Here is a 57,671-nt window from a genome sequence, read left to right on the forward strand (position 1 = left end):
GGAAAAGGGCATGCCTATATCGAACGGATGTTCGCGTTTTTTAAAGCGGGCAAGAGGTTTGAAATATTCTTTCATGAGGATACATAATTGATCAATATGAACAAAGATGATAAAATTTAGATTATGCCAAATAACCCGATGACTTGTAATTAATACTTGTATGTTGACTAATATTAGCTTTCGCTAACTTTTATAGATACCATTAACTCCCAAAATATATGAGTGATGAATTTAACGATAATGTTCAGTTATCCTTTATTGATAGCACAAAATGTATAGTTTGATATTTCAAGGATATTCCATCATTTTTTTAATAATTGAATCAGTTGGCCTGTTAATACTTTGATTCGAGCCCAGTTTGGGGAAGTAAGGATTGAGCAGATTGCGAAGCTATTCATATTAGCATAACAGCTACAGTAATGACGTTGGCTTACATGATGGCTTTACCTGTCTTTCCAGTTTTCTGACCATTTTATTCCCCTTCGGGAGCATGATTAAAAGTCAATCTTTAGTATTAGGTGAACTTTACTACAGATAATTGTTTGTCGAAAAAAATGTCAAGAATTCGAAAGGAATTGCTACAAACTCGCAAGTGTTTTTTATTCTATTGATGTTTATTTGTGATGGTTATAATACTGGTAACTTAATACTTTCACCGGCATTGCCTCAGTATCAACAAACAACATTTAAAACACCTATTACTATGAAAACATTCATCAAACCACTGGTTTATGTCATTGGGGTATGCACAACCTTGTTATTAAGTAATTGCCAAAAAAAAGATACTGGCCCGAAACCGATTCCGCCTGTTGACAGCACCAAAGTACAGGCCATGTACCCGGCTACACAGACGAAAAGCAATGGAGGTGTGGCATATACTTACAAATACGAATATGATAAAGGTAATAACCTTGTAAAATATTCCCGGACCGACAATGTTGTTACATATAACATAAGTTCGAGCCAGGTAGATATACACGTCAATGAGTACGCCTCGTCTAACCAAGCACTCATACATACCAGCACCACCAGTTTTGTTTATAATTTAGCAGGGCTACCCGATAGTCCTGTTAACATTTACACTACTGCGCCAACCCAGGTTACCTGGACTTACTTTGATAAAGATGAGCCAAACGGACCTGTCAAAAGTAGGCCGGGAGATTTATGGCAGTTTTTGAATAATCAAGATGGCTTGCCTGTAAATGCGATCACCGCTGACGGCGGGGGCTTCCGTTATGATTACACTTACAACGATAAAGGTAACCTTGCATATGCCGGATTTGTACGCCTGTCCGGTATCCGAGTTGGTGAAATGTATGAACGTATAAGCTTTACCTCGTTTGATGACAAACATTCACCTTTTTCGGCAATTAAGGCTTATTGGGAAGCATCATATCCTCAAGGTGCTACCTGGGAATACGCACTGGCATATTGTAAAAATAACCCTAAACAAATACTTACTGAAATTTACGATGTTACCAAAAACGGTTTTGTTAAATACCAACAAGATGATTTGACCTATGTGTATAATGACAAGGGTTACCCTATGCAGATTACGATAAATACCACTTATTTTAACGCTACCTCAACCCATTACACGACAACTTATAACTATACTTATAAATAAGGAAAATGGTCGGCAAGCAATTCGTTATGTGAGCGTATTCGTAATTATATTGTCGTGATTTCAGAAAAAATCAAAACCCATACCGGACGATACGTCTGCGGTGCTAAACACTTACTTGCAACTAAGCAAAACGGAATACAAAAAACCAGATAATTTACCTGTTTTCGGTACCTGTTTTGGCTTTACTGCTGGGTTTCGGTGTAGGCTATGTGAACTGGCAATGGTATTTTCAGGCCTGGCGTGCAAATACGCTGCTTATGATCGCGGGCCCTGCAAATCTCCGGATTGAAAATAATTTGCTAAACCACATAAAACCAGGCTGCTCATTTACCAATATCAAATCTTGACAAGATTGTCAAATTAAATTTCGTGAATTGTATACTGCGGAATAGCTCTTACTTCAGGATTATCCGCATTGGCTCGCCAACTGTACAAATCATGTGGCGAATGTTCATATAACTCACCTGTCTTAATTTGCGTTTCCTGTAGTCGTTTTAATTAGTCGAATCGGAATTTTACTCTATTATGAAAAGAAAACAATTTATCAATGGTATTTCCGCAATTGCAGCCGCAATAACACTTCCATTAAATAGTATTGCCGGGGCATTCAACAAATTGCGTGAACAGAAAGGTTATAAGATTGCCTCAGGAAAAGATCGTGCGGAAAAGCCGATGCATTTGTTTGAGGGCGACACCTTTTATACCAAGGTGGCAAGTGCTGACACCGATGGAGATATGTATGTGTATGAATCGACAAGGGTAAAAAAAGGAGGCCCTAATCTTCACGTGCACCCCGATCAGGATGAGTGGTGGTATATTATAGAAGGTGAATTCAAGATCAAGGTAGGCGACAATCTATATGAAGTAAAGGCCGGTGACAGCGTTTTCGGCCCAAGGGGTGTACCACATGCCTTCACTAAAGTAGGCGGTGAGGGTGTCGGCCGCATGCTCACTACTTTTCAGCCTGCTGGTAATTTGGAAGCTTATTCCCTGGCGCTGAGCAACGGCGTTATGAAAGGCAAAACCGAAGCAGAAAGGATGAATTCAAGAAAAACCATGGATTTATAGCTATGGGGCCGCCATTGGATTATCTTAAGAAATTTTGATATCTTGCTGTCAGGCTAAATGTTTGTATATACCTACTCATGGCATATGTGTTCAAATAAATCAATTCCAATCTTTTTGCTGATTTGTGTTTGGTTATGCAACTGCACCCAGCTTAAGGCTCAGGATACAATTACGATCAGCGGTAAAAACTTTGGCAAGTTTCACGAGATCTCGCTAAGGGATAAAAGCTGGTTATTCCATCCCGAACCTGTTAGAGGTGGTGGAGAGCCGGCGCTCGGCTTATTCGGCTGGCAACCCCTTCATTTTACCGGTTTCGGCAAAGCAACGCTGCCTGCAGGCTGGCATGGGATCGGCTGGTTCGCCATATGGCTTAAAGCCGGTCCGGAGCTGGCTAACCGAAAGCTTGGCCTACGGATTAATCATGACGGCGCTTCTGAAATGTTTATCGATGGTAAACCAATAGGCGGATATGGGAAATTGGGACGCTCCGCACAGGAAATGGAAGCCGTCAGGGCACCATGGGACCTGACGCCGTTGTGGTTCAGTGACGGGCGACCGCATCTGTTAACTATTCACTATGCCAATCACATCGGGGTTTATCCCGATTTTTACGGATTTGAGGTATTATTAGTAGATTATCAACCCTTCGCGCAGCGCATGCGTCATAAACTAATACTTTACCAGTTTGCACCCATATGCGCTGCTGCCGGGCTCATTCTCGGCCTGCTCCATTTGTTATTGTTTTTCTTTTACCCGCAGCGAAAGCTTAATCTTTACTATGCGGTTTACGTTATACTTACTGGCATTAACGGCATCGTTATTTACGAATATTATTTCACAAGCTACCCGACTGTGCAATATTTCGCCGATTTTATGACCTGTTTTATTAAGGTATCGCTCCTCTGGTCCGGACTGATGCTGCTCTATATGCTTGATTACGGACGGGTCCCACGATGGCGGTTCCTTACTTTGTCAGCAATAGCCTTAAGTTACATCATTTCATACTTGATCAGGTTTTATATTTTCCCCGGTCAAAGCTGGCCGGATGGCTTTTCTATCGTCTTTTTTGTTTGCAATATTGATGGCTTTATTTCGGTGTATCACCTTATCTGCAAAAAACGGCGAAGTGCCTGGCTCGTTGCGGCGGGCGTATCAGCAGTTACCCTCTCTTATTTTTTTGCATTAGACGACACCTTCCATGTATGGTCATATGGCAATAACGCTATGCGGGTATTTACGTTGAGCATAGGTGACCTGATACTGCCTGTGTGCTTGTCGCTCTACCTGGCGCTCGACTTTTCCAAAACCACTCAAAGCCTTGCCGCCCGGCTCAAAGAGGTGGAAATTTTATCAGCCGCAGCCCTATCCCTGGAAAGTGAAAAAAGGGAAATGGCATCAGCGGAGGCCAGGAAACTTGAGTTAATGGTGCAGCAGCGCACCGCAGAACTAAAAGAAAAAGCGGAAAAACTGCACGAACTGGATGCTGCTAAATTTCGCCTGTTCACCAATATCGCGCACGAATTCCGGACGCCGCTTACATTGATTATCAACCCTGCGCGCGAACTGCTGGCCGACGCGAATAACCCGAATACCGAAAATTATCACAAGCTCATTTTAGGCAATGCCGAACGCCTGCTTCAGCTGATCAATCAATTGATGGAATTAAGTAAGCTGGAACATGGTTTAATGGAACTGTCCCTGTTGCCACTTGATTTGGTAGCGCTGATCTACGATCACCTGCAAAACTTTGAAACACTTGTTGTGCAAAAAGGTATTTCCCTGCACTTCCGTTGCAGTCACAAGCAATTATGGGTACTGGCAGACAGGGAAAAGCTGGATAAGATTTTCCTGAACATCATCTCCAATGCGGTGAAGTTTACGGATACCGGGCGTGTGGACGTTTTTCTGCAACAGAACGAACATGGCGAAGATAGCTTTACCATACAGGTACGAGATACGGGAAAAGGCATACCGCAATCAAAACTACCGCATATTTTCACCCGCTTCTATCAGGTGGACCCTGCCGCAAGTTACGTACCGGAAGGAAGCGGAATTGGCCTGGCAATAGCAAAAGAACTTGTGGAGTTGATGGACGGGCAAATATTGGTAAAAAGTTGGGAAGGAGCCTACACAGAAATCACCGTATTATTAACTCTCCCGCGGGCTACTGCTCCCGAAACTGAGGATGAAGAAGGCCTTATCTTAAACGATGAAAATGCCCGGTACGCCTTAGGTGAGGATGACGACAGGCCGGTTATCCTTTTTGTGGAGGATCACCTGGAGTTACGCGATTTTGTAAGAAGGCTATTAGCGGATCGTTATCGCGTTTATACGGCTACCAACGGCACCGAAGGTATAGCGCTTGGTATGGAATTGGTACCGGCGCTGATCATTACAGATGTGATGATGCCAGGGCAGGACGGCTACCAGTTATGTAGAGCTTTTAAAGAAGAGCCCCGTACCAGTCATATCCCTGTTGTGATGCTTACTGCCAAAGCAGATTCAGGCCACCGCCTGTTGGGTATTGAAACCGGTGCAGATGCCTACCTGGGCAAACCGTTTGATAAGCGGGAATTGATGGCCACGGCCAATAACCTGATCATTCTTAGCCGCCAGCGGCGTGACGCTGCGGGAACGAAAAATCGCTGGCTTAACGACCCAGCCTATTTACCTTCTATAGAACAAGCATTTATGAAAAAAATACAGTTGGCCGTAGAAAAACATCTTGATGATGCCGGCTACGGAACCGACCAACTGGCTACAGAAATAGGCCTGAGCCGCATACAGCTTCATCGCAAGCTTAAAGCGGTTATAGGTACAGCGCCGGGAGAACTGATACGGGTTATTCGCCTTCAATACGCCCATGCCTTGTTACAAAACCGCACTGCTACCGTTGCTGAAGTTGCCTACCAGGTAGGTTTTAGTAACCCGGCCAGTTTTTCCGCCAGCTTTTCACGGCATTTTGGTTTCCCTCCTAAAATGGTAACAGCAAATCCGGGAAATGCAGGTAATTAACAGAATAGCTGAAGTAACCGAAGTTAGTGCTAACCAAAGAGCGAGATGGTATTGAACCTAATAAAAGCTGACCATAGGCATTCTAAAGACTGGTTATGCGCGCCTCCTATTTTATTCCCTTTTCCAGCTTGGCGTTTTGCCCGGCAAGTATCTTCCAAACGCCGTCGCGCTTAATCAGGATGATTGTTCTGCGAAACTCAAACGTTTGGCCGGGAAAACGTTCATCGCCATCCAAACCGGTACGCACATGCGAAATAGCGACATCAGGATGCGTGTAGATAACATCCTCCACCGCGCGGGTATAATAATGAGTAGCCTTGAAATAGGTTTCATGTACCTGCTTATAATGTAATTGGATATCGTCCCGCCCTTTATAGTAGGCGCCAAACCAATTTACCCATGTGGCATCGGCTGTATAGTTATCAGCCAGTCCTTTTGGATCGTGCCGGTTCCACGCATCCTCATAATTTTTGATGAGCTGCCTTATCGCTGTGTTTTCTTTTGTGGTATCCGCTTGCTGGCTGTGGGCTTTAATGCCAAGCAGCATGCACGCACCCAAAACAACGAATTTAAAATAGTTGATTTTCATGGTATGATGTTATAGGTGATAGTTCAATTGTCAATTCGTTTTGATAGTTATGGGATTGTGTTTTGCGGCCTCTGGATCGATAATGGTATTTTGTCCAGCAGATAATAACCATATGCCACTTTTCTTCTTATAGACCAACATTAATAAATTGTCCGTTTCGGGCGTTCTATTATTACCGCGATCGATTCCGTCTGGTGGAAAAAGAGAACCAACATGACAAACTAAATTTGCAATGGCAACATCACCCGTTAGAAAACGGATGTTTAAGCTTTTTTGTGAAAAAGGAACTCCATTAAAGAAAACATCAAAAGTGCTTTGGTGTGCCATTTTTACATCTTTTCTTCCTTTCCACCACATACCTACAATGTTTACCCATTCAACATCTTCAGTTGTATATAGGTCCATGTTTTTAAACTCATGAGTATTCCAATCAGAAATCATACGGGTAACTTGGGTTTCAATTGATTTTTCATCACTTTGAGCATAACAAAATAAGCTACTCATCAATAAAAGAGCGGTAAGTGTTAATTTGAAATTTGGCATTTATTTAATTTTCAATTGTTTTGATGTTGCCCCGTCAAGTCCTTCAAATACAAAAAGCAGGCTCTATAGTATTCTGGCTACACGAAAACCCACCCCGCCACTGCGATAATTGTCTATTGTAAATCCACGCCCTGGAGCCCAATTACGAAATCCTGAACGAATCATCTGTGGGGGATCTCCCCAATCACCGCCGCGTACCATCCTGCTATCACAGGATCTTTTTCCATTCATAAAAGAATACCTGCCGGTCATCTTTAATATAACATCAGTTTTGTAAGCAGAGCCATCGGCCGGTACGTCAGAAAGCGAAGCTGAAAAGCAGTCCTCAACATATTGCAACACATTTCCCTGCATATCATATAACCCGAATTCATTTGGTGGAAACGATCCTACAGGCGAAGTACACATCCATTTGTCACGCTTTGAGATCATTCCTGTCCAGCCAGAATCAGCACCGTAATTAGCAAACTCATGACTGGCCGCCGTTCCCCACGGATAAGCTGTAGTGGTACCTGCTCTTGCAGCATATTCCCATTCAGCTTCAGTTAATAAGCGGTAAGTGTATCCTGTTTTTTTGCTTAACCATTTTACGTAATCCTGTGCATCGTTCCATGTTATGCAAACAACCGGGTGAGTGCTATCTTGTGTGAAACCAAGATTGCGCCAGGATGCGTTAGGGTTATCGTCCCAATCTTTTCGTGTCGTGTCCTTAAAACCACTAAATGCACAGCCGCCCATTACCGGGCGACTCGTGGCTTTTACGAAAGCTTGCCATTGCCCCAGTGTTACATCAAACTTGGCCGCCGCAAATTGCCCGACACTCACACTCTTCTGCGGTCCTTCTACAACAGAATGCCCATCTTCGTTCTCCGGGCTGCCCATAGTAAATTTACCTGCAGGTATCACTACCATAACCGGACAATTAAAACAATCTTTAAAGGATTGTCCCGGCTTGAGTTTTTGTTGGGCAAGGGCAGTAATTGTGATGAAATTAGTAGAAAGTATTAGCAGGGCTACAGCTAAAATGTTCAATCTGCTTAAAAAGGACCTTATATCGCAGTTAATAGATATTTGCTCATTTTTTTTTGTCCATTGGGAATATGGGACTATTTTTTTACAGGTAGCGTTGTTTCGAAATTGTTTCATTACTGGTAGGGTTTTAAGCTTAATCATATGGCTTTAGACTGCCTAAAAAATGATAAAGCAAATTTAAGTCTTCAGTTTTGATTTATTATTAACTGTAATTTTAGAACGCAAATAAACATTATATTAAAAAAAAACACGTACGAGCTTGTTGCAAATCCTTTCGATTTTGTTTCATTTTTTCGTTCAGGAACTATAAAGCCAGAAACTATAAATAATAGTTAAAATATGCAGATTCTTTGATTCACTTTAGAAATAGGTTGAAGATTGTTTGATACGCTTTGAAAACCTATGTTTCTATAGAATTGAATAGCGGCAGCCCTTGCTGCAGCGGAGTAAAGCATATTGCCATTTGCGGATCAGCTATAGGTCTGCGACAAAAGAGGAAAACAAAAAAAAGCTTACCATCGTTGTGAAATAACCGATTTATTAGTCAATAACCAAGTGGTTCGAATTATCTCCAGGTCTGGGGACAAAGGGGCTGTATCATAAATGGTGCAGCCTCGTTTCATGCTTTTGTTTGACGATGCCATATACAAAATGCCGTTAAAAACCGATTATAATAAGTGTCAATAACAAGATGGTTAATTCCATTACTTACCTGTTATCTTGCATCAGGAGTTGTATTGACATTAATGTGGCTATTTTATGATATAAACCGATTTTTCGCTTTTAGAGGTTAATACGGCGTTTTCACTGGATAAATATCTGGATGCTGTTATCAGGAAATTTGAGGCGTTAGGCATGCAGGTGTCTGTCAAAGAAACACAAAAAACCAATCAGAACAATATTGAATCTGCGTTTTTAGAATCTGACACAGTTTGGAAGGAGTGACGTCCCAAAACGGTCTGGATCAAAACCTAATATCAAGGTCTAACTTAAAGTCGATACCGAACTGCCGCTGGATTGTTTTTCAGTCAGGTTGTGACAAAAAGGGTTAGAGGCACTTTAAACAAAAAAACTGTCAGAACAAACTAACAGGCTTTTCTTGTGATCAAGACTTTGTGTTTATCCAACCATTCCCTTTGATTCTAAAAGACAATTGCTTAACGCTGAAAAATTTACAAACTTAAAATGAGTTTTTTAGTGATTGTGTTAGATTTTCATCCGAGCTAACGCCGGCGGTCGGAAATCATTTCCATCGGGCGTATCAATTGAAACCGATTTGGATAATTTCAATGCAGACGATGACATGCTCTGGTTGAACCTTGTTATTTTCATCTCTTAAATAAGCTACCCGCTTGGTTGGCAAGATCAAGCCACCAAACTGTTGATGGTCATAAACATAGTGTGTAACCGGAACTGAACCCAAAATGTCTGCAAAATAATCATGCCGTCTTAAATGGCCGTATTTGTCAAAATAGAAGAATTGCACCTTGCTGTGGGTCACGATGTGATCAGGGAAAGTAACTTCCAGGCAACGCCATTGCTCATCATTTTCAGTATGCGATTCAACCTCTTTGGCCTTGAACCCTGAAAGATCAAAGTTAAAGGGCATAGTCAAATAGTTCCAGATCGCATATCCAATGAAATATAAAAGATCCAGCATATCCCATTGGGATGAAGGTCCGTGATTGTTAAATGATTCCTTTGGATTACGGCGCTCTTGCAAGATTTTACCGTCCGTTGATTGAAGAACAACTTGATTCGGCTCAAAGATACCTTTTAAATTAATTCCCGTAAAGGGGAAGAAGCAGACCTTTTGTTCATGGCAAGATAAATGCAGGTGAAGATCATCCAAAATCCCACCCACGCCTTTAGCGGGCCACAACCGGCCTGAAATGCTCATGTGCACAGACATCTTTTCTTTTTTTTTCCAAGTGGCCGTCCCCACATTTGCGGCCAGAACAAATTTCAATAAATCATTTTCCATTAACAGTTGAATTGATAAAAATTTACATCAACGATACTCGTTATAATTTCAATAACACAACGAAGTTATTACATTTAGGATTTATATTTGTTGCTGATATACTCCAGTATATCGACAGGAACATGGGACAGTGCAAAGAATTGATAACCCCAGAATGTGTAAAGGATATGAAATATCTTCAAGATACACTTTACGTTATCAGCGGTAAATGGAAAATGCTGATCATTATTTCTTTACATAATGGAAGCAGGCACTACCGCGAAATTGCGAGAACCCTGCCCAATATTACTTTTCGAATGCTTTCTAAAGAACTTAGAGAACTGGAGCAAAATAAGTTGATTACACGTGCGGTCCATGATGAAGCTTCTTTAAAGATCGAATACAATATCACAGCCTATTGCCAAAGCTTAATCCCGTTGATCTCTGAGATGATAAAATGGGGCAAAGCGCACCGGAAAGTAATTTGGCCAAGGCCGTTATGAAATTTTGTCAAAAATTGCCTGGCAATATGCCCAGCATGTTGCCGCAGATGAGGACAAGATGCTGGAGTCGCCGGACTTTACAACGATAGATAGTGAAAAGGTGAAAGCCATCGTAGTTCAGCTCAGTGAAAAGCTGGCCACAAAAGACAACATCGACAAAAAGATCAAAGCGAAGCCGAAGTATATCACCAAAACTTATCCTGAAAGCATCGCTAAATACGAACAGCCGGAAGCGATGCTGATGGAAAGGAGCAGCTATTGCAAAACAGACCCCGATGCCACATGCTGAACGGCCAGTTAAAGCCGGGGTATACTGTCCATATATCCACCTTCAGCATTAACTATACCATCCACTCCACCCCTACAGACACTAATACATTAACAGCGCACTTGGGTTAACACGAAGCAAGTTTTGGAAAAACACCCGGTGTGCTTATTGCAGATGCAGGTTACGGCTCTGAGGAAAACTATTCTCTGCTCGAACAAAACAACGTCAGTGCCTTTGTAAAGTATGGGATGTTCGATACAGGACAAAATGAAAATCACAATAACAAACATCCTTTTGCTGCAAACAAGCTTTTCTATAACCGGGAGAATGACCACTATATCTGCCCGATGGGACAGCAGATTGGTTGTATAGGAACTTACACCAGGGAAATCGCAACGGGTTTTAAGCAAACGGTAAAAAGGTACCAGGCCCAAAACTGTGCTACCGGCCCGCTTAATGGTGCTTGTCATAAGTCGAAAGGTAACCGGATCATCGAGCTCAATGAAAACCTTAACAGGCTAAAGAAGCAGGCTTATGAACTGCTGAACAGCGAAGAAGGAATACAGCGGCGAAAGAAACGGTGCTTTGACGTAGAGCCAACATTCGGAAATATCAAACAAAACCACGGTTTCAGAAGGTTCCTGCTCCGGATAAGGAAAAAGTCGAGATTGAATGGGGACTGATCGCAATTGCACAAAATTTAAGAAAGAAAGCGGCTTAAAAAGCTTTTTTATTGACTGGTTTCTCACTCGGAAATCACTTTATCCCATTTTTAGGGTGAAATATTTCTCACATCAGCAAAATAATAAATAAACAAAAAAGACCGCATCATTTGAATTATGATACGGCCTCTTACTATGATTGCATCTCTTACAATGTTTTAGAGTCAATTATTGTAAAATTCATAAATTACTGAAGAAATTGATTTGGGGCCAATATGGCGCATAATGGTTTTAAAGGGGTTTTACAATTGCTGGCACCAAAATAATACTACCCGTAGTTTTACGTTCTTCCAGATCAGCGTGTGCCTGGTTAGCATTTGACAAAGGATATATTAAAGGCTTTTTTAATTGGAATACTTTGTTTCGCACCAAGGAGAATATCTCGGGCAATGCTTTTCCTGACTTATCCTGGTAAGCCGGATAATGATTTAATACAGCCTGTACAAAGTTTATTTTTCTTTGCTCAATAAACGCAGTATTAATTTCTGGCATACCGGATGCCCAACCGTACAGCACCGCACTTCCACCCGGTTTAACCAACTCAAGCGACTTTTGAAATGTGGCAACGCCAATACTATCATAAAACACATCAATACCCTTGTCATCTGTAATTTTCTTTACCTTTTCAGCAAAGTTCTCGGCCGATATATCAATAACGAGATCAAAACCTCGCGTTAAGGCAAGATCTTTTTTAGCTACGCTGCCTACAGTACCAATTACAGTAGCACCAATAGATCTCGCCCATTCACTTAATAGAGTTCCAACACCGCCGGTCATGGCATGGATCAGCACAACTTCCCCTGCCTTCAACTCATGACTTTGTTTTAATAACATATGTGCAGTCATGCCTTTTATCATGATTGACGCAGCCTGTTCATATGATATATCGTCAGGAAGTTTAAAAATTTCTTTAGCAGGAAGGATTCGTCTTTCGGAGTAAGCCCCATTTGAGCCGTAGTAAGCCACCCGGTCGCCCACCCCAAATTCTTTGACGCCATCACCGGTTTGTTCAACGATTCCTGCTGCTTCTAATCCGATCAGTGCCGGATACGCAGGCATAGGGAAAGTACCGTTACGAAAGAAGACATCCAGAAAATTTACACCAATTGCTTTTTGGCTGATTAATACTTCTCCTTCTCCAAGTTGCGGAATTTCAGTATGTTCATATTTGAGTACCGCGGGTTTTCCTGGTTGTTCAATACGGACAATGCCGCTTGTTATTGTGTTCATCTGATTTGAATTTATGAATGCAAAGCTACCATGACTAGCTTCCCTTTCGGTATCACTTTCCCAAAGGGAAGTAGTCTCCTTCGGGGAAGTATAGTAATTTTGCAATATGGAAACAAAGTCGGTTGACGGACAGATATCGGTAGATTGCTGGGAGCGATTAAGAGCGATCAACGATACAAAGGATATATTAAGCGGCAAATGGAAGGTTATGATCATCGCCTGTTTAGCTTCATTCGGAAAAAAGCGATATATGGAACTACATCGGTTATTGGCCGGTATCGGTACCAAAATGCTTTCGAAAGAATTGCAGGAATTAGAGATCAACGGTTTAATAACACGAACTGTAATGGACACTAAGCCGATTACCGTTGATTACGAGTTGACCAGCTATGGCCGTAGTTTAAAACCTATAATCGATGAAATGGCTTTGTGGGGGATGCATCATAGGGGAAAAATAATTGGTGAAATAACCAAAAAAAAATAATTGCATGGCATCGCGGCTATTTGCTCTGGTTTTTTAGATGCTTTTTTCTTATGGGAAAATGGGCCGTGGAAAACATTGCTAATTTAGAAAAAGTGCCTATGAAAGGTGCTACGCTGATTTTGGGGGCATCGAAAGTCGGCTAATCAACCGGTGGTATTACACGGATCTTCGCAATATGGTAAACAGGTTATCCGAATATTTTATTATTTATTTTACAGTTACATCCTACCAATATATTTCAAAATGGAAATCGTCATAGCCAAACAAGAACACTTAGAAATAATAAACCGAATAGCGAATGATACTTGGCCACATACTTTTGGCAGTATACTTTCTAAAGACCAGATAACCTATATGCTCGACTGGATGTACAATCCGGATGCGTTAATGAGACAGACAATAGAACTCGGGCATCATTTTATTCTTGCGAGTGAAAATGGCGATTATTTTGGCTACGCGTCTTACGAGCTTAATTACAAACAACAAACTAAAACCAAAATTCACAAAATTTACATATTGCCGGGAAGCCAGGGGAAAGGTATCGGCCTACTATTAATGAACTATATTGAAAATGCTGCTCTGCAAGCTAAGAACATCTCACTATCCTTAAATGTCAACAAAGATAATTCAGCCGTGATATTTTATCAGCGTGTAGGGTTCGAAATTACAGGTCGGGAGGATATTGATATCGGTGATGGCTTTATTATGGAGGATATTGTGATGGTGAAACAAATAGGTTAGAAGCCAAAAAAACTAACCACACATATCCGGTACTTTTGCCAACGAACTCGAAGGTAACACGGAATAGAAAACAACTGGTTTTTCTATCTAATCATCGAAATTCATTGTTCTGGGCCAAACCCGCAATGGTCTGAGTTGCTACTCTCTATTTCAGCGATGTTCCGAGTACGAGGTACGCATTCATTAATTTAAGGAATACTAAGTCTCTTTGTGTAGGATATATAATTCCGCAAACGACTTGCTTATATTTGTACATGGACCTGCTGATTGAATCAATTCGACGTTACATTCCACTTTCTGAAGCGGATGAAGCGATCATTAAATCTTTGTTTCGCGAACAACAACTCGAGAAAGGCCAACATCTTCTGGAAGCTGGTAATGTCTGTAAAAATATCATTTGTATCGGGCTGGGGTTTGTTCGATATTATACGATAATTGATGGAGAGGAAAAAACGACCTATTTTAATAAGGAAGGTGAATTTGTATGCGACTATGCTAGTTTTCTGCCGCAAATGCCCTCACAGATCAATATCCAGGCGTTAGAAAACTGTCTGCTGTACACCATTAGCCATTCCAATATCCAGCTATTTTATGAACAGGTGAAGCATGGCGAAAAATTCGGACGGCTCGCCCTTGAAGAAGTCTATATCAACCTAATCAACCAGGTGCGTTCGCTTTATAATGATCCGCCCGAAATTCGCTACCAATTGTTTTTATCGAGGTTTCCTGACATTGGGCAACGCGTGCCACAATACTATATCGCCTCCTATGTCGGGATAAAGCCACAGTCATTAAGTCGCATCAGAAAACGGCTTACCGGAAAGCATTAATTAACCTTGGTGAATGGCTGCTTGTTTTATGTTAGAGACCTTTGTGTTATAAATAAATTATAACATGAAAATAAAAAATGCAATGGCCAATTGGGGCCCTCGCTCGGCATCCTATTGGATGACCTTGCTCATCGCAGCGGGAATTATTATTATCGGCGTTAGGTTTATGCTGGTTCCACGGACTGGTGCAGCGGGATTTGGAATTCCACTTTCCAGCAATTTAGACCTTGCCTTTGGCAGGATAAAAGGGGTACGTGATATATTTTCAGGTTTGGCGCTTTTACCCTTGCTCTTTTTTAGAATGAAGAAGGCGACGGCATATGTTTTTACGGCGGCGATCATTGTCCCGGCTACAGATTGCCTGCTGGTTTATCTGAATAACGGGCCGATAATGTCACAGCTGATCCATGGAATAACAGTGGTTTATATGGCGATAACGAGTTATATACTGTTAAGGGATACAAAAAAAACCACAGCCTGATATGAATATATTAACGCTGCGACAACTCCTGCTAATCGCACATCTTTCCGGCTTTGTATTGATGGCCGGAACGACAGTTACCGAATTTGTAGCCTTTCGTATTTTGATCTTCCAATTTAAATTTAACGGAGAGGTATCGGGTGGAATAACAAAGCTCATGTCAGGCCTAACTACAGTTTTAACGGCAGGCGGAATACTATTATCCCTTTCCGGAATAGGCTTGACATGGATAACGGGAGGCATTTTTCTGCATCAGGTATGGCTTCAGTTAAAGTTGTTATTAATCGTGGTGCTTGCACTCAATGGGGTCTTTTTTGGAGGGAGGCAGCTAAGGCAGATCGAAGACAAGTTGTCCAAAAACAGTATTGAGGCTGATGAGGAGATTAGCGGCCGGGTATTTAAACTGAATGTTTTTTATACCATGCAAATAGTGATATTCATTACTATTGTTACATTGGCGATTTTTAAACTAAATTAAAATTATACATTTATATCATTTGTAAAGTATTTGTTTCATTTTGCTCGGATAAGTATACCAATTGTTAAGTATTTAGTACCGATTATTGTTTTATTGGTAAAACAGGAATAAAAATCCGTAATCGACAACGGCTCAACGGACATTAGTAAGGCGAAAATTTTTTATCAGGGCATTTTAGGGCTGAATAAAATAATGGATCACAGATAGATCGCTAGTTACGGTTCTAATAGGAAGATGGACATTCAGATAAGTTTTGCCAATGAAGGTGGTTCTGGTACTGTTGTACCTGATTTATCCATTGAAGATAAAGTGCGCAAGCAGGTAAAACAGCACATACAAAAAGCTACAAATTACCATGATAAGCTGATGGTTTACGCGCAGGTTTACTATAGTTTTTAACAGGTCAAAATCGTTCCCAATTGGAGGCTGCCCTATCCTTAATACCGCCGTGGAGGCCGATGATACAAATCTTATTTAAAAGGAAAGGGCTGTCTGGGCTATACAGTGCTGGAAGAGATCGATAGAAAACCTCATAGCCGCAGGCATAAGAGCAGGCGCGTTTAGGCATGGTATTGATACCAATGAAATTTCCCTTACTATGATAGCACTTATTGAGGGCGGTATTATGATTGCCAAGGTAACGGGACAACCTGCTAGCCTTAATACTGTTTTAAAAACGGTGAGCGATTTAGTAGCCGGATTAAAGCAATAGATTTAGCATATAAAAAAGAGTTGCGCAAGCTGCTCTATTCAACTTTATGAAATTAACAGAATACAAGGCAGGTAAAAATTTAGCATCCTATATTGACGCCTACTACACATTAGAAACCGGTTTATTGTATCAGCCAGCTAACCGACAGGTGTTTGCTGATGGATGTACGGAGATATTTATTAATGTCGGCAATTCCAGACCGCGTATAAATACTGATACGGTCCTCGTTCCGGGAAATATCTACTTAGGTGGCACTATGACGGTTTCAAATACTGTCCGCAGCGTACCTGGAAGTCGTTTTATTGGCATCCGATTTAAGCCTTTTGGCGTGTCTGCTTTTTATAATATCCCATTAGACGAATTGGTTGATAAGATCATCGAATTTCCCGATAAGGAGCTTTATTCATTGGCTGAGATAGACGACGGCTTGATCAATCGGTTAGACCATTTTTTTCTCGGTAAGCTAAAATTGATAAAGCACAGTCCTATCATACCTATCACAGAAACCATCTTTTTAAGCAAGGGCATGGTTTCCGTAGATTATATAGCGAAAACTTACAACTTAAGCATAAGGACACTGGAAAGAATATTTATTAAAGACATCGGCATCCCGCCAACTGAATTAATTAAGATCATCAGGTTTAAGCATGCGGCAAATAAACTACAACAGGCGGAGTCTGCCATCACCCTTTTAAAGATTGCTATAGATACTGGCTATTACGATCATGCACATTTAAGTCGGGAAGTAAAAAAGTATAGCGGTATAACGCCCTCACAAATAGCCCGAAACGACAATTGCTTGTCATAAATACTAAAAAACTCAAAAGAAAGATGTTTATATGATTAACAATATATAATTCTGGTAACTCCCATAACAAAGTTCACTTTGTCGTTTTTATACAAACAGGCTTAAAGCAATGCCCTGTAGCTTTGTCGGGAAACAAAATCCCAAGAAATGGAAACTACAAAAGTTGTTGCAGAAAAATTAATAAAATATTTACGAAGACAGGATTTTATAACCGCTTATGAAGAATTGTTTAGCCCGGACGCCGTAAGTTTTGATCCTTTAAAACCTGATTCATCTCCTGTTAAAGGCCTTGCCGTACTAATTGACCATGAAAAAGCTTTTCTATTAAGAATAAAAATTTCTACTATAGAAATATCTGACCCGGTGTACTCAGGTTCCTATTTCGCTCTTAGTTTGTTTATGAAATTCACCTTAGAAGGTTCAGAAGTTAATTTTAATGAGTTGTGTGTCTATCAAGTTCAAAATGGTAAAATATCCAGTCAACAATTTTTTATAAATAATTAACTATCCTCTCCAACGAGGATTTTCAGCATTATTACATCAACTATTTATGAAAAAAATATTGGAATCTAACTACAAGGTTCGGATACAACATTGCGATCCATTCAACCATCTAAATAATATGTATTATTTGGATTACTTTTTTAATGCCCGGGTCGATCAGATGAAAGACGCATATGGCATTGATATGCTGTCGAATCTTGAAAGTCTTGGCCTCGTTTGGGTAGTAACTTGTAATCAAATAGCTTATTTAAAACCTGTCGGCATAACGGAAACTATACTTATCGATTCACAACTGATTGCAAAAACGCCGAGAAGCCTGGTGGTTGAAATGCGTATGTGGAATAAAAATAAAACCTTGGTAAAAGCACTGCTATGGACCGAGCTTGCATATTTTAATTTACGTACGCAAAGGGCGGCGCTTCATTCTGAGGACTTGACGGATTTTTTTGAAAGAATCCTTTTGCCATCGGATCATGACAATTTTAATGATCAACGGGCATTTCTTATCAGCCAAAATAGCAAACGAAATATTCGTTAAAACCTTACAAGCTTGCAGAAAGCTTTGAACTTTCTTGGTTATCAATGAATACGGGATACACCTATCTGGCGGTGGATATTTTCGGTTGAATATGGAATGTAATAGTCAAGGATGGGGCGTTCATTATGCAAAGTGTTATGAAAACAAACGACTCGTGTTCGCTTTCGTTACAAGTATCAATATATTAAGAATTTAATTTACTGACAATCAAATATTTATATAATTGGCATAATAGTTTCAAACTAAATTTTAGGATCGTTAAATTTAACAACTATGGTATGATTAAAAACTATTTAAAAACGGCATTCCGGGGATTTATGCGGCATAAACTGTTCACCGGCATTAATATTATCGGTTTATCTATAGGGATAAGCGCTTCGATTGTTATATTCCTTATCGTTTATCACGATTTTACTTTTGACAGGTTCCATAAGGATGGCGACCGGATATATCGCGTAATAACAGATTTTGAATATTACGGTGATCGTTTCTATAATTCCGGAGTACCCGGCCCTTTGTCCGAAGCTATACGGCATGAAGTTGCAGGGATAAAAGGAACGGCGCCTATTTACACACAGAGTTATGATGTGAACATACCTGGCGTAACGAAACAAAAGTTCAAAGAAAATAAGGAAGTAGTTTATGTCGATCAATATTATTTTAAGTTGTTCAATTATAAATGGCTCGTCGGCTCACCCAAATGCTGGATCAGCCATACCAGGTTGTCCTTACTTCAGATCAAGCAAAGATATATTTCCCTCGCCTGTCGTATAATCAGATCATCGGTAAACAGGTGATTTATGCCGATACTATCCGAACAACGGTTGCGGGAGTAATAGAGAAATTCGAGCAAAATTCTGACCTGACGTTTCACGATTTTATATCATTTTCAACCACTCAGCGTGTAAACGATATTAAGCAGCAAAATTCAAGTTGGGATAATACTAACGGGGGGTCTCAGGTATTCATAAAGATTGCCGAAAACTCATCATCTATAGGTATCGAAAAGCAGGTGCAGCAACTCTTATTAAAATACTTACCCGAACGTGCAAAACCAGGAGGCACTGGTTACAAATCAAAATTCCGGTTGCAGCCATTAAGCGATATCCACTTCAATGGGAATTATGGTGCGATCAACAACCCTACGGCAAATAAAACTATGCTGTACGGCCTTATTGCAATAGCTGCATTTCTACTGCTACTGGGCTGCATTAACTTTATTAATCTCACCACTGCGCAGGCATCCCAACGCGCAAAAGAAATAGGCGTTCGCAAAACAATGGGAGGTACCCGCTTGCAACTGATAGGGCAGTTCTTGAGCGAAACATTTCTTATAACGCTATTGGCAGTCATTATATCTATAATACTTGCGCCATTTATTCTAAAATTATTTTCCTATTTTATTTCAAAGGATGTCACATTAGATATTATTGGACACCCTATTATTATACTTTTTATTTTTTTGTTGGTGCTGATAGTAAGCTTTGTTGCAGGATTTTATCCGGCGATGGTATTGTCAGGCTACAAACCAATTACGGTACTGAAAAATCAATCCGCGGATGCCTCAACCACACGCAACGCCCGGCTGCGGAAAATGCTTACCGTAAGCCAACTTATTATAGCGCAGTTTTTTATTATGGCTGCTATATTGATAAGTAAACAGGTGCATTACGCGCTAAACAAAGACCTTGGGTTTAAAAAAGACGCTATAGTGTATGTGCAACTTCCCTCGAAGTCGACAGTCGGCAAAAAACAGGTTTTTATGAATCAAGTAAAAAGTTTGCCGAAGGTGCAAATGTTAAGCTTAGGCGGCGATGTACCATCGTCAGGAGATTGGAGCTCAAACGATGCAACTTTTACGGATGGAAAAAAACAAATTAAAACACAACTTTATCATAAGTCGGGTGATGAAAATTATATTAAAGTATATAATGTAAAACTGATAGCAGGAAGAAACATTACCCTTTCCGATACAGCAGGCAATATGCTTATCAATAATAACTATGCACACATTTTGGGTTATACAAAACCAGCGCAGGCTATAGGAAAAACAATAACGTTCGGAACGACAATGCATAAAGTGATAGTTGGCGTGGTAGCAGATTTTCACCAGGCATCGTTGCATGCACCTATTAAGCCTATGGCTATTTATCCCCAGCAGCCCCAATATGAAAACACTTTACACATTGCCTTAACGGCACAAACAATGGGTGGAAATGAATGGAAAACGACTATAGACGGCATGCAAAAAGCATATAAAGACCAATATCCTGACGATGATTTTCAATGCATTTTTTTTGATGAAACCATAGCCAAAATGTATTCCAGCGAACAGCATATCTCCATATTGTTGACCTGGGCTACCAGTATATCTGTTTTTATAAGTTGCCTCGGCCTCTTTGGCCTGGCTATATTTACCACCAATCAGCGCACCAAAGAAATAGGTGTGCGCAAAATACTTGGCGCTTCGATAGCACAGATTGTCACTTTGCTTTCAACCGAATTGATGGGACTTATTCTGCTGGCATTCATTATTGTGAGCCCAATCGCTTGGTGGGCGATGCATAAATGGATGGAAAGCTTTGCCGACCGCACGTCAATTAGTTGGTGGATATTTGCAGTGTCTGGAGGTGGAATGTTGCTTATGGCAATGCTCACTTCGAGTTTTCAAACCGTTAAAGCTGCTGTTACAAATCCTGTAAAGAGTTTGAGAAGCGAATAGATTGATAAGTAGTTTGTTTACCGAGTAAATCTTTATTGATAACGTAACTCACCAAAGCTGCTAAACGGTTGATACCGGGTTCTGCCTTACAGGGCGGTCTTGCTGAGTATATGGTACTATAGTCACAAAGCATTATGAAGACGCCGGTTTTTTCAGGAAGAAGAGGCCTATTCATTCCGAAACGTCGCTTTAACGTTACGAAAGCCGCTCGTTAATTATGAACATTTGAAGGCTGGCAGAACCCTTCTTGTTCAGAAGTGAGGCGGTATTTCCGTATTCGGCATATCGCGGAGCAAACGAAAACATTGGAGCGGGTTTAATGCATCGACTGATAACCATCTATCTTTCAGGTATAGAGGTTGCTTGTTAATAAATGCAAATTAAACCCAAAAGCACTCGCGTTGATTTTAGTTAATAAAATATCTTTTTTTTAAAATCCAGGCAAGAAACGACAATGAGAGTAACACAATACTGCTCCAAATTATTTGTTGAACACTAAAATGAACGATGGTGTACCCACCCATCAGTGCACCTAAAGTAACAGCAAGGTTTCCACAGGAAGTAAAAATACTATTGATAAACTCAGGTTCTTCGTTCACAGCGGAAGTTACATTGATGTTACTGATAAGAAAACCACTGGTATGCACAAACCCCCACAGGCAAATAGTTATGATCATCAGTAGTTTTGATGGTCCTGCATAGAAAATCAAAATATGAACCAGCGTTAAAGCGACTATGAATCCGACGATAGTTAACATTATGTTTTTGCCCATTAGTTTCCCGGCCAGCCAGTTTCCTGCAATGCCTGTAATTCCAAACAGTAGCAGCATAAGGCTAACAGTTTTATTACTCATATGTGTAACCTTTTCAAGGTATTCAGCCATATAGCTATAGGTGGAATACATGGCGGAAATCATTAGTAAAGTTAACAGCAAACTAATCCACAAACCCTTATTAAGAAGAACCTTGCCTGGCGAACCCGATCGCTCTGGGGCTTGTTTGGGTATGTTGGGTAAGAATAGTAACACTCCTAAACAAGAAACTATATTAATTGCTGCCGATAAAATAAAAGATGCTTGCCAGTTAAAAATAGTAGCTACGAATGTGGCTAATGGAACCCCAAATACGCTGGCGATAGTAAAGCCGGCAAATACTATGCTAACAGCTTGAGGGGCTTGATCTTCGGGGACAGAGTTAGCGGCCGTTGCTAACGCAATAGACCAAAAGACAGGATGCAGAAATGCCGGCAACATCCTAGCTAATAAAAGGATGGTGAAAGTAGGCGATATAGCCGAGATTATATTGGAAACCGCAAACACGGCTACCACTAATACCAGTAATTTTTTGCGGTCAAACGGGGAAAAAAGCATCATCATAAAAGGAGCAAATACTGCAATGATGATTGCAAAAGCACTTAGCAACCAACCTGCCTTATCAATAGTTATGTGGAAAGATGCTGCTATTTGCGGCAATATGCCGATTACTCCGAATTCAGTAGTCGCAATACCAAATATTCCTAAGGCTAAAACGTATAATAATGGTTTTTTCATAGAAGACGAATGATTTTTTACAAATTTGCATCATCTATATCTTAAAGGGCTCAAATGCACTTTTAAGTGATATACTATCAAAAAGGAAAGTATACTTAATATTAAAATATTACATCATGCCCGAATTTTTTCACGATCAGAAATTATACTATACACCTATTGAATTCGCGCTAAATCATATTGGAGGTACCTGGAAAATGCCTATTCTTTGGCGTCTCCAATACAAAGTACTTCGATATGGTGAACTGAAAAAGGATATTCCGCATATCACTCATAAAATGCTGGCCAGCCAGTTACGTGATATGGAACAAAAAGGAATGATTGAGCGTAAAGTTTATCCTGTCGTTCCACCTAAAGTAGAATACAGTCTGACCGAAAAAGGTTTAAAGGCAATTCCGGTGATTGAACATATAATGAAGTTTGGCTATGATATGATGAATGAAGCGGGTATTACGTTATGAATAACATTAGTGGAGATTCCGATGAAACGAATTAATCAGATAATCGATTAAATCAACCTTAGGTAGATATATTTCTCTGAATGAACTAGCCGCCGTGACTTTTTCCTTTTCACCGGATCTTTATTAGTGTAACGAGCAGCTTTGCACCATTTAAAGGAATTCTACTTGAACCTTACTTAAGCAACTTGTAAATTGCTTATTAGTTTTTAGTTGGCTAGGTAAATGGTTCAAATTATACCCAAATTTTGAGGGATATAATAATTCAATCTTGAAAAAACTTTTTCAAGATTTTATCGCAATAGGCTAATTATCATCTATTCGATGAAAATATAAATAGAGTTTTTACAGCTAATCTGTGCAATATGGCAAATCAAAAATGTTTAATAGCTGTTTGAGATCTATCTATCCGAAACAAGAATTAGATATCATCTGGGTTGCCAAGTCTTTATCTAATATAACTTTTTGATTTCGGATATAGTAGATTTGGTTCATGATGATTTCATCTGGTATTAGTTGATTTTTCATTTTCCGATTCTATAATTTCGATTGATTATAAGGTGCCAATTAGGCACCTTATATATTGAATGATTTAAATTCAGCGTACTTCTGTTTAAGAGCCGCCATATCCTTGCTAACTTTCAAATCCAATATTTTAGCGTAGTGTTGAGTGGTTTTAATATTGGTGTGACCTAACATTTTGCTAACCGTTTCAATAGGCACATTATTAGAAAGTGTGACTGTTGTAGCAAAAGTGTGCCTTGCCAAATGAAATGTTAGATGCTTAAAGACATCCGATAAGTCTGCTATCTCCTTTAAGTAAGCATTCATCTTTTGGTTGCTCAAAACCGGCAATAATAAGCCCTGATTTTCACATTGCGGGTGATCCTGATATCGGTTCAAAATTTCTAATGCTACAGGTAAAAGCGGTATCCTGGAAGAAGTATCTGTTTTTTGCCTGCTTGTAAATATCCATTGGCCACCGTCCATGCCTATACCTATCTCGTTTCTTCTTAGTTTTTTAACATCAGCATAAGATAATCCGGTATAGCAGCAAAAGACAAAAACATCCTGCACCTGTGTCAAACGTTCAACAACAAATTTTTTACTGGTAATGGCATCCAGTTCTTGTTGTGTTAAGTAAGTGCGCTCTTTTGCTTTTGCAGTAGATTTGAAATTGATAAACGGGTTCTGTTTCAGCCAATTGTTTGCAATACAGTGATTGACGATTTTTTTCAAATGCTTAATATATTTGGCTGCCGAGACCCCACTAATTTTACAATGGGCTTTTAGGTAAAATTCAAATCCAGTTATAAAGGCATGGTTTAACTGGCTAATTTCAATATCGGTTTTACCGTATTCTTTTTGTAAATAACCTGTAAGATGTTTTTCGGAAGTATTATATCCTTTTAATGTATTGGCTTCGAAACCGTTTCCTATTAATGCCTTTACTTTCGAATTATGTTCTTTGAATAATTGCATCAGGAAGTGGCTCTTTTGATTCTTTCCGGCAAATTCGTTGTGGAGGCTTTCGGTTGTTACCTGTTGGTTCGTATCAATTAATGCCTGTTGTGCATTCCGAAGTTTGGTTTGCAGGCTGTCGAGATAGTTGTTAAGTGACTTGATTTCTTCTTTGGTTCCAATTGCACGCCCCGCTTGGTTGTTCCATTTTACCGGATCACAATCGCGTCCTACGGATATATCTGCGCGTTTGCCACTAACGGTAATGCGCATGTAGATGGGCATTGCACCCCCTGTGTAGTTTTTTTGCTTTCTGATGTAGAAAAGCAGATGGAAATTACTCATAATTACAAGCTTAAAAAGTTAAACAAAAGTAAGTTTGTAGCCTGCTTTTATCAAGATGTTCACTCGCTGAACAGGTTGACAATCAATTAATTATAAGCAATTCGGTGCGTAGTTATTTTCCACTTAGTTACGCACCGAATTACGCTCATTTTTGTTGCGCTTTAGTGCATAATATGGAGTTTTGATGCCAACAAAAAACCCTGCAAACTTTTGATTTGCAGGGTTTTAGCATCTTTTGGTATTGTTTTTTGTAGCCCGTAGGGGAATCGAACCCCTGTTTCTAGAATGAAAATCTAACGTCCTAACCCCTAGACGAACGGGCCATTTTAATGGCTCTAAATCGGTTATATTTGATTTAGTTCCCCTTATTTTGGGAATGCAAAGATATACGTTTCCTGATAAATTAAAAATAAAATTTGAGAAATAATTTCAGAAAGGTTTTTCGCCCTTTTGCGACTAACAACTATTAGTACATCAAATTAGAATACGGCAAACAAAAAACCTGTTTGGCTATTTATAAATTCAATACTTATAAAGTACCTTTATACAAACACTTAAGCCCTATGAAAGCCGTTTGGAACAACCAGATCATTGCCGAAAGCAATGACACCATTGTAGTTGAAAACAACCATTACTTCCCCAAGGATAGTGTAAAGTCCGAATTTTTGAGGGAATGCAGCACTCACACTACCTGCCCGTGGAAAGGCATCGCATCATATTTCACCATTGAGGTAGATGGCCAACAAAATAACGACGCGGCCTGGTATTACCCCGAGCCAAAGCCGGCGGCAGCCAACATAACCAATTACGTAGCCTTTTGGAAAGGTGTTAAAATAACCGAATAATGAAGGAATACGATTGTATAGTAATAGGATCCGGCCAGGCCGGTATGCCATTGGCTAAAAAGATGGCAGCTGCCGGCAAAAAAACATTGCTGATAGAGAAGCGCTTTATTGGCGGCACTTGTGTTAACGATGGTTGCACCCCCACTAAAACCATGGTAGCCAGCGCTCGTTTAGCTTATTTGGCGGGCAAGTGCAACGAGATGGGCATAACCATAAAGGGTTACAAGGTGGATATGCGTCAAATAAAAAAGCATAAGGACGCTATCGTCATGAAATCGCGCAATGGCGGGCAGGCGGCGGTGGAAAAAACGCCAAACCTCGATCTGCTTTTTGGCGACGCTACTTTCATCGATAAAAAAACCATCAGCGTAAAGCCAAATAGACCCGGCAAATCGAAAGAGTTTAAAGCCGAACAGATCTTTATCAATACCGGCACAAAAACCCTTATCCCCGATGATATTGAGGGACTGGATGAGATAGAGTACCTCACTTCAACCACTATTCTCGATCTGGAGAAAGTGCCTGAACATTTGCTTATCATCGGCGGCAACTATATCGGGCTCGAGTTTGGGCAGATGTTCCGCAGGTTTGGTAGCAAGGTTACCATACTGGAACGGTCGGCAAGGCTATTATCCCGCGAGGATGAGGATATTTCTGCCGAGATCACTAAGATCCTGGTAGAAGAGGATATCACCATCCATCCTAAAGCAAAAACCACAAAACTTAAAGCAAAGGCCAAAGGCAAAATAACCGCTACGATTGATATAGACGGTAAGGAGCAGAAGATAAAATGCAGCCACGTGTTGATAGCTATCGGCCGTGCGCCGCAAACAGATACGCTTGGGTTGGATGCCACCGGCGTTAAAATAGATGAAAAGGGTTACATCAAAGTAAACGGCAAGCTGGAAACCAATATTAAAGGTATTTACGCCCTTGGCGATGTAAAAGGAGGCCCGGCGTTCACGCATATTTCTTATAACGATTACACCATTGTTTACCGTAATCTCATCGAAAAGCAAAACCTGAACATTAACAACAGGCCTTTACCCTACTGTATGTTTACCGACCCTGAACTGGGCCGTGTAGGCATTACAGAAGCGCAGGCAAAAGAGCAGGGATTAAACTATAAAGTGGCTACCTTGCCCATGTCACACGTCGCCCGCGCCATCGAGACCGGCGATACCCGCGGTATGATGAAGGCGGTGGTAGATGCAAAAACCAAAAAGATACTTGGCGTGGCGGTGGTAGGTACCGAGGGTGGCGAGATCATGACCGTATTGCAAATGGCTATGGAAGGCGGCATCACTTACGAGAGGATCCGTTATTGCGTATTCGCGCACCCTACTTATTCCGAGTCGCTCAATAATTTATTCATGACTTTGGAGGATTAACGCCCGCTATGATAAAAGTTGAGCATCTTGTAAAAAACTTCGGCACAACAAAAGCTGTTGATGATATTTCTTTTGAGGTGAACGAGGGCGAAAACATGGTGCTTTTGGGTACCAGCGGCTGCGGCAAAACCACTACTTTAAAGATGCTTAACCGGTTGATTGAACCCGACAGCGGGACCATCAATATCAATGGTAACAATATACAGGCCCAGCCGGCCCAAATTTCACGCCGAAGCATTGGCTACGTACTCCAAAACAACGGTCTGTTTCCGCACTATACCGTTGCCGAAAATATCGCCATTGTGCCCAACCTGCTCAAATGGGATAAAGCCAAAACCCAAAAGCGCGTTGATGAACTGCTCGAAAAACTCCACCTCGATAAAAACTACCTCAACGTTTATCCTAACGAACTTAGCGGCGGCCAGCAACAACGCATAGGCCTGGCAAGGGCATTGGTTGCCGACCCGCCCGTGTTATTGATGGATGAACCCTTTGGCGCGCTGGATAACGTTACCCGGTCCAAGATCCATGGTGAGTTTTTAGCTTTGGATGAACTGAAGCGCAAAACCATTATCATGGTAACGCACGATGTGCAGGAAGCTTTTGAATTGGCCCACCGGATTGCCCTGATGGATAAAGGCAAAATTGTACAAATAGGCTCACCGGCCGAGCTTTTATTTAACCCGGCGAATGATTTTGTCCGCGACTTTCTGAAGGAGCAGCACTTGCAACTGGAGTTTAAAACCATCAAATTGAGTGATATTTGGGGACACCTACCCGAAAGCGGTAAAAAAATAAACACCTCTCTGCTTTCGGCCTCGGCAGATGTTTGGCAGGCTTTGGAGAATTTTAAGTTTTATCCCCGGGAAAATATCAATATTCTCAACCAGCAAAATAAAGAAGTAAAGTCCATCACGTTTGACCAGTTGATGGCTGCATTTTCAAAATATAAAAACCACCAATCCCATGAATGAGCATCAGCAAACTTTGTGGGAATTTATGCAGCAACAAGCCGATAAACTTGGTGTGCAAACCATGCAGCACATCGGGCTTACGTTTATATCGCTGTTTATAGCTGTGCTTATAGGCTTGCCTTTGGGCATTTACATCACCCGCAAAAAGCAATTATCGGGTGTTGTATTGGGCATCGCGGGTATCCTGCAAACCATTCCCAGTATTGCGCTGCTTGGTTTCATGATCCCGGTTTTGGGTATTGGGGCAAAACCGGCTATCGTGGCCCTGCTGCTTTATGCCTTGCTGCCCATCATCCGCAATACCTACACAGGTATTACTGGCGTTGATGCCACAGTTAAAGAAGCCGCTGTTGCCATGGGCATGAGCAAATGGCAAGTGCTTTTTAAAGTAGAGTTACCGTTGGGTATGCCGGTAATATTAGCGGGCATCCGTACCGCTACAGTTATAAATGTTGGCGTAGCAACGCTGGCATCCTATATTGCCGCAGGCGGCTTGGGCGAGTTCATCTTCGGCGGCATCTCGCTTAACAATACCAATATGATACTGGCGGGTGCTATCCCGGCAGCTATGTTGGCTATCCTGTTCGATTTCTTGCTATCGCGATTGCAAAAACTAAACTTTAAAAAAATAAAAGGCGTGGTAAAAATCGCTCCGGTGATGTTGATCTTATTATCCTGCCTGTACTTTATCCCATCAGCCTATGGCAGCAAACTAACCGCCGGGTTTACGCCCGAATTTATGGGTCGGCAGGACGGTAACCTTGGCCTCATCAGCAAATACGGGTTAAAGATCCACACCATAGTAATAAATGATGCGGTTATGTATAAGGCCGCCCAAGAAAAAGAATTGGACGTGATAAGCGGCTACAGCACCGATGGCCGTTTAAAGGCTTACGACCTGGTGGTTTTAGATGATGATAAAAAGATCTTCCCGCCGTATTATGCCGCGCCAATTGTGCGTGAGGATGCCCTGCGCAAATTTCCTGAATTGGAAAAAACGCTAAACTTATTAGCCGGTACAATTACTGACTCGGTAATGACCGAATTAAACTACCGTACTGATTACCTTCACCAAACGCCGGAACGGGTAGCGAAGGATTTTCTGGTATCGAAAAAACTTTACAAGCCAGAGCGTGGCGGTAACGAAGGTGTGGTGCGCATCGGCTCAAAAATATTTGGCGAGCAGTACATTTTGGCGAGTATATACACTATGCTGATAAAGGGGTACACCAATTACAACGTTGCTACAAAAACGGGCTTGGGTGGCACCAAAATAGTATTTGATGCCATGACGAATGACCAGATAGATTTTTACCCTGAGTACACCGGTACAGGCCTGCTGGCAATTTTACAGGCATCGCCAAAAACGGTTAGCCGGCTGCAGGTAAGTAAGGATAGTACTTATAATTACGTACAGCAGGAGTTTGCAAAGCGCTACCAAATAAAGTGGTTAAAGCCCATTGGGTTTAATAATGCCTATGCATTAATGATGCGGCAAAAGCAGGCAAATGACCTGCACATTAAAACAATTTCGGACCTTAAGGGGTATTTGGAAAGTAAGTAGTTATGATTGATTTAGCCGACTGTTATAAAAATGTACGCCAGCGTACCGAAGCGATTTGCGAACCTTTGCAAACCGAAGATTATGTGGTACAGCCCGTGGGTGATGTTAGCCCGCCTAAGTGGCATATTGGTCACACCACCTGGTTTTTTGAAACTTTTATCCTGAAACCTTATTTTGCCGAATATCAGGAATTTGACCCTAATTATAATTACGTTTTTAACAGCTATTACGAAACCGTTGGCAACCGCGTTATCCGTACGGACAGAGGCAATTTGAGCCGCCCCACAGTTATCGACGTAAAGCGTTACCGCAAGTATGTAGATGATGCCATGTACAACTTTTTGGCCTGTGGCGATATTAGCGATGATGTTAGAGATCTGTTGATCCTTGGTTTTAACCATGAGGAACAACACCAGGAATTGTTATTAACCGATATAAAATTCATACTGGGTAATAACCCGCTGTTCCCTGCGTACTCGCATGATTACGTTTCGCCAAAATCCGAAAAAACAGGCGCGCCATTTATAAAATTAGAAGAGGGTATTTACGAGATAGGTTTTGAAGGCGAAGGTTTTGCTTTTGATAACGAACTGAACCGCCATAAGGTTTATCTGAATGCTTTTGAGATAGGTTCCGACCTGATTACCAATGCCGAGTACCTGGAGTTTATGAATGATGGCGGCTATCACGATTTCCGCCACTGGCATGCGGCAGGCTGGGATTGGGTAAATACCAATAAGGCGGAAGCGCCCATGTACTGGCACAACATTGATGGCGAATGGCATAACTACACCTATCATGGTTTAGAAAAGCTAAACCTGCACGAGCCTGCGCGCCATATGAGTTATTACGAGGCTTATGCCTACGCATCATGGAAAGGCATGCGCCTGCCAACCGAGTTTGAATGGGAAGCATCGGCAAACCAATTTAAATGGGGCAAGTGCTGGGAATGGACAGAGAGTGCTTACCTGCCTTACCCTGGTTTCGCGAAAGCACCCGGCGCTATTGGCGAATACAATGGCAAGTTTATGGTTGGGCAAAAGGTGTTACGCGGGGCGTCAGAAGTTACCTCGTTAAACCACAGCCGCATCACTTATCGCAACTTTTTTCAGCCCGAACTGCGCTGGCAATTTACTGGCATACGTCTTGCTAAATAACATCACAATATAATACCAATGGCATCTACCACCACAGCAACGCAACAAACAACGGCAACTACCTTAACCGACGACCAGTTTTACCTGGACGTTGTGGCTGGTTTAACGGCCACTCCAAAGCATCTGGCGTCAAAATATTTTTATGACGCGCAGGGCGATAAAATCTTTCAGGAGTTGATGGCCTGCGAGGAATATTACCCTACCAATTGCGAAATGGAGATCTTCACCGCGCAAACAGCCGAACTTTGCAAAGCCATAATTGCCGATGGTGATGCTTTTGACCTGATTGAGCTTGGCGCCGGGGATGCCACAAAATCCACTCAGTTGTTAAAATATCTAATAGATAACAAAGCGGATTTCACCTACCTGCCGATAGACATATCGGAGAATGTGATTTCGTACCTGAATATCACTTTACCGGTTACCCTGCCGGGCATCAAGATAGAAGGCCTTAACGGCGAGTATTTTGACATGCTATGCAAAGCGGCGGCTATATCTGATAAACGCAAGGTGGTGATGTTCCTGGGATCTAACGTGGGCAATATGCCCGTGGCAGATGCACAGGGCTTTTGCCGGGAGTTACGCAACAACCTGTCCGAAAGAGATATGCTGTTGATCGGTATCGACCTGAAGAAAAATCCGGCTACCGTTTTAGCCGCCTACAACGATAGCGAAGGTATCACCAAACGCTTTAATATAAATTTGTTGGCCCGTATAAACCGCGAACTGGGTGGTGACTTTATTACTCGCCAGTTTGACCACTACGCCACCTATGATCCGGAAACTGGTGCTTGCAAAAGCTACCTCGTTAGCCTTGCCGATCAAAAAGTAAAAATTGGACAGGAAACCATATTGTTCCAAAAGGACGAATACATTTACATGGAGATCTCTCAAAAATACGCTATTGAAGAGGTTGATGACATGGCAGTATCAGCGTCGTTTAAACCGTTGCACCAATTTTTTGATAGCAAAAAATGGTTTGTGGATGCGATATGGAAAGCGGAATAGGAAGAAACTTTTTCCGGCTACTTAAATAGTCGAAAAAGTGATTTGAAGCCTTTTTTGGTGAAAAAAATGCGTGAATAGTCGCATTTAAAAATGCTTATTGCACCTATTGTTATAAAGCCTATATTTATTAAAAATATAAAGCCTAAATGACAACATCATCAATTGTGACCTACCTGGTTATATTCTTTATCATCATTGTAGTTTTATCCTCTTTTGTAACTGTTAAACAAGGAACCATAGCAGTGGTAACCATATTTGGTAAATACCGCCGCATCCTTACACCTGGATTGAACTTTAAAATTCCATTGGTAGAGCAGATCTACTCTAAAATATCCATCCAAAACCGGTCTGTAGAGCTTGAATTCCAAGCCGTAACTTTCGACCAGGCAAACGTTTATTTCAAGGCCATGCTGCTTTATTCGGTATTAGACCAGCAGGAAGAAAGCATTAAAAACGTAGCCTTTAAATTTGTGGACGAACGCAACCTGATGCAGGCGCTTATCCGAACTGTAGAGGGCTCTATCCGTGCGTTTGTGGCTACCAAGCGCCAAAGCGAGGTGTTGATACTGCGTCGCGATATTGTAGAACATGTTAAGGAACAGTTAGATACCATATTAGAAGGCTGGGGTTACCATTTACAAGATCTTCAACTGAACGATATTACCTTCGATGACATCATCATGAAATCGATGAGCCAGGTAGTGGCATCAAACAACCTAAAGGCCGCTGCCGAGAATGAAGGCCAGGCCTTGTTGATCACTAAAACCAAAGCTGCCGAAGCCGAGGGGAACGCCATCAAGATCTCTGCAGAGGCCGAGCGCCAGGCGGCACAATTACGCGGACAAGGTATCGCTTTATTCCGCGAAGAGGTGGCCAAGGGTATGACGGTGGCTGCCAAAGAAATGCAGGAAGCCAATATGGATACCTCCGTAATCCTGTTCACCATGTGGACGGAATCTATAAAACACTTCGCAGAAAACTCGAATGGTAACGTTATTTTCCTGGATGGCTCTACCGAGGGGATGCAGCACACCATGAAAGAAATGATGGCCTTAAACCTTTTGCAGTCAGATAAAGTCAAAAAGTAAAGTTTTACTTTACCATTGGCATAAATGACATTCAACTATTTACGCGCTTTTTGCGCCATAGCATTACTGTGCTTCGCATTAGATCCGGCTTTGGCGCAGCCACACCGGCTGCTGACCGCTAATGATTTTCAGGGTGCGCCCCGGCCAAATGGCAGGGGCGTTATCGCATACACCAACTGCACTATCGATTTTAAATACCAGGCCAGCCGTGGCAATGGCAACTATATTTTGCACGCCAATGTAAGGCTGTATATGAATAATTACAAGTCGTGGATAGATAGGTCGCGGATTACCAGTAACGACCAACTCGCTGAGATACTAAAGCACGAGCAAGGGCATTACACCATTGCTTACCTGGAGCAGCAGGAAGTGTTAAGGGCAATAGAGCGCACCCGGTTTACCGCCAGTTATCAATATGAGGCTATGAATATTTTTAACCGCATTGATGCCAAGTACAAGCAACTCAACAGCGACTACGACGAGGATACCCGCCATATGGTAGATAAGCAGCAGCAACATAGCTGGGATATTTACTTTGCTAAACGCCTGCAGTTTATGCCGGATGAGAATGCGAGTTTGTAGATCTGCTTCATCATCATTTTGACACTCTTGATTATTCCCGTACTTTTGAAACAATATGCCAACGGGTAAAAACTTATACTTTGCTTCCGATTTTCATTTAGGGGCTAACAGCTACGCCTCATCGCGCGAGCGGGAAGACCGGATCATCCGCTGGCTGGACATGATCAAGGATGACGTTGCCGAGCTTTTTTTGATGGGCGATGTGTTCGATTTTTGGTTCGAGTACAAAACTGTAGTACCAAAAGGGTATATCCGTTTCCTGGGTAAACTGGCACAGTTAACTGATGCCGGTGTAAAGCTTTACCTGTTTAAAGGTAACCACGATATGTGGATGTTCGATTATTTTGTGCAGGAACTTGGCGCGACTATCATCACTAATGAGTTGGAGATAGAGCGCGGCGGCAAAAAGTTTTACCTGCACCACGGTGATGGCCTTGGGCCTGGTGATAGCTTCTACAAATTCCTGAAAAAGATTTTCCGCAGCAAGGTTTGTCAGTGGTTTTTTGCAAGGCTTCACCCTAATTTGGGGGTAGGCATTGCCAATAAATGGTCGCAGCAAAGCAGGATAGCTAACAAGCACGATGCAGAGAAAATACAACACGAGCAGGAGTGGCTGGAGGCCTACTCCCTGGAGATACTAAAAACGCAGCATTTTGATTATTTTGTATTTGGGCACAGGCATTTGCCACTTGATATCGCCCTCCCCGATAACAGCCGTTACGTTAACCTTGGCGAGTGGGTAAACTACAATACCTACGTGGTGTTTGATGGGGCAAGTTTGAAGCTGAAATGGTTTGAAGCCAAAGGGAAATAACAAACATCAAACCGTGAATTTGAATGAAGTAGTAGATATTTCAACATTTTAAATTGGAAATTCCTCATTCTCCATTTCAGATCAAATCTCTTTACAATCCGCTGAATTTATTATATGCTTATAAATGCGTATTTTTGCATGTTTTTTGCACTGCAATAACAAACCTAAACCCGATTGTAATAAAAAGCTTTTGTGTGGTTGGATAGTGCGGAGCAAAAAAGCCTGGAATGAAAAGCGGGGCGGCAGCACCCATTTACGCTGCAATTGATTTTCAAATAAGAAGATGTTAGAGAAATTAGAATTAATATACCAACGCTGGAAAACCGTAGAAGGCGACCTGAGCAGCCCTGATGCCATGGCTGACATGAAGCGTTTTGCCCAGATGAACAAGGAATATAAGGATCTTGCCAAAATTGTTGATCAGTATAATATTTACAAGAATATTATGAGCAACATTGACAGCAACAAAGAAATTTTAGCCACCGAAAAGGACGAAGAGTTCCGCGAAATGGCTAAAATGGAATTGGACGAGCTTTTGGTTAAGCAGGATGAAATGGAGGAGATAATCCGTTTGATGCTGATCCCTAAAGACCCTGAAGACTCTAAAAACGCGATGATAGAGATTCGTGGTGGTACAGGTGGTGATGAAGCTTCGCTTTTTGCAGGCGACCTTTACCGCATGTACATTCGCTACTGCGAGCGCCGCGGCTGGAAAACAGAACTGGTTGACTATACCGAAGGTACTGCCGGCGGTTATAAAGAAATTGTTTTCAGTGTAAATGCTGAAGATGCTTACGGTAACTTTAAATATGAAAGCGGTGTGCACCGTGTACAACGCGTGCCCGATACCGAAACACAAGGCCGTGTGCATACATCTGCCGCATCGGTAGTGGTATTGCCCGAGGTTGACGAGTTTGATATCGACTTACAGGTAAGCGATATCCGTAAGGATCTGTTCTGTGCATCCGGCCCGGGTGGCCAATCGGTGAATACCACTTATTCGGCTGTGCGTTTAACACACATCCCTACAGGTATTGTTGCCCAGTGCCAGGATCAGAAATCGCAATTGAAAAACTATGACAAAGCCTTAGGCGTATTACGCTCACGCGTTTACGAAATGGAGTTGCAAAAACACCTGGAAGAAACATCCAAGAGGCGTAAAACAATGGTTGCCACTGGTGACAGATCTGCAAAAGTGCGTACCTATAACTATCCGCAAGGCCGTTTAACTGAGCATCGTATTGGCTTAACCATTTACAACCTTACCGGCGTTATGAATGGCGACCTGCAAGAAATAATGGAAGCCCTGCAATTCGCGGAAAACGCCGAACGCTTAAAAGAAGGCACCGCGGCTTAAAAAATTATTATAATTATAAAATTGAAAGCACCCACAAGGTGCTTTTTTTATTTAAGAAAATGCCGTTTTCATGCCAATTTCATAATGCCCAACTAATTTAGCGTTTGTGGAGTTGCATTCCGTCATTACATTACGTAATGCTTGGATACAACAGGTTTAAATTACGTAACGCTAATTACCTATGCAGGCAGTAAAAAAATTAACAAGCACATCTACCATTGTTAGCCGCGAAACGCGTTTAATGGGCAACAGGTTCGAGATAAGCTTGGTGGCTACAGATTCCGTGTGGGCACTTGCACGCATAGATAGCGCTTTTGCTGAGATAAACCGCATTGATAAACTCCTGAGCGCGTTCCCGGAAGACAGCGTACTTAACCAGATTAACCGCAACGCGGGCATTAGGCCTGTACGTGTTGATGCAGAAGTTTTTCGCTTAATTGACAGGGCGCTGCAGATCTCGGCACTTACTTACGACACATTTGATATTACTTACGCTGCAGCAAGCACTATCAGCCTTGATGATAGCGCCGATGCAGAAGTTGTTACTGTTAAATCACTAAAAAAGAGGGTTAGCCTAACCAACTACACCAACGTTGTGCTTGACCAGGTTGCCCAAACTGTGTTCCTTAAAAATAAAGGCATGCGTATCGGTTTTGGCGCCATAAGCCGCGGTTACGCTGCCGACAGGGCAAAATATGTATTACAAATGGAGGGCATTAGCAGCGGCGTAATTAACGCAGGTGGCGATCTGCTTACATTTGGCTTACAACCGGATAATACTCCCTGGACAATCGCAACTGCCGATCCATCACTTGCTAACCAGCCTTATGCTAATATAAACATCAGCAATATGGCTGTAGCAACATCTTACAACCAGGATAAAAATACCCACCTTACTAAAGCATCGGCAGATATAAATGCCGAAAGCGGTTTCCCGGTTAGCAAGATCAGGAGCGTAAGTATAGTTGCCCCAACTACAGAAATGGCCGATGCTATGGCAAACGCTGTTATTGCTATGGGGTTAAATGCAGGTTTACATTCCATAAATAAGCTAAACCAATTGGCTTGTATAATTTTAGATGACCAGGCCCGCGTTTATACTTCAAAAGATATTAACTTGATGATGTAAGCTTTTGCTTATATTTAGCCATAACCTATTATAATTTTACCGCGCCATCTAAACAGGGATAAAGCCCCATATATTTTGCGCACTTTACACAAATTTATTTTTAATTGAATTGCGGGTACATGCAGCAGGCATATCTTCGCAACCTATTAGCGTTTCTTTTCTCCTAAAATGACAAAGTGGTTTTTGTATATTGTACTCTTGATGATATTCGCACCACGCCTGTCATACGCTAAAAATAGTTCCGTAAATCGCGCTAACTCTTCAACTACCTTTACTATTGTATCAATTAATGCGAATTTTGCGTTACAACAACGTGATACATCTGTAACAAAAGGCAAGCAACGCCAATCTGAAGAAGATAAGAAAAAAATTAAAGAGGTGGCCAAGGCAAAAAAAATGCCGAAGCCCGAAAAAATAGAACCTGTTGACCCGGCTAAGGCTAAACCAAAAAGGCAGCGCAGGCCCGAAGGTTTGGAACGCCCACCAGAAATACCAAGGAGAAACGACTAATGAAATACCTTAGCGCCCTGTTATTAATGATTACCTGCAACGCAGTAAATGCGGCTATACCTAAGCCTGCGTTAATTGCGTACAGGGATACCCATGCGGTTGCCGATACAGACTCTGTGGTGCGCAAAAATTCGGTATCGGCAGGGGTTACTTATGGTAGCGATGCGCTATTCTTTGGCCGTACAGGGCCTATTAAGTATCCGTTCATGACAACCGATATTATTTTTAATACAAAATCGGGATTTTTCGTTTATGGCTCGGCATTAAAAGTATTAGGCTATAAGCCACTGGTTGATGAAATTGACTTGGGCGGCGGTTACTATTACCGCTTGTCAAAAAAATTCACCGGTACAGTAAGCTACACCCGCTTTATATTTAATAAGGAAGCCAACATCATAAAGTCGTCGGCATCTAATGATATCAACTGGAAAAACACCCTGGATTGGAAGTATTTAAAAACAAGCGCTACGGTAGATTACCTTTTCGGGAAATCGTACGATATTTTTGCCACTATCAGTAATTCTAAATATTTCGAAAGCAGCTTCAACATTTTTAACGATCAGGATTTTCTTTCCATCAACCCATCGGTAAACCTGATCTTCGGTACACAAAATTTTGTGCAGCGTTACGCGCTTGACCACCAGTATCGCCCCGAGATTGATAATATTGCAGTACAGAACGAGAACGGCCGCCGCGCCAGGGCCAATGCCCAATTCAATATGCTAAATTATAGCTTTAAAATACCTTTGGCCTACAATATGCCGCATTATACTATTGAGGCAGCATATAAATACTCTATTCCTGTAAATGTGGAAGGCGCGTTAAAGAACCGGCGCGAATCATTTTTTAATTTCACCTTTTATTACGTCTTTTATTAAGATGAATATACTTATCGTAGAAGACGAAAAGGCACTTGCCCACGAACTGGAACTTTTCCTGGTAAAGAACAACTACATCTGCGAGATCTGTTACAACGGGGCATCTGCATCAGAGAAGCTGGCGGTAAACCTTTACGACTTTATTTTGCTTGATCTTGGCCTACCCGACTATGAAGGCCTTGACCTACTAAAGGAAGCCAAAAAAGCAAACCCCGAAGTAGCATGTATCATCCTTACCGCCCGTGCTGAGGTTAACGACCGCGTAAAAGGCCTTGATCTTGGTGCCGACGATTACCTGGCTAAGCCATTCTCGTTATTAGAACTGCAAAGCCGTATGCAGGCTATTATCCGCAGAAAATTTGGTTTGCTGCAAAACATCATTGATCTGGAAGGTTTTTTGGTAAACATTACAGATCGGACGATAATGTATCACGTTAACCCGGTAAATACAATCACCAAAAAGGAATTTGACCTGATAGCATACATGCTGCTACATAAAAACCGCACGCTTACCCGGGCGCAACTAAGCGAACACATTTGGGGAAGCCTGATAAACGACGATTACGACTCTAACTTTATTGACGCCCACATCAAAAATATCCGTAAAAAATTAAGTGCCTTTGCCCCTGCCGATTGGTTGGAAACTGTGCGCGGCCTGGGCTATAGGATAAAATCAAACGTTTAGATATTTGAAACTCCGGACCAAATTAACGCTGTTTAATGCCATATCTAAACTGGTTATTGTAACCCTGTTTATATTGCTCCTGCCCAACATTATCGAAAACATAAATAAAAATTACACCGATAACCGACTGATAAAACAAAAGGAAAAGTTTTTAGAGCGCGTAAAAGAAAATGGCATTAAATTTTATATAGAAGACGGCGAAAATTACGGCAGTTACTTGCCACTAAAGGAAGAATACATTAGCCTTGACGAGGTTGAACCCGCCTATTTTTTAGACACCATTAAGGACGAACAACGCCTTGTAGAACGCGATACCATTGATTACCGCATACTGAGCCATACCTTTAAAGCGGGCAAACGTAATTACCTGTTGGAAGTTGGCAAGAGTACCGAATCCATTGGCGAAACCACCGGCCCGCTGCAAAATATCGCTTTCCAGATCTTACTGGGGATGATATTATTGACCATCCTTGCCGATCAGATCTTCTCTACCTACATCCTGCGCCCCCTAAGTATCATCATCCGCACTAAGCTGATAGGTAATAAGTTCCCGAAGTTTACCGTGTACAAGGGGGTTAAGACAAGCACAGTGGATTTCCAACAGCTCGATCTCAGTATTCACCGTATGGTAGAAACTATTGAGACAGCTTTTCAAAAAGAACGGGAGTTTATATCTAATGCATCGCATGAATTGATGACCCCTATCTCTATCCTGCAATCAAAAATAGAGAACATGTTTGAGCAGGACGACATTAACCACGAACTGAAGGTTCGCCTGTTGGAGATGCAAAAGATCCTGAACCGGTTAAAAAGTATTACTAAAACCTTGTTACTGATATCACAGATAGAGAACGATCAATTCCTGAAAGAGGACAAGATAACCGCGAAAGAGTTGATAGAAGATGTTAATGAGGAGATCTCCATTCGTTTGCAGGACAAAAACATCAACCTTAGTATTCTAATGATCAATGATGTAGAATTGGCGGGTGTAAACAAGTTTCTGTTGTTTAACCTGCTTTTCAACCTCATTAACAATGCTATTAAATATAATAAGCCCGATGGCGGGATTACAATCACCGGGCAGTGGGCTAAGGATAATTATACCATCAGTATTGCTGATACCGGTATTGGTATCCCTGAAGCAGAGATGCCGTACATATTCAACAGGTTTAAAAAGATGAAGCAGTCGCTCTCCCAAGATAGTTTTGGCTTGGGGCTCCCTATTGTAAAGTCTATCGCTTCTTTCCATAAAATAGGCATCACTGTAAACTCCGAGCAAGGGGTTGGCAGTACATTTAGGTTAACTTTCCCTATAGAAGTTACCGGCAGTTCCCCTGCTAACTAAACGTTGTACTAAAAAAAAGGCAGCGGTGCATAGCATATTATTTTGGGTATTATGCTAAATGCAGTGTTATTTTCTCAAATCTTAAAAATATGTTGTTATAGTAAGGATTGATATTCAAAATATCGGCCGTAGTGTAATAATAAGCGGTTTTGATTTTTGGCATTCGCTTTGCAAATACTTACTAAACACACACCCCATTTTAAAGATGAAAACACTAAGATTAAAAATCGCAACGTACAGTATAGCATTAGCCTCATTAGGATTATTGGCTTCAGGCTGTGATTCGCTTACCAAAACCCAAAAAGGTGCCGCAATTGGCGCAGGTGCCGGTGGTACCATTGGTGCATTTATTGGTAAAGCCGCAGGTAATACTGCTTTAGGTGCAATTATAGGTGGTGCCGTAGGTGGTACAGCCGGTGCATTTATTGGCCGTAACATGGATAAGCAGGCTGCTGAAATTAAGAACACGGTACCCGGTGCTACCGTAACCCGCGAAGGCGAAGGTATTTTGGTAAAATTTGATTCAGGTATCCTGTTTGATACCAACTCATCAGATTTGAAACCTGCTGCACGTACAAACCTTGCTAACCTGGCTACATCATTACAAAACAACCCCCAAACCAACATCCTTGTTGTAGGCCACACTGATGGTACAGGTACAGATGAATACAATCAAAACCTATCTGTACGCCGCGCAGACGCGGTTAAAGCATTTATTGCATCAAACAATGTAGGCAACTCACGTTTAACCACAAGCGGTAAAGGCGAAAGCGAGCCAATTGGTGATAACAATACTGTTGAAGGCCGTTCTCAAAACCGTAGGGTTGAAATAGTTATTGTTGCAAACGATGCTATGAAAAACCAGGCTAAAAGTGCTACTAATTAATAATAAGAGCAGTTAATAGTTAATCAGGAAAAGCCCGCCGATATATCGGCGGGCTTTTCTTTTTAGCCCCCCGAGGGGCGAGTGAGAAAGAGTAAGCCTACTTTTAGGAGGATTTGGGTGAGGCCTGCTTTTTTGTACCTTTGCCGCATGGCATCCATCAAACCATCTGTACCTAAGGGCACCCGCGATTTCTCTCCCGCCGAAATGGCAAAGCGGAACTTTATTTTTGACACCATAAAAAGTGTATTCCGCAAATACGGTTACCAGCAGATAGAAACCCCATCGATGGAAAACTTAAGCACCCTTACCGGCAAATACGGTGATGAGGGTGACAAGTTGATTTTTAAAATATTAAATAGCGGGGATTTTTTAGCCAAAGCGGATGAGCAGGCAATTGCCTCACGTAACTCTAACCAAGCCACTCCATCAATCTCCGAAAAAGCCCTCCGTTATGACCTTACGGTGCCATTCGCGCGTTACGTAGTACAACACCAAAACGAGATAACCTTTCCTTTTAAACGTTTCCAGGTGCAGCCGGTATGGCGTGCAGACAGGCCACAGAAAGGCCGCTACCGCGAGTTTTACCAATGTGATGCAGATGTGGTAGGCTCGCCATCGTTATTGAACGAGGCAGAGTTTATCATGATCTATGACGAAGCCTTAAGCCTGCTGGGTTTAAAAGATTTCAGTATAAAGATTAATAACCGTAAGATCTTATCAGGTATTGCCCAGGTGATAGATAAGCACGACAACATCATCGACATGACCGTTGCTATCGATAAGCTTGATAAAATCGGTTTCGATGGCGTAGTAAAAGAACTCATTGAACGCGGATTTAGCCAGGCAGATATCGATACCATAAAACCCATTATACTGTTAGAAGGCAGTAACGATGAAAAACTTGCAAGTCTGCGTGCGGCTTTACAAAACTCAGAAATAGGCCTTAATGGCTGCGACGAGATCCAGACCGTATTTGACTACATTGCCGCCTGCAAACCGTTAACCGCCAAATTGGAGCTGGATATTACCCTTGCCCGAGGCCTAAACTATTACACCGGTGCTATTTTTGAAGTAAAAACCAACGAGGTTGCCATGGGCAGCATTGGCGGCGGTGGCCGTTATGACGACCTTACCGGTATGTTTGGGCTGAAAGGATTGACCGGCGCGGGTATCTCCTTTGGTGCCGATAGGATCTATGATGTATTAGAAGAACTGAACTTGTTCCCGCAATCGGCAGAGCAAAGTACGCAGGTGCTTATTTGCTGCTTTGATGAACAGGGCGAAAAATATGGCCTTCCCTTACTGCAAAGCTTGCGCAGCCAAAACACCAATGCCGAACTTTACCCCGCGGGCGCCAAAATTAAAAAGCAGATGGAGTACGCAAACAACAAGCAGATCCCATACACCGTACTAATAGGCAGCGACGAAATGGAAAGCGGCCTGCTTACCTTCAAAAACATGGAAAGCGGTGTGCAGGAAAAATTATCAGTTGCTGATATTTTGAGCAGGGTTAAGAAGTAAGCCCTTGCTTACCTTTGGAACTTTATGTTATATTAAATCGGCCAAGTTATGATCTTCCATTTCAGAAAAAAGTTCCCTCAACTAAATCCGTTTTGGGATAAGTACCTGGAATATCAAACCCGGATGGATGTGCCTGCAAAAACCGTTCTGCTGCAAGAGGGCAAAGTATCCGGAAACTACATTTTTATAGAAAAAGGCAGCGTAAGAGCTTTCTTCAATAATAACGGCGACGATAAAACTGTACAATTTTTTTTCGAGAACGAGGGGCTTACCTCTTTCGATAGCTTTACCAACAACGTACCCAGTCTTATTACCATCGAAACTATTGAACCATCGGTGGTTTACTTGCTTCCCAAAAAGCACGTGCTGCAATTGGTAAACGAGCTAACCCGCGAACCTGAGTTTGTGCAGCTGATGTTACGCATGTTTGCACAGCGACAATTGCATTATATGGAAGAGTTTTTCTCCTTTATCCGCGATACGCCCGAGCAGCGATATTTAAACCTGCTTACCAAACGGCCGCACATTATTCAGCGGATACCGCAGCACTATATCGCTTCGTATCTTGGCGTAAGCACTGTACACCTAAGCCGCATAAAAAGTAAAATAGCTAAGGGTAACCTGCATTTCTAAACTTGATAACATATGTTATCGCCCTGGTGCTGCTACAAAACCGACATTTGTCTTAACATAAAAGATAAAAATGAAAGCAGCAGTAATGTATCAAAAAGGGGAGTTACCCCAATATGCCGATTTCCCGGAACCAACGCTTCAAAACAATGATGGAGTTTTAGTAACTGTAAAAGCAGTAGCCATAAAACATTTTGATAAAGGCACGGCGAGCGGCAAACACTATTCCAGCGATGCCCCGAAACCGCAAGGCAAGGTAGTTGGCGGGGATGGAGTGTGCCAGTTAGAAGATGGAACTCGGGTTTATGGTATGGGCATAAGCGGCATGCTGGCCCAAAAGGCAGTTATCCACAAAGATCGTATGGTAAAGGTTCCTGCAAACGTTGATGATGCCACAGCTGCTGCTTTGCCTAACGCGGTATTTGGCGCTGCAATGGGGCTACGTTTTAAAGCCGATATTAAACCCGGCGATGTAGTGCTTATAAATGGCGCAACGGGTTTTACCGGGCGGGTAGCTACACAAATAGCTAAATATTATGGCGCTAAAAAAGTAATCGTAACAGGCAGGAACCCAAAGTCACTTAAAGCTTCATTATTACTAGGTGGGGATGAAATAGTTTCTGTTATGCAAGACGATGAAGCGTTTGCCGCCCAGGTCAAAGCCATTCATCAGCAAACCCCTATTGATATTATAATTGATTACCTATGGGGCCACACTGCTGAAATGATACTGGACTGTATAAAAGGTGATGGATCTTTCACCAATAAAATAAGTTACGTCTCTGTTGGTAGCATGGCCGGCGATGTTGTCCGGCTATCCGCTGCCGTTATGCGCAGTGTGGATCTTCAGCTAACAGGATCTGGGCTTGGCTCCTGGTCTAAACAGCAGGTTGAATTGGTTTTCAGCGAGATCTTGCCCGAAATGTTTGAATTAGCATCCCGAGGGAAACTAACTGTAGAAACCACAAAATTTAACCTGCCCGATATAGCCGAACTATGGGGTTTAGACGTCCCCGATGGGCAACGCCTGGTTGTAGTTATTTAACCTCTTCCATTTAAAATCACACTATGAAAGCCGCATCGCTAATTGCAGCATGGTCTTTTATTGCCTTAAGATTGCGTAATTCGGGCCGAACTAAGAGGGCTTTGGCAAGGGTCAGCAAAGTTTGGCCGTAAACAATAACTGCACGTGGATTAAAGGTGGGCTTGTCAGGTTAGGTACACCTTAAACGTTGTGCCCTTGCCCGGCGTGCTATCTACCTCAATTTTACCACCGAAAGCTTCTACCTGGTTTTTGGTGATAAACAGGCCCATGCCCTTCGCATCAAGGTTGCCATTAAAGGTTTTATACATGCCAAAAAGATCATTGCCATGTTTTTTAAGATCTATGCCTATGCCGTTATCGGCAATGGTGAAACCCTGCCTACCCTCATCATTAAAATAATGCAATGTAATTTTGGGCTGCCCGGTTGCCGAGCGGTACTTTATGGCATTGCTTAACAAGTTAAGCACTATGCTTTCTAAATAAGCAGGGCTATACACAAGCGAAATATCGGCCGGGATATGATTTTCAACATGTACGTTCCAAAGGCTAATCTCGGCGTGCAACAATTCTATGGCGCGGTTAAAGTAAGTAAGCAGGTCTAATTCGGTTGTTTGGATATCTACGTTGGTTTGTATCGATACCACCTCATTAAGGTTGGTAATAGTATCGTTCAATTGCTCGGATACTTGTGTTAAATGGCCGGATAGTTCCAGTTTTTCGTCCTCGCCAATAGCAGGGTCGGCCAGGACATCCATTATCATTTTAAAATTACTGGCATGCGTGCGCAGGTTGTGCGATACAATGTAGGCGAAATTTAGTAAGCGACTGTTTTGCCCACTCACTACATCAAGCGTTTCGCGCAGGTGTTGTTCCTGTTGTTTTTGGTCGGTAATATCGGTGTGGGTACCAATAATGCGGGTTGGTTTATTATCCTTATCGTATTCAATAACCTTTGCGCGATCAAGCACCCATTTGTAGGTGCCATCTTTACACAAAACGCGGTGCTGGTTAGAGTATACGTCTGTTTTGCCCTTAATATACGACCTTACATCTGCTATATATCTATCACGGTCTTCAGGATGCACGCGGGCTGTCCATTGGCCCGGCACGTTGCTAAACCCGTGCTCTTCTAACCCTATCATACTCAAGCATTGTTTTGAGTGAAATATAGTGTTGTTCACCAGGTCGAAGTCCCAGATGCCCCCGCCCGAACCTTCTGATGCGAAGATCCAGCGGCGCTCGCTTTCGCGGAGCCGTTCCTCAGCTTGCCTGCGTTCGGTAATATCTTTTATTTGCGATACAAAGTATAGGGGCTCTTCAGCCTTATCGCGCACGATTGCTACGTTCAGCAAGATCCAGATGGTAGCACCATCCTTCCTGATGTACCGTTTCTCCATTTGATAGGAGTTTATCTCTTTATCCAGCGTACGTTGCAACAGGGTAAGGTCGGCCTCCAGGTCTTCGGTATGAGTTATTTCCTGGAAGGTTTTAGTCATTAATTCTTTAGCAGAATAGCCCAGCATATCGCATATGCTTTTGTTTACCTTTAAAAAATTGCCTTCGGTTGATACCAGCACCACACCAATGGGCGAGTAATCAAATGCATTTCTAAAAGTTTCTTCGCTTATTTCAAGTGTTTTTTCGGTTTTCTTTTTTTCGGTGATATCTATGTGGCAACCTACCATCCTTACAGGTGTATTGCCATCCCACTCAATAACCCGGCCGGTGGTATTTATCCAAACTATCGATCTGTTTTTGTGAGTGTAGCGTACATCTATATTAAAGGGCTTTAGGCCGTGGCTGTCGTAATGCTCTTTAAGGCAAGCATCCATACGGCCTACATCTTCGGGTACGATAAGTTTTGCCCAGGTATCAGTAGTGTTTTCAAGTTCATCGTCGCGGTAGCCAAACATGGCTTTAAAGGCACTGCTTAAGATCACCCTATCCTCCTGCAGATAACAGTCCCAATAGCCGGCGAGGGTTTCCTCCAGGATGATCTTGTATATATTCTCCATTAATTAGGGGCTTCTCGTATTTATTAACGGTAACTCCAAGATACAATTAATTGGCGACTTACAATTTTTCCTGTCACTCAACAACTCTTTTTTCTATACAAAGTTAAGCCCGGCAAAATTCTTGTTCAAAATTTGGCTATTATTTACATTTAGCCACTTATCAAGCAAGGTGGCGTACACATCCCTAAAATCAACCTCGTATTTAAGGTCGCCGTTATCAAGGGCCGATAAATTTGGCGCATTGTTATAAATACCTGCTTTATTAAGCTTACCCCCAAATATCATTACGTTGTTGGCAGTACCATGGTCAGTTCCATTGCTGGCATTCTGTTCCACCCTACGGCCAAATTCAGAGAAGGTCATTACCAGCGTATCATCCAGTTTGCCGGTTTGTTTCAGGTCTTTAATAAAAGCGGCTACCGCGTCCCCATAAATTTTTAACTGGCGGCCTTGTTGATTTTGCTGCTGCGTATGGGTATCGAAACCACTTAACGACACATAGTAAACCCTCGTTTTTAAACCTGAATTTATAAACTTAGCCACGCTTTTTAATTGCCCTGCAAAGGCCGATTGCGGGTATTGCGCCGTGGTGTTATATGTTTTACTGGTTTGCTGAATGTAGTTGGCCGATGACGAGGTCTCGATCATTGTTTTGTATAAATAACCCAGATTATCTTCGCTCAGGTGGGCGGCATCGTGCTCGTTCACCAGTTCTTTAAAGAATGGTTCGCGGGTTGATTGGTAGAGCTTTGCCGGGTTTTGCACTGCTATACCTTTCATTTTGGCCCCTTTCATGGCAAGCGATAAGGTATCATCAACCTCAACCGCGGTATATGGGTCTTTATTGATGGCGCAGTTGGCATCCAGATAACGGCCAATCCAGCCGGTGGTTAAAAACTGGTTAGATTCGCTGCCGGTTTGCCAGATATCCATGGAACGAAAGTGCGACCTGTCGGGGTTGGGGTAACCTACAGAATTGATCACGCTCATCCAGCCCTGGTCGTAAATTTCTTTAAGCGACGACAAGTAGGGGTTTAACCCCTGCATATCGTTTAGTTTGATGATCTCGGGCTGTTTTATGGCAATAGTGTTCCGTTTTTGGTAATATATGTCATTACCATAAGGCACAATAGTGTTAAGCCCATCGTTACCGCCAGACAGCTGGATGATCACTAAATTTTTATATCCCGTTAACTGCCCCGAAGCCATAGCTTCGAGTGGTTTGAGGAATGATGGTATCAGGAACGCGCCTGATGCCAATGTAGTGCTTTTTAAAAAATCTCTTCTTTTCATTTGTCAATTAAGAATTAGTGATTGGGTGAACGCCCATTAAGCGGGTCACTAAACCACTGTTAATACAATTGATACTCGGGTGTAGAAACCAACTCTATCACCATAGATCGTATATTGGTAGCGCGGTTCACTATCGCCATTAAGTTCGCGTTTAGCGCAGGTGCCAGTATCACACCCGCAACCGTCGCCTTTGATATGTTGGACGGGATGCCCGTTAAAAATTTATCCCAGTTAGGTTGTGTTTGCACCTGCGTGTTTACGGCTTTGCGTTTGTTTACATTCATAGCTAAAAAGGCCTCATCTTCCGGGTCGGCCTTGCCTTTAAAATCTATCACCCCATCGTTTAAAACCGTGGATGGGATCTTTAACCTAAACATTAACGATGAACTGTCTATCCAACTTTTCCCACCGGGCCAGCCGGCCACATTTGGCGGATAGAACAGCACCTGCCCCAGGGCTCGTTCAAACTGCATTATTACATCGGGGTTTTTATAGTCGATATAAAACTGGCGGTTAAGCCCCACAATAAAATCCACAGGGGCTTTAATGAGGTTGCCGGTGTTTTTATCAGTGTAAAACCAATCGGCAGTAAAAACGAATTTTAAAAGTTTGGTTATATCGTAAGCACTGCTGTAAAAGACATTTGCCATAGCGGTAACGTTAGCCATATCAGGCGTTTCATTCACCAGGTATTTATACAGCTTGGTGCAAATAAAACGCGCGGTCTCTTTTCGTTCCAGTAAAGTATTGATGATATCTTCGCCCGTAAAGGCGCCTGTTTTACCCAGGAAGTGTTTTTGCCCTTCGTCATGCAATACCTTGCGTTCTACAAATTCGCCATCGTTATCAAAGCCCCACCCGGTAAACGCCCGTGCCGATTCTTTTACATCCTGCTCGGTATAATTACCACGGCCAATAGTGAATAGTTCCATCAGTTCGCGCGCGAAATTCTCGTTTGGGTGGCCCTTTTTATTTTGCTGATTGTTTAAAAACTGCAGCATGGCCGGCGATTTAGATACCGCCAACAACAGGGTTTTAAAGTTGCCAAGGGCGTTTGTGCGTTGTATATTATTGAGCTGCTGGGCGTAAAATGCATTTTGTGTGCGGCAGGCAAAATGGTTATGCCAAAAAAGGGTCATCTTCTCGCGCAGCTGCGCTTCAGACATGCTCATTTGGTTTACCCAGGTAATATTCAGATCGCGCTCAAGTTGGCGCTGCTGTTGCATAAACATCTTTTTAGTGAGCGAATCGGCTTTGGCAGCATCCCTATAATTTGTATTGTTGGTAACTACGGTAAGGGGTTTTATTTCTGTAGATGAAGTAAAAAACCCCTCTACCGCATGTTTGACTGTTAAGCCTTTCACCCGCTGCATATCTGCAACGCGAAGGCCAAAACCGGCCCGTGCATATAAATGCTTTATCTTATTGGTGTTATCCATAGCTTAATTATGACAATTTTAAACCAGGGTAGTTTAACCTTCGCAATTTTTTTAAGTGTTTATTAAAAATGTTATGCTAAATGTTATATTCGTGTAACCTAAGCTGATTGTATGTACAAAACTATTACTTGCCTGTTATTATGCCTTAGTGCGTCATTTGCAAACGCACAAACTACCCCAACAGTTAACAGAACCCCCGCCTTTGGCAAAGTTGATGTAGCCGATCTTGAATTAAAAGCCTGCGACTTTGAAAGCGGTGCAACCGCCGAAATACTCTTTGACAGAGGCGACGCCTACTACGACGGCAACCTCGACCTTGCCATGGAAAGGCATAAAAGGATAAAAATATTTAATGCAAACGCTAAAAATAACGGCGATATCCGCATTGAATATATTGGCGGCAACCATTTAGAATTTATCACAGGCATACAGGCCCAAACCATTAACCTCGTTGATGGAAAACCCGAAATTACCAAGCTGGATAAAAAACTGATATTTACCGAACAAATAGATAAAAACCGCACCGCCATTGTATTTAGCATGCCTAATGTAAAGGCAGGGTCTGTTATTGAGTACAAGTACATATGGCATACCAACTCCATAAGTAACTTCCCGGATTGGTATTTCCAGGATAAGTTGCCAACACGCTACAGCCAACTATCTGCAGCCATACCCGATATTTTTTATTTTAAGCAAAAAACCAATATCAACCAGGCACTTGCCAAATATTCCAATAAAAGCGAAGGCAGAAGCCTGGGGACAGGTAGTGATGTGATAACCTATAGCCTGGAAACAAATGTAAGGGCATTGGAAAACGTACCATCGTTGCCCGATGAGCCGTACATGACCTCTAACTCAGATAACCTGCAATCTGTTGTTTACCAGTTAACATCACATTGGCTTAGCTACTTTAAAAACCGATGAACAGAAAGAGTACCTGATACGCATGCTTAATATGAAGCAGCCATCAGCATTAAACTATAACCCCGTTGCCGATAACGAAGGCATAAAAGAAGTAAGCCTTGACATTGAGTACGATAAGTTTAGCGATATTATAACCGGCGACAAAAGGTTTTATCGCCCGCAAGTTTTTGAACTATGGGGTAACACCGTGCCGATATTAGACAAACGGAGCAGCGACTACTATTTTAACCACCCAATGCTTAAAAATTGTGTAACTACTATTGATCTGCCTGCGGGTTTCGAGGTAGAAACAATGCCGGTTAACCAGTCGCTTAAGTTTAGCTACGGCGACTACGATGTTAAATATGTTTACAACGCCGCTAAAAACCAGGTAATAAGTATCGCTAAATTTAAGTTGACCACCCAGGTTATCCCTTCTGCCAAATACACCGAAATGCAGCAGTATATGGATGCCATAGCAAAAGCGCAAAATAAAAAGCTGGTAATACGCCGCAAGGCTTAATTTTGCCCTGATGATATTCAGGCTTGATGATCGCTTATTGTTCCCCAACCCGGCACTTGCCGAAGAAGATGGCTTGCTGGCCGTAGGCGGCGATCTATCAACCGATCGCTTGTTGCTGGCTTATCAAAATGGAATTTTTCCATGGTATAGCGAGGATGAGCCCATTTTGTGGTACTCGCCGCATGAGCGGTTTGTGCTATATCCGAATGAGTTGAAGATCTCCAAATCTATGAACAAGGTGTTACAGCTGGGGATATTTACCGTTACTACCGATACCTGTTTTGATGATGTGGTGGCGGCCTGTTCGGCTATTGAACGCGAGGGGCAGGACGGCACCTGGATAACCGATGACATGAAGGCCGCTTACTCCAATTTGCATCAAGCCGGGCACGCTCATTCTGTTGAGGTTTGGCTGGATGACAAACTGGTAGGGGGTTTATACGGCGTACATGCCGGCGATGTGTTTTGTGGCGAAAGTATGTTTAGCAAGGTGAGCAATGCTTCTAAGACCGCGCTTATCTGGCTTTGCAACACGGGCGAATACCACCTGATAGATTGCCAGGTTTACACCGAACACCTGGAAAGCATGGGAGCTTGCATGATACCGCGCGAAGAATATATTGCCATACTGCACAAAACCATTGGCTAAACATTAGTTTTGTAAACAGATGATAGAGCAGGCAAATCATAAGGAACGAATAATTTTAGGCATTGACCCGGGTACAGCTATAATGGGCTATGGCCTTGTGCTGGAGAAAGGGCCAAAAATTGAACTGATAAGCCTTGGTGTGGTTAAAATGGATAAAATTGACGACCACATGCTTAAGTTGCAACGCATCTTCGAGAAAACCGTTGCATTGATAGATAACTATAAACCCGATTGCCTGGCTATTGAAGCCCCGTTCTATGGTAAGAACATACAGGTGATGCTGAAACTTGGGCGTGCGCAGGGTGTTTGCATGGCCGCGGCGCTTTCGCGCAGTGTAAGTATTACCGAGTATGCCCCGCGTAAAATAAAACAATCTATTACCGGGAATGGCAGTGCCACTAAAGAGCAGGTATCGGCCATGCTGCAAACCATCCTGAAGTTTAACGAAACGCCCGAATTTTTAGATGCTACCGATGGGCTGGCTGTTGCCGTTTGCCACTCGTTCCAAAAAATACAGGTAGCACGAGGCGGAAAAGTAACCAGCAAAAAAAGCCACAGCGGCTGGGAAGCTTTTGTGAAGGATAACAGCGCCAGAGTGGTTAAAGACGCCGGTAAATAATAATATTTGATCTTTATTTTCCTTTTGGAATGTACGCTTCATAAAATTCTCCTGTACCTTTTGCATCAAGCCTTCCAACTATTACTTGCGATACAGAATTATTTGACAACTCAATACCACGTCTTAAATGGTAATGTTCTCGTGCTCCAACTGGTAAATATTTATCGTTTACCTTTTCCTGATTTAGTTCTGCAATTTCAAGTAATAATTTAGCAAATGATCTTAATCCTTCCGGGTTTCCATGGATTAATACTTCGTCCCACTTTTCTATTTCTCCTTCAAATTCGTCTTCGTTATGACTAATGCTTATATCTAAATGCCCTTCAATTTCGTTCCCTTTAGTTTGGTTATATTTCATCTTATTAATTGTTGGTTTAGCTCTGCAAGAAACTTATAATATCCGTGTATCTAAAAATAGCTAAAGCAGAAGTCTTCTTACATCTTCCCAATTATTTACACGTACATCCCATTCTACATTATGGTTATGCGCGGCAGTGTACAAAATGCCCTGCCCTATAAATCGTTTAAAATGCTTAACGTTATCATCTATCAGGTAATCGGCATTAATGATGCTTTTATCGCCACAAAAAACAATGTTGGTCCATGATATGTAAGGGAAATGCTCTCCCAACCAAGCCAGTTTAGGTAATAACGAATTGGGGAACTCCATAGCGGCTGTGGTGAAAAAGATCTCATATTTTTCGTGCAGGTCTTTAATCACTTCCTTACATCCGGGAATAACTGCCAGGTCTTTAAAAAAATCATCGTGAAAAACATACTTTTTTGAAATACCCTTGTGCATCGGATCTATAAGTTCTTCGAATGTATGTGCATGGAGTTGCTCTGGTGTGAATTGAGTACCATAATCACGCGTGTACCACTCTGCAAAACGTGCGTGGGCATCCGCCACAACCTCGTCCATATCTATAGCTATTCTTTTCATAATGTGTCAACTGTACACAAATATAGCCCCTTTCAATCGTTATCTTGTTTATAATTATTCTAAATAACTTGCTTGGTAGCTTGCAATCATATACATTTGCGCCATTATTTATAATTAGTCTTAATAAGAATGAAAATAGCAAATACCTTTCCCTTTAAATTATTCGCAGCCGTTATAATGCTGTTAACCCTTATAAACCCTGCAAGCTTACTTGCACAAAACAGGGGCACTATACAAGGTAAAGTTACCACAAGCAAAGGCGAAGCCGCCGGTAACGTATCTATCGGCCTTAGCGGCACCAGGATAGGCACAAGTACTTTAGATAACGGTGACTTCTCGTTTAAAGCCCCGGCAGGTTCGTATACCATTGTTATATCATATGTAGGTGTACAAAGTGTTGAAGTGCCCGTAACCGTTGTTGCAAACGAGATAAGTACTGTACCAACCATCACTATTAACGCAAGCCTTTCGCAACTAACCGAGGTTAATGTTATTGCCAACCGCGCTAACCGTTTTGCCCGCAAGGTAAGTACTGATGTTGGCCGTATCCCGTTGGATAACCTGGAAAACGCACAAAGCTACACCACTATCAGCAGCGAGCTGATCAAAGAGCAACAGATTTTTTCTGTTGATGAATCGCTCAGAAATGCATCAGGCATTCAAAAAATGTGGGATGCTACCAGCCGCGCAGGCGATGGTGGCGGCTATTTTACCCAACGTGGTTTTACTACCCAAATAAGCGTACGCAATGGTGTTGCCGGTATAGTTACCAGCGGTATAGATGCGGTGAACGTTGATAAGGTTGAAGTAATAAAAGGCCCGTCATCTACTTTATTTGGTGGTTCTGTAACTTCATTTGGTGGTTTAATAAATAGGGTCACCAAAAAGCCTTACGAAACCTTTGGTGCCGAGATTGGCCACACTGTGGGCAGCTACGATCTAAACCGTACCACACTTGACCTGAACACCCCGCTTGGTTCAAAAGTGGCGTTTCGTTTAAATACAGCATACAATTACGAAGGAAGTTTCCAAAACTATGGTAAAAGCCGCACGTTTGCTGCTGCACCAAGCTTATCTATAAAAGCTACTAAAAAATTATCATTCCTGGTAGAGGCTGAGATGTTTTACGGCCGCAATTCTGCCAAGCCATTCTTTTTCTTTTACGATTCGCCAAAAGCGCTGGGTGTAAGCAAGGTTAGCGATTTAAATATCGACTACATGAATGCTTATTCAGCCACTGATATCACCTCGTACTCGCGCAGCATCAATTACTTTGCCGAAGCCAAATACAAGATCTCTGATAAGTTTGCTTCACAAACCATCTTCTCTAATTCAAACAGCTTTTCTAACGGGGCAAGCCCATACTATTACTTAATTACTGATGCTACTGCACAGTTAATTGCACCAGGTATACAAGACCCTCCGGGCAACAACAACTACATCTACCGTAACGATCAATCAACCGCTAACAGTAAATTTGGCGCTACAGAAATTCAGGAAAATATCAACGGCGATTTTAAAACAGGGTCCATTCGCCACCGCTTTGTATTTGGTTTAGATTTTCAACGCCAAAATTCAAACCAGATCTTTTTCGGCAATGCCTATGGCATAGCACCCATAAACGACCCCAATTACGATTACAGCGTGTTTAACAAGCTATTGGTTGACCAAACAAATGCCGCCAACCCGCTTACATCTGCAAATACCTACCCGTACATCTACAAAAAGAACACTTACGGTGTTTACCTATCTGACGTGATCAACATCACCGACAGGTTAATTGCCTCTATTGGCGCACGTGTAGATCGATTCGAAAACAAAGGGACGTACAATCTGGATGGTTTGCAAACCGTAAAACCCTTTGCCCAAACAGGCTTCTCTCCAAAATTAGGTTTGATCTATCAGCCAATAAAAGAAGCCCTCTCAATTTTTGCTAACTACCAAAACGGTTTCAAAAATCCGGATGTATTTACAGACGGCAGCGGCACAGCAGTTATCCCTAAGATCCAGAATGCAAATCAGGCCGAGGGTGGTGTTAAAATGGCATTATTCAACGGTAAATTGAACGGCACCTTAAGCGTTTACCGCATCAGGGTTACCAATACAATCCGTTCTATCCCTAATTCACCGGTATTTGGTTCGATACAAGATGGTACACAAACAAGCAAAGGTTTCGAGGCTGAGCTTATTGCAAACCCGGTATCGGCTATTAACATCGTAGCAGGTTTCTCATACAACGACTCTAAATACACTGTCGGCGACCCTGACGTTTTAGGCTTACGCCCAAATACCGCAGGTTCGCCATACCTTGCTAACCTATACGTAAGCTACCGTTTGCCACAAAGCCTTGTTAAAGGTGTTGGTGTTGGCGTTGGCGGTAACTATGCCAGCAGCAACAAAGTGATAAACAGCGTTAGCCAGGGCAGTTTCGAATTACCATCTTACGCTTTATTAAACGCATCAGTATATTTAGACAGGCCTAAATACCGTTTTGGTTTAAGCGGAAACAACCTAACAGATAAGCACTACTACACAGGTTTTACAACCATTAACCCGCAAAGGTTACGCCAGTTTGTGCTAAGTGCATCATACAAATTGTAAGCATGACCCCATTTAAAAAAGTACTACTTTTTTGCCACCGCTGGCTCGGATTTATTTCCGGGCTTGTGGTGTTTATTGTGAGTATAACGGGCTGTATCTTCTGCTTTCAGGACGAGATCCAGGATGCTTTTTACGGGTACCGTAGCGTACAAAATACAGGTAAACCGTATGTACAACCCTCTCAATTAATAAGCGAGGTTAAAAAGGCATACCCCACGGCAAGCCCCGATTTTATATATTATTACGGGGTAGAAAGGCCGGCAGGTGTGTTGGCCAACATGGGTAAAGATGGTTTTGAATACGTTTTTTTAGACCCCTACACCGGTAAGATCACCTACCACGAAAAGCCGCAGACCAACTTTTTTATCATTGTAGAATACATACATCTTTACCTGCTGCTGCCACCCGCCATTGGCCATAGGATAGTCGGCGTATCGGTTATTATTTTTATGGTGATCATGGTTACGGGGCTTATCCTTTGGTGGCCCAAACGCAAAAGCGACCGCAAACGCAGCTTCACCATTAAGTGGGGTGGCCGCTGGCGAAGGGTTAATTATGATCTGCATAACGTGCTTGGCTTTTACGCCACATCCATCGCGCTTATACTGTCTATAACCGGCCTGGCAATAGCGTTTCAACCCGTAAGCAAAGCCATTTATAACACGGCAAACATTGGCCGGGGTATTACTTATGAAGATGAAGTAACCGAACCTAAATCAGATTCGCTTAAAATAGCCGGGGTTGCAAAATTGCCGGTTATAGATATCGCGTTCGCGCATGCCAGGCAGCAATCGCCACAGGCCCAAATGTTTTTGATCCATAACGACCCGGCTTTGTCGGGTGCCATAGGCGTGGGTGCTTATGCAAAATCTATGCATTATTCCAACGCAAATGGTTACGAATTTGATAAGTATAACGGCAAGCTTTTAAAAACCTACGCATACGATAAAAAAAGCCCTGGCCTAAAACTTAACGAGATGAACTACGACATCCACGTAGGGCAGATAGGTGGCATCACAACCAAGATCATCGCGTTTTTAGCCAGCTTAATTTGCGCCAGTTTACCGGTAACCGGGTTTATCATTTGGTTGGGTAAGCGCAAAAAAGCAAAATCAAAAACAGGCAAGGCACGTGGTGCCGTGCATCACAAAACACACAGGAGACAGGTGCAGGCTTCATAATTTTCACCACAAGCACACTAAGAAGGCCCACAAAGGCTACAGAGGTTAATCTTTGTGGCCTTGGTGGGCCTTTGTCATGCTGAGCGATAGCGAAGCATCTAATCGCCGAGATGCATGGTGTACATTATATCCTTCGCTATCGCTCAGGATGACAAAATAAGAACGGCTATCTATACTCCACCTCCACATCATCCGTCACCGCATGCCCGGTGCAGGTGAGGATCCAGCCTTGGGCTATGTCTTCATCTGTCAGTACTTCGTTCTTCGCCATTTCTACCTTTCCGGTTTTGCAGAAGGCTACGCAGGCCGAGCAGATCCCGCTACGGCAACTATACGGCAGTTTTATCTTGTTTTGTAACGCAGCCTGTAATATAGATTGGTTTTCGCCCGCTACCAGGTTATGCACTTCGCCTTCAAAATTTATGCGGATGCCTTTTGGCGGATAATTAGTTTGGCTGCCGGTAACCGGCACGGTTTCCAGTACAAAGTTTTCTTTGTGGATACTTGTGGCTTCAATACCCATGTACATCAGCGTTAGCTTTATCATGCGCATATAAGTGAACGGCCCGCAGATGTAAAAATCCGCTTTGGTTTTATCGAAACTTAGCTGTTCGTTCACCAATTGCTCTACACGGATGTTGGTTAGGCGGTTGGCTTCGCTGCTAAGTAAATACGTAACAGTAAACCTTTCGGGGTAGCTTGTCAGTAACTCGTTCAGTTGGTTATTAAACAAAACGGTTTGTTTGCTTTGGCTGCTATAAATTAAATGTAGTTTGCTTTTGCCGGGGCGATTAAGCACATATTTAATTTGCGAGAATATTGGAGTGATACCACTCCCTGCCGCGAAAAATACCAGGTTTTTATTGGCTTCATATTCTTTAACGGTGAATACGCCGGCAGGTTCAGCAACATTAAGCACATCGCCTACCTTAACTTTAGTAAGCAGGAAGCGAGAGATCTCGCCATTTGTAATGCGCTTTACGGTGATGGCAAGCCTGTCATCATCAGGAGATGAACTTAACGAATATGACCGGCGGACTTCCTGGTTATGATGATCAAATACCAGCGTTATAAATTGCCCGGCTTTATATACGGGCTTGTAACCAACAGCCTTAACCAAATAGAAGGTTGCCGTATCGGGCAGTTCCCATTTTATTCCATCAACACGTAATTGCAGTAAATCCGCCATTTATAAATTATTCTTTTTTTGTTGCCATCGCCTTGCGTAGTACACTGTTCTTTTTGCCGTAGGTAAAATAAATTACCAAACCTATGCCCAACCAAAGTATCAGCCGCAACCAGGTATCGCCGGGTAAAAACGTCATCATGGCAAAACAGGTTAAAATACCCAATATTGGCACCAAAGGCACAAACGGCGTTTTAAACGGGCGGTGTATGTTTGGTTGTTGCTTACGCAATATAAG

Annotated in this window: 57 protein-coding genes, 1 tRNA gene and 1 pseudogene (1 of these 59 running past the window's edge); 44 read left to right on the top strand and 15 right to left on the bottom strand. The window is 42.2% G+C overall.

What is annotated here, in order from left to right; genetic code table 11:
- Nucleotides 1-703 precede the first annotated feature (703 nt).
- From ACVW0P_RS14720 to ACVW0P_RS14730, 3 genes are all read left to right on the top strand, one after another.
- Nucleotides 704-1,627 (top strand): hypothetical protein, encoded by a 924-nt coding sequence (locus tag ACVW0P_RS14720; protein WP_457132762.1) that lies wholly within the window; start codon nucleotides 704-706, stop codon nucleotides 1,625-1,627.
- Nucleotides 1,628-2,152: 525 nt separating this feature from the next.
- Nucleotides 2,153-2,695 carry a cupin domain-containing protein gene (locus ACVW0P_RS14725; protein WP_457132763.1) on the top strand — a complete coding sequence of 181 codons (543 nt, stop codon included), beginning with the start codon at nucleotides 2,153-2,155 and terminating at the stop codon, nucleotides 2,693-2,695.
- A gap of 114 nt (nucleotides 2,696-2,809) precedes the next feature.
- Nucleotides 2,810-5,710: a hybrid sensor histidine kinase/response regulator transcription factor gene (locus ACVW0P_RS14730; protein ID WP_457132764.1), complete on the top strand. Its 2,901-nt coding sequence runs from the start codon at nucleotides 2,810-2,812 to the stop codon at nucleotides 5,708-5,710.
- 106 nt (nucleotides 5,711-5,816) lie between these two features.
- On the opposite strand, the gene ACVW0P_RS14735 is transcribed toward ACVW0P_RS14730, so the two are convergent.
- The 4 genes from ACVW0P_RS14735 to ACVW0P_RS14750 form a co-directional block, all read right to left on the bottom strand.
- Nucleotides 5,817-6,299 (bottom strand): YybH family protein, encoded by a 483-nt coding sequence (locus tag ACVW0P_RS14735; RefSeq protein ID WP_128533040.1) that lies wholly within the window; start codon nucleotides 6,297-6,299, stop codon nucleotides 5,817-5,819.
- A 30-nt stretch (nucleotides 6,300-6,329) separates the two neighbouring features.
- Nucleotides 6,330-6,842, bottom strand: a complete 513-nt coding sequence (locus tag ACVW0P_RS14740) for an SgcJ/EcaC family oxidoreductase (RefSeq protein ID WP_457132765.1) — start codon at nucleotides 6,840-6,842, stop codon at nucleotides 6,330-6,332.
- Nucleotides 6,843-6,905: 63 nt separating this feature from the next.
- Nucleotides 6,906-7,988, bottom strand: a complete 1,083-nt coding sequence (locus ACVW0P_RS14745) for a formylglycine-generating enzyme family protein (protein WP_457132766.1) — start codon at nucleotides 7,986-7,988, stop codon at nucleotides 6,906-6,908.
- Nucleotides 7,989-9,135: 1,147 nt separating this feature from the next.
- Nucleotides 9,136-9,858 carry a hypothetical protein gene (locus ACVW0P_RS14750; protein ID WP_457132767.1) on the bottom strand — a complete coding sequence of 241 codons (723 nt, stop codon included), beginning with the start codon at nucleotides 9,856-9,858 and terminating at the stop codon, nucleotides 9,136-9,138.
- Between the two features lie 167 nt (nucleotides 9,859-10,025).
- On the opposite strand from ACVW0P_RS14750, the gene ACVW0P_RS14755 reads away from it, so the two are divergent.
- The 3 genes from ACVW0P_RS14755 to ACVW0P_RS14765 all read left to right on the top strand — a co-directional run bounded on the left by ACVW0P_RS14755 (nucleotide 10,026) and on the right by ACVW0P_RS14765 (nucleotide 11,291).
- Nucleotides 10,026-10,340 carry a winged helix-turn-helix transcriptional regulator gene (locus ACVW0P_RS14755; RefSeq protein ID WP_457132768.1) on the top strand — a complete coding sequence of 105 codons (315 nt, stop codon included), beginning with the start codon at nucleotides 10,026-10,028 and terminating at the stop codon, nucleotides 10,338-10,340.
- Between the two features lie 4 nt (nucleotides 10,341-10,344).
- Nucleotides 10,345-10,629: a hypothetical protein gene (locus ACVW0P_RS14760; protein ID WP_457132769.1), complete on the top strand. Its 285-nt coding sequence runs from the start codon at nucleotides 10,345-10,347 to the stop codon at nucleotides 10,627-10,629.
- Between the two features lie 140 nt (nucleotides 10,630-10,769).
- Nucleotides 10,770-11,291, top strand: coding sequence for a transposase (locus ACVW0P_RS14765; RefSeq protein WP_457132770.1), 522 nt, complete (start codon nucleotides 10,770-10,772; stop codon nucleotides 11,289-11,291).
- Nucleotides 11,292-11,561: 270 nt separating this feature from the next.
- Here the strand turns inward: ACVW0P_RS14765 and ACVW0P_RS14770 are convergent, their stop codons facing one another.
- Entirely contained in the window at nucleotides 11,562-12,560 is a 999-nt protein-coding gene (locus tag ACVW0P_RS14770; RefSeq protein WP_457132771.1) for a quinone oxidoreductase family protein, read from the bottom strand.
- A 106-nt stretch (nucleotides 12,561-12,666) separates the two neighbouring features.
- On the opposite strand from ACVW0P_RS14770, the gene ACVW0P_RS14775 reads away from it, so the two are divergent.
- The 12 genes and pseudogenes from ACVW0P_RS14775 (at nucleotide 12,667) to ACVW0P_RS14830 (ending at nucleotide 20,858) form a co-directional block, all read left to right on the top strand.
- Nucleotides 12,667-13,044, top strand: coding sequence for a winged helix-turn-helix transcriptional regulator (locus tag ACVW0P_RS14775; RefSeq protein ID WP_457132772.1), 378 nt, complete (start codon nucleotides 12,667-12,669; stop codon nucleotides 13,042-13,044).
- A 243-nt stretch (nucleotides 13,045-13,287) separates the two neighbouring features.
- On the top strand, nucleotides 13,288-13,785 hold the full coding sequence (locus ACVW0P_RS14780) for an N-acetyltransferase family protein (RefSeq protein WP_457132773.1): 498 nt from the start codon (nucleotides 13,288-13,290) through the stop codon (nucleotides 13,783-13,785).
- 254 nt (nucleotides 13,786-14,039) lie between these two features.
- Nucleotides 14,040-14,615 (top strand): Crp/Fnr family transcriptional regulator, encoded by a 576-nt coding sequence (locus ACVW0P_RS14785; protein ID WP_457132774.1) that lies wholly within the window; start codon nucleotides 14,040-14,042, stop codon nucleotides 14,613-14,615.
- 64 nt (nucleotides 14,616-14,679) lie between these two features.
- Nucleotides 14,680-15,096, top strand: a complete 417-nt coding sequence (locus ACVW0P_RS14790) for a DUF4267 domain-containing protein (protein WP_457132775.1) — start codon at nucleotides 14,680-14,682, stop codon at nucleotides 15,094-15,096.
- Between the two features lies 1 nt (nucleotide 15,097).
- On the top strand, nucleotides 15,098-15,574 hold the full coding sequence (locus tag ACVW0P_RS14795) for a hypothetical protein (RefSeq protein WP_457132776.1): 477 nt from the start codon (nucleotides 15,098-15,100) through the stop codon (nucleotides 15,572-15,574).
- A gap of 234 nt (nucleotides 15,575-15,808) precedes the next feature.
- Entirely contained in the window at nucleotides 15,809-15,973 is a 165-nt protein-coding gene (locus ACVW0P_RS14800; protein WP_166727639.1) for a VOC family protein, read from the top strand.
- A 94-nt stretch (nucleotides 15,974-16,067) separates the two neighbouring features.
- Nucleotides 16,068-16,286, top strand: a pseudogene (locus ACVW0P_RS14805) (TetR family transcriptional regulator C-terminal domain-containing protein); the annotation flags it as partial.
- A 46-nt stretch (nucleotides 16,287-16,332) separates the two neighbouring features.
- A complete protein-coding gene (locus ACVW0P_RS14810) occupies nucleotides 16,333-17,094 on the top strand; it encodes a DUF6597 domain-containing transcriptional factor (protein WP_457132777.1) in 762 nt (253 codons plus the stop codon).
- Between the two features lie 147 nt (nucleotides 17,095-17,241).
- A complete protein-coding gene (locus ACVW0P_RS14815) occupies nucleotides 17,242-17,598 on the top strand; it encodes a nuclear transport factor 2 family protein (RefSeq protein WP_128533030.1) in 357 nt (118 codons plus the stop codon).
- A 46-nt stretch (nucleotides 17,599-17,644) separates the two neighbouring features.
- On the top strand, nucleotides 17,645-18,136 hold the full coding sequence (locus tag ACVW0P_RS14820; RefSeq protein ID WP_457132778.1) for an acyl-CoA thioesterase: 492 nt from the start codon (nucleotides 17,645-17,647) through the stop codon (nucleotides 18,134-18,136).
- A gap of 317 nt (nucleotides 18,137-18,453) precedes the next feature.
- Complete coding sequence (locus ACVW0P_RS14825; RefSeq protein WP_457132921.1) at nucleotides 18,454-18,933, top strand: ABC transporter permease; 480 nt, start codon at nucleotides 18,454-18,456, stop codon at nucleotides 18,931-18,933.
- The gene (locus ACVW0P_RS14830) at nucleotides 18,816-20,858 is read left to right on the top strand and encodes an FtsX-like permease family protein (protein WP_457132779.1); all 2,043 of its coding nucleotides are present in this window, start codon (nucleotides 18,816-18,818) and stop codon (nucleotides 20,856-20,858) included. Before ACVW0P_RS14825 ends, ACVW0P_RS14830 begins: the two co-directional genes overlap by 118 nt.
- 407 nt (nucleotides 20,859-21,265) lie before the next feature.
- Here the strand turns inward: ACVW0P_RS14830 and ACVW0P_RS14835 are convergent, their stop codons facing one another.
- Nucleotides 21,266-22,408, bottom strand: coding sequence for an MFS transporter (locus ACVW0P_RS14835; protein ID WP_457132780.1), 1,143 nt, complete (start codon nucleotides 22,406-22,408; stop codon nucleotides 21,266-21,268).
- Nucleotides 22,409-22,524: 116 nt separating this feature from the next.
- On the opposite strand from ACVW0P_RS14835, the gene ACVW0P_RS14840 reads away from it, so the two are divergent.
- Nucleotides 22,525-22,869, top strand: coding sequence for a winged helix-turn-helix transcriptional regulator (locus tag ACVW0P_RS14840; protein WP_128533026.1), 345 nt, complete (start codon nucleotides 22,525-22,527; stop codon nucleotides 22,867-22,869).
- A gap of 573 nt (nucleotides 22,870-23,442) precedes the next feature.
- Here ACVW0P_RS14840 and ACVW0P_RS14845 read toward each other — a convergent pair.
- Both ACVW0P_RS14845 and ACVW0P_RS14850 read right to left on the bottom strand, forming a co-directional pair.
- Nucleotides 23,443-24,672, bottom strand: coding sequence for a site-specific integrase (locus ACVW0P_RS14845; protein WP_457132781.1), 1,230 nt, complete (start codon nucleotides 24,670-24,672; stop codon nucleotides 23,443-23,445).
- 251 nt (nucleotides 24,673-24,923) lie between these two features.
- Nucleotides 24,924-24,995 (bottom strand) — tRNA-Glu (locus ACVW0P_RS14850).
- A 240-nt stretch (nucleotides 24,996-25,235) separates the two neighbouring features.
- On the opposite strand from ACVW0P_RS14850, the gene ACVW0P_RS14855 reads away from it, so the two are divergent.
- From ACVW0P_RS14855 to ACVW0P_RS14945, 19 genes are all read left to right on the top strand, one after another.
- Nucleotides 25,236-25,517, top strand: a complete 282-nt coding sequence (locus ACVW0P_RS14855; RefSeq protein ID WP_354427471.1) for a DUF427 domain-containing protein — start codon at nucleotides 25,236-25,238, stop codon at nucleotides 25,515-25,517.
- Nucleotides 25,517-26,908, top strand: coding sequence for a mercuric reductase (locus tag ACVW0P_RS14860; RefSeq protein WP_457132782.1), 1,392 nt, complete (start codon nucleotides 25,517-25,519; stop codon nucleotides 26,906-26,908). The genes ACVW0P_RS14855 and ACVW0P_RS14860 overlap by 1 nt, the downstream gene beginning before the upstream one ends.
- Before the next feature lie 8 nt (nucleotides 26,909-26,916).
- Nucleotides 26,917-27,882: an ABC transporter ATP-binding protein gene (locus ACVW0P_RS14865; protein WP_457132783.1), complete on the top strand. Its 966-nt coding sequence runs from the start codon at nucleotides 26,917-26,919 to the stop codon at nucleotides 27,880-27,882.
- On the top strand, nucleotides 27,875-29,446 hold the full coding sequence (locus tag ACVW0P_RS14870) for an ABC transporter permease/substrate-binding protein (RefSeq protein WP_457132784.1): 1,572 nt from the start codon (nucleotides 27,875-27,877) through the stop codon (nucleotides 29,444-29,446). The genes ACVW0P_RS14865 and ACVW0P_RS14870 overlap by 8 nt, the downstream gene beginning before the upstream one ends.
- Before the next feature lie 2 nt (nucleotides 29,447-29,448).
- Nucleotides 29,449-30,603, top strand: a complete 1,155-nt coding sequence (gene egtB / locus ACVW0P_RS14875; RefSeq protein ID WP_457132785.1) for an ergothioneine biosynthesis protein EgtB — start codon at nucleotides 29,449-29,451, stop codon at nucleotides 30,601-30,603.
- Between the two features lie 18 nt (nucleotides 30,604-30,621).
- Nucleotides 30,622-31,611, top strand: coding sequence for an L-histidine N(alpha)-methyltransferase (locus ACVW0P_RS14880; protein WP_457132786.1), 990 nt, complete (start codon nucleotides 30,622-30,624; stop codon nucleotides 31,609-31,611).
- A 146-nt stretch (nucleotides 31,612-31,757) separates the two neighbouring features.
- On the top strand, nucleotides 31,758-32,699 hold the full coding sequence (locus ACVW0P_RS14885; RefSeq protein WP_457132787.1) for an SPFH domain-containing protein: 942 nt from the start codon (nucleotides 31,758-31,760) through the stop codon (nucleotides 32,697-32,699).
- A 24-nt stretch (nucleotides 32,700-32,723) separates the two neighbouring features.
- The gene (locus tag ACVW0P_RS14890; RefSeq protein WP_457132788.1) at nucleotides 32,724-33,281 is read left to right on the top strand and encodes a DUF922 domain-containing protein; all 558 of its coding nucleotides are present in this window, start codon (nucleotides 32,724-32,726) and stop codon (nucleotides 33,279-33,281) included.
- Nucleotides 33,282-33,336: 55 nt separating this feature from the next.
- Nucleotides 33,337-34,095 (top strand): UDP-2,3-diacylglucosamine diphosphatase, encoded by a 759-nt coding sequence (locus ACVW0P_RS14895; RefSeq protein ID WP_457132789.1) that lies wholly within the window; start codon nucleotides 33,337-33,339, stop codon nucleotides 34,093-34,095.
- Nucleotides 34,096-34,378: 283 nt separating this feature from the next.
- Nucleotides 34,379-35,452, top strand: coding sequence for a peptide chain release factor 1 (gene prfA / locus ACVW0P_RS14900; protein ID WP_457132790.1), 1,074 nt, complete (start codon nucleotides 34,379-34,381; stop codon nucleotides 35,450-35,452).
- A gap of 181 nt (nucleotides 35,453-35,633) precedes the next feature.
- On the top strand, nucleotides 35,634-36,581 hold the full coding sequence (locus tag ACVW0P_RS14905; protein WP_457132791.1) for an FAD:protein FMN transferase: 948 nt from the start codon (nucleotides 35,634-35,636) through the stop codon (nucleotides 36,579-36,581).
- Nucleotides 36,582-36,749: 168 nt separating this feature from the next.
- Entirely contained in the window at nucleotides 36,750-37,091 is a 342-nt protein-coding gene (locus ACVW0P_RS14910; protein WP_354427450.1) for a hypothetical protein, read from the top strand.
- The gene (locus tag ACVW0P_RS14915) at nucleotides 37,091-37,969 is read left to right on the top strand and encodes a hypothetical protein (RefSeq protein WP_457132792.1); all 879 of its coding nucleotides are present in this window, start codon (nucleotides 37,091-37,093) and stop codon (nucleotides 37,967-37,969) included. The genes ACVW0P_RS14910 and ACVW0P_RS14915 overlap by 1 nt, the downstream gene beginning before the upstream one ends.
- Before the next feature lies 1 nt (nucleotide 37,970).
- Nucleotides 37,971-38,654 carry a response regulator transcription factor gene (locus ACVW0P_RS14920; RefSeq protein ID WP_354427446.1) on the top strand — a complete coding sequence of 228 codons (684 nt, stop codon included), beginning with the start codon at nucleotides 37,971-37,973 and terminating at the stop codon, nucleotides 38,652-38,654.
- A gap of 4 nt (nucleotides 38,655-38,658) precedes the next feature.
- On the top strand, nucleotides 38,659-39,999 hold the full coding sequence (locus ACVW0P_RS14925; protein ID WP_457132793.1) for a sensor histidine kinase: 1,341 nt from the start codon (nucleotides 38,659-38,661) through the stop codon (nucleotides 39,997-39,999).
- Between the two features lie 205 nt (nucleotides 40,000-40,204).
- Entirely contained in the window at nucleotides 40,205-40,885 is a 681-nt protein-coding gene (locus ACVW0P_RS14930) for an OmpA family protein (protein ID WP_457132794.1), read from the top strand.
- 147 nt (nucleotides 40,886-41,032) lie between these two features.
- Nucleotides 41,033-42,406: a histidine--tRNA ligase gene (gene hisS / locus ACVW0P_RS14935; protein ID WP_457132795.1), complete on the top strand. Its 1,374-nt coding sequence runs from the start codon at nucleotides 41,033-41,035 to the stop codon at nucleotides 42,404-42,406.
- A gap of 48 nt (nucleotides 42,407-42,454) precedes the next feature.
- The gene (locus ACVW0P_RS14940; protein WP_457132796.1) at nucleotides 42,455-43,039 is read left to right on the top strand and encodes a Crp/Fnr family transcriptional regulator; all 585 of its coding nucleotides are present in this window, start codon (nucleotides 42,455-42,457) and stop codon (nucleotides 43,037-43,039) included.
- Nucleotides 43,040-43,109: 70 nt separating this feature from the next.
- Entirely contained in the window at nucleotides 43,110-44,081 is a 972-nt protein-coding gene (locus ACVW0P_RS14945) for a quinone oxidoreductase family protein (protein WP_457132797.1), read from the top strand.
- A 164-nt stretch (nucleotides 44,082-44,245) separates the two neighbouring features.
- Here the strand turns inward: ACVW0P_RS14945 and ACVW0P_RS14950 are convergent, their stop codons facing one another.
- From ACVW0P_RS14950 to ACVW0P_RS14960, 3 genes are all read right to left on the bottom strand, one after another.
- Nucleotides 44,246-46,096: a PAS domain S-box protein gene (locus ACVW0P_RS14950; protein ID WP_457132798.1), complete on the bottom strand. Its 1,851-nt coding sequence runs from the start codon at nucleotides 46,094-46,096 to the stop codon at nucleotides 44,246-44,248.
- A 93-nt stretch (nucleotides 46,097-46,189) separates the two neighbouring features.
- Entirely contained in the window at nucleotides 46,190-47,389 is a 1,200-nt protein-coding gene (locus ACVW0P_RS14955; protein ID WP_457132799.1) for a DUF1501 domain-containing protein, read from the bottom strand.
- A gap of 59 nt (nucleotides 47,390-47,448) precedes the next feature.
- The gene (locus ACVW0P_RS14960; RefSeq protein WP_457132800.1) at nucleotides 47,449-48,828 is read right to left on the bottom strand and encodes a DUF1800 domain-containing protein; all 1,380 of its coding nucleotides are present in this window, start codon (nucleotides 48,826-48,828) and stop codon (nucleotides 47,449-47,451) included.
- A 111-nt stretch (nucleotides 48,829-48,939) separates the two neighbouring features.
- Between ACVW0P_RS14960 and ACVW0P_RS14965 the strand changes: the two genes are divergently transcribed.
- Genes ACVW0P_RS14965 through ruvC form a run of 4 tightly spaced genes read left to right on the top strand, consistent with a single transcriptional unit; the run spans nucleotide 48,940 to nucleotide 51,522 of the window.
- A complete protein-coding gene (locus ACVW0P_RS14965; protein ID WP_457132801.1) occupies nucleotides 48,940-49,752 on the top strand; it encodes a DUF3857 domain-containing protein in 813 nt (270 codons plus the stop codon).
- A 31-nt stretch (nucleotides 49,753-49,783) separates the two neighbouring features.
- On the top strand, nucleotides 49,784-50,254 hold the full coding sequence (locus ACVW0P_RS14970) for a hypothetical protein (RefSeq protein WP_457132802.1): 471 nt from the start codon (nucleotides 49,784-49,786) through the stop codon (nucleotides 50,252-50,254).
- A 10-nt stretch (nucleotides 50,255-50,264) separates the two neighbouring features.
- Nucleotides 50,265-50,903: a leucyl/phenylalanyl-tRNA--protein transferase gene (aat, locus tag ACVW0P_RS14975; RefSeq protein ID WP_457132803.1), complete on the top strand. Its 639-nt coding sequence runs from the start codon at nucleotides 50,265-50,267 to the stop codon at nucleotides 50,901-50,903.
- 19 nt (nucleotides 50,904-50,922) lie between these two features.
- Nucleotides 50,923-51,522 carry a crossover junction endodeoxyribonuclease RuvC gene (ruvC, locus tag ACVW0P_RS14980; protein ID WP_457132804.1) on the top strand — a complete coding sequence of 200 codons (600 nt, stop codon included), beginning with the start codon at nucleotides 50,923-50,925 and terminating at the stop codon, nucleotides 51,520-51,522.
- Nucleotides 51,523-51,535: 13 nt separating this feature from the next.
- On the opposite strand, the gene ACVW0P_RS14985 is transcribed toward ruvC, so the two are convergent.
- Entirely contained in the window at nucleotides 51,536-51,880 is a 345-nt protein-coding gene (locus ACVW0P_RS14985; protein WP_457132805.1) for an Imm32 family immunity protein, read from the bottom strand.
- A gap of 60 nt (nucleotides 51,881-51,940) precedes the next feature.
- On the bottom strand, nucleotides 51,941-52,465 hold the full coding sequence (locus tag ACVW0P_RS14990) for a 5' nucleotidase, NT5C type (protein ID WP_457132806.1): 525 nt from the start codon (nucleotides 52,463-52,465) through the stop codon (nucleotides 51,941-51,943).
- Nucleotides 52,466-52,594: 129 nt separating this feature from the next.
- Here ACVW0P_RS14990 and ACVW0P_RS14995 point away from each other — a divergent pair, with 129 nt between their 5' ends.
- Together ACVW0P_RS14995 and ACVW0P_RS15000 are read left to right on the top strand one after the other, a co-directional pair.
- A complete protein-coding gene (locus tag ACVW0P_RS14995; RefSeq protein WP_457132807.1) occupies nucleotides 52,595-55,066 on the top strand; it encodes a TonB-dependent receptor domain-containing protein in 2,472 nt (823 codons plus the stop codon).
- A 2-nt stretch (nucleotides 55,067-55,068) separates the two neighbouring features.
- Nucleotides 55,069-56,247: a PepSY-associated TM helix domain-containing protein gene (locus ACVW0P_RS15000; RefSeq protein ID WP_457132808.1), complete on the top strand. Its 1,179-nt coding sequence runs from the start codon at nucleotides 55,069-55,071 to the stop codon at nucleotides 56,245-56,247.
- A gap of 166 nt (nucleotides 56,248-56,413) precedes the next feature.
- On the opposite strand, the gene ACVW0P_RS15005 is transcribed toward ACVW0P_RS15000, so the two are convergent.
- The gene (locus ACVW0P_RS15005) at nucleotides 56,414-57,436 is read right to left on the bottom strand and encodes a 2Fe-2S iron-sulfur cluster-binding protein (protein ID WP_457132809.1); all 1,023 of its coding nucleotides are present in this window, start codon (nucleotides 57,434-57,436) and stop codon (nucleotides 56,414-56,416) included.
- Nucleotides 57,437-57,443: 7 nt separating this feature from the next.
- Nucleotides 57,444-57,671, bottom strand: the 3' portion of a protein-coding gene (locus tag ACVW0P_RS15010; RefSeq protein WP_457132810.1) for an amino acid permease. 1,227 nt of this gene lie beyond the right edge of the window; the window shows 228 of its 1,455 coding nt (coding positions 1,228-1,455); its start codon lies beyond the right edge, outside the window; the stop codon is at nucleotides 57,444-57,446.

Source organism: Mucilaginibacter sp. UYNi724, assembly GCF_054057495.1.

Coding starts and splice junctions, on each gene's coding strand:
- ACVW0P_RS14720 (WP_457132762.1), top strand. CDS start 704: ATGAAAACATTCATCAAACCACTGGTTTATGTCATTGGGGTATGCACA.
- ACVW0P_RS14725 (WP_457132763.1), top strand. CDS start 2,153: ATGAAAAGAAAACAATTTATCAATGGTATTTCCGCAATTGCAGCCGCA.
- ACVW0P_RS14735 (WP_128533040.1), bottom strand. CDS start 6,299: ATGAAAATCAACTATTTTAAATTCGTTGTTTTGGGTGCGTGCATGCTG.
- ACVW0P_RS14740 (WP_457132765.1), bottom strand. CDS start 6,842: ATGCCAAATTTCAAATTAACACTTACCGCTCTTTTATTGATGAGTAGC.
- ACVW0P_RS14745 (WP_457132766.1), bottom strand. CDS start 7,988: ATGAAACAATTTCGAAACAACGCTACCTGTAAAAAAATAGTCCCATAT.
- ACVW0P_RS14750 (WP_457132767.1), bottom strand. CDS start 9,858: ATGGAAAATGATTTATTGAAATTTGTTCTGGCCGCAAATGTGGGGACG.
- ACVW0P_RS14755 (WP_457132768.1), top strand. CDS start 10,026: ATGAAATATCTTCAAGATACACTTTACGTTATCAGCGGTAAATGGAAA.
- ACVW0P_RS14770 (WP_457132771.1), bottom strand. CDS start 12,560: ATGAACACAATAACAAGCGGCATTGTCCGTATTGAACAACCAGGAAAA.
- ACVW0P_RS14775 (WP_457132772.1), top strand. CDS start 12,667: ATGGAAACAAAGTCGGTTGACGGACAGATATCGGTAGATTGCTGGGAG.
- ACVW0P_RS14780 (WP_457132773.1), top strand. CDS start 13,288: ATGGAAATCGTCATAGCCAAACAAGAACACTTAGAAATAATAAACCGA.
- ACVW0P_RS14785 (WP_457132774.1), top strand. CDS start 14,040: ATGGACCTGCTGATTGAATCAATTCGACGTTACATTCCACTTTCTGAA.
- ACVW0P_RS14790 (WP_457132775.1), top strand. CDS start 14,680: ATGAAAATAAAAAATGCAATGGCCAATTGGGGCCCTCGCTCGGCATCC.
- ACVW0P_RS14795 (WP_457132776.1), top strand. CDS start 15,098: ATGAATATATTAACGCTGCGACAACTCCTGCTAATCGCACATCTTTCC.
- ACVW0P_RS14800 (WP_166727639.1), top strand. CDS start 15,809: ATGGACATTCAGATAAGTTTTGCCAATGAAGGTGGTTCTGGTACTGTT.
- ACVW0P_RS14810 (WP_457132777.1), top strand. CDS start 16,333: ATGAAATTAACAGAATACAAGGCAGGTAAAAATTTAGCATCCTATATT.
- ACVW0P_RS14815 (WP_128533030.1), top strand. CDS start 17,242: ATGGAAACTACAAAAGTTGTTGCAGAAAAATTAATAAAATATTTACGA.
- ACVW0P_RS14820 (WP_457132778.1), top strand. CDS start 17,645: ATGAAAAAAATATTGGAATCTAACTACAAGGTTCGGATACAACATTGC.
- ACVW0P_RS14825 (WP_457132921.1), top strand. CDS start 18,454: ATGCGGCATAAACTGTTCACCGGCATTAATATTATCGGTTTATCTATA.
- ACVW0P_RS14830 (WP_457132779.1), top strand. CDS start 18,816: ATGGCTCGTCGGCTCACCCAAATGCTGGATCAGCCATACCAGGTTGTC.
- ACVW0P_RS14835 (WP_457132780.1), bottom strand. CDS start 22,408: ATGAAAAAACCATTATTATACGTTTTAGCCTTAGGAATATTTGGTATT.
- ACVW0P_RS14840 (WP_128533026.1), top strand. CDS start 22,525: ATGCCCGAATTTTTTCACGATCAGAAATTATACTATACACCTATTGAA.
- ACVW0P_RS14845 (WP_457132781.1), bottom strand. CDS start 24,672: ATGAGTAATTTCCATCTGCTTTTCTACATCAGAAAGCAAAAAAACTAC.
- ACVW0P_RS14855 (WP_354427471.1), top strand. CDS start 25,236: ATGAAAGCCGTTTGGAACAACCAGATCATTGCCGAAAGCAATGACACC.
- ACVW0P_RS14860 (WP_457132782.1), top strand. CDS start 25,517: ATGAAGGAATACGATTGTATAGTAATAGGATCCGGCCAGGCCGGTATG.
- ACVW0P_RS14865 (WP_457132783.1), top strand. CDS start 26,917: ATGATAAAAGTTGAGCATCTTGTAAAAAACTTCGGCACAACAAAAGCT.
- ACVW0P_RS14870 (WP_457132784.1), top strand. CDS start 27,875: ATGAATGAGCATCAGCAAACTTTGTGGGAATTTATGCAGCAACAAGCC.
- egtB (WP_457132785.1), top strand. CDS start 29,449: ATGATTGATTTAGCCGACTGTTATAAAAATGTACGCCAGCGTACCGAA.
- ACVW0P_RS14880 (WP_457132786.1), top strand. CDS start 30,622: ATGGCATCTACCACCACAGCAACGCAACAAACAACGGCAACTACCTTA.
- ACVW0P_RS14885 (WP_457132787.1), top strand. CDS start 31,758: ATGACAACATCATCAATTGTGACCTACCTGGTTATATTCTTTATCATC.
- ACVW0P_RS14890 (WP_457132788.1), top strand. CDS start 32,724: ATGACATTCAACTATTTACGCGCTTTTTGCGCCATAGCATTACTGTGC.
- ACVW0P_RS14895 (WP_457132789.1), top strand. CDS start 33,337: ATGCCAACGGGTAAAAACTTATACTTTGCTTCCGATTTTCATTTAGGG.
- prfA (WP_457132790.1), top strand. CDS start 34,379: ATGTTAGAGAAATTAGAATTAATATACCAACGCTGGAAAACCGTAGAA.
- ACVW0P_RS14905 (WP_457132791.1), top strand. CDS start 35,634: ATGCAGGCAGTAAAAAAATTAACAAGCACATCTACCATTGTTAGCCGC.
- ACVW0P_RS14910 (WP_354427450.1), top strand. CDS start 36,750: ATGACAAAGTGGTTTTTGTATATTGTACTCTTGATGATATTCGCACCA.
- ACVW0P_RS14915 (WP_457132792.1), top strand. CDS start 37,091: ATGAAATACCTTAGCGCCCTGTTATTAATGATTACCTGCAACGCAGTA.
- ACVW0P_RS14920 (WP_354427446.1), top strand. CDS start 37,971: ATGAATATACTTATCGTAGAAGACGAAAAGGCACTTGCCCACGAACTG.
- ACVW0P_RS14930 (WP_457132794.1), top strand. CDS start 40,205: ATGAAAACACTAAGATTAAAAATCGCAACGTACAGTATAGCATTAGCC.
- hisS (WP_457132795.1), top strand. CDS start 41,033: ATGGCATCCATCAAACCATCTGTACCTAAGGGCACCCGCGATTTCTCT.
- ACVW0P_RS14940 (WP_457132796.1), top strand. CDS start 42,455: ATGATCTTCCATTTCAGAAAAAAGTTCCCTCAACTAAATCCGTTTTGG.
- ACVW0P_RS14945 (WP_457132797.1), top strand. CDS start 43,110: ATGAAAGCAGCAGTAATGTATCAAAAAGGGGAGTTACCCCAATATGCC.
- ACVW0P_RS14950 (WP_457132798.1), bottom strand. CDS start 46,096: ATGGAGAATATATACAAGATCATCCTGGAGGAAACCCTCGCCGGCTAT.
- ACVW0P_RS14955 (WP_457132799.1), bottom strand. CDS start 47,389: ATGAAAAGAAGAGATTTTTTAAAAAGCACTACATTGGCATCAGGCGCG.
- ACVW0P_RS14960 (WP_457132800.1), bottom strand. CDS start 48,828: ATGGATAACACCAATAAGATAAAGCATTTATATGCACGGGCCGGTTTT.
- ACVW0P_RS14965 (WP_457132801.1), top strand. CDS start 48,940: ATGTACAAAACTATTACTTGCCTGTTATTATGCCTTAGTGCGTCATTT.
- ACVW0P_RS14970 (WP_457132802.1), top strand. CDS start 49,784: ATGAAGCAGCCATCAGCATTAAACTATAACCCCGTTGCCGATAACGAA.
- aat (WP_457132803.1), top strand. CDS start 50,265: ATGATATTCAGGCTTGATGATCGCTTATTGTTCCCCAACCCGGCACTT.
- ruvC (WP_457132804.1), top strand. CDS start 50,923: ATGATAGAGCAGGCAAATCATAAGGAACGAATAATTTTAGGCATTGAC.
- ACVW0P_RS14985 (WP_457132805.1), bottom strand. CDS start 51,880: ATGAAATATAACCAAACTAAAGGGAACGAAATTGAAGGGCATTTAGAT.
- ACVW0P_RS14990 (WP_457132806.1), bottom strand. CDS start 52,465: ATGAAAAGAATAGCTATAGATATGGACGAGGTTGTGGCGGATGCCCAC.
- ACVW0P_RS14995 (WP_457132807.1), top strand. CDS start 52,595: ATGAAAATAGCAAATACCTTTCCCTTTAAATTATTCGCAGCCGTTATA.
- ACVW0P_RS15000 (WP_457132808.1), top strand. CDS start 55,069: ATGACCCCATTTAAAAAAGTACTACTTTTTTGCCACCGCTGGCTCGGA.
- ACVW0P_RS15005 (WP_457132809.1), bottom strand. CDS start 57,436: ATGGCGGATTTACTGCAATTACGTGTTGATGGAATAAAATGGGAACTG.